Source organism: Amycolatopsis sp. NPDC004625 (assembly GCF_040609695.1).
Taxonomy (GTDB): domain Bacteria; phylum Actinomycetota; class Actinomycetes; order Mycobacteriales; family Pseudonocardiaceae; genus Amycolatopsis.
The window spans coordinates 290-57,960 of record NZ_JBEXKX010000022.1 but is presented as its reverse complement, the minus strand read 5'-3'; the positions used below and the strand labels follow the sequence as shown (position 1 = coordinate 57,960).

The 57,671-nt window shown below is 72.0% G+C and carries 48 protein-coding genes (1 of these 48 cut by a window edge); 22 read left to right on the top strand and 26 right to left on the bottom strand.

Annotated features, from left to right (window positions below; genetic code table 11):
- On the top strand, positions 1–160 hold the 3' portion of the coding sequence (locus tag ABZW17_RS24830) for a condensation domain-containing protein (RefSeq protein WP_354818625.1). The gene continues 1,208 nt to the left of window position 1, outside the view; the window shows 160 of its 1,368 coding nt (coding positions 1,209–1,368); the start codon falls outside the window, past its left edge; the stop codon is at positions 158–160.
- A gap of 68 nt (positions 161–228) precedes the next feature.
- Here ABZW17_RS24830 and ABZW17_RS24825 read toward each other — a convergent pair whose 3' ends face one another.
- The 5 genes from ABZW17_RS24825 to hppD are packed head-to-tail and all read right to left on the bottom strand — an operon-like array spanning position 229 to position 5,957.
- Positions 229–1,572, bottom strand: coding sequence for an extracellular solute-binding protein (locus tag ABZW17_RS24825; RefSeq protein WP_354818622.1), 1,344 nt, complete (start codon positions 1,570–1,572; stop codon positions 229–231).
- 16 nt (positions 1,573–1,588) lie between these two features.
- A complete protein-coding gene (locus ABZW17_RS24820) occupies positions 1,589–1,813 on the bottom strand; it encodes an MbtH family protein (RefSeq protein ID WP_354818619.1) in 225 nt (74 codons plus the stop codon).
- Positions 1,814–1,832: 19 nt separating this feature from the next.
- Positions 1,833–3,593 (bottom strand): non-ribosomal peptide synthetase, encoded by a 1,761-nt coding sequence (locus ABZW17_RS24815; RefSeq protein WP_354818617.1) that lies wholly within the window; start codon positions 3,591–3,593, stop codon positions 1,833–1,835.
- A gap of 17 nt (positions 3,594–3,610) precedes the next feature.
- Positions 3,611–4,885, bottom strand: a complete 1,275-nt coding sequence (locus ABZW17_RS24810; protein ID WP_354818614.1) for an NAD(P)/FAD-dependent oxidoreductase — start codon at positions 4,883–4,885, stop codon at positions 3,611–3,613.
- 34 nt (positions 4,886–4,919) lie between these two features.
- Positions 4,920–5,957 (bottom strand): 4-hydroxyphenylpyruvate dioxygenase, encoded by a 1,038-nt coding sequence (gene hppD, locus ABZW17_RS24805; protein WP_354818611.1) that lies wholly within the window; start codon positions 5,955–5,957, stop codon positions 4,920–4,922.
- A gap of 215 nt (positions 5,958–6,172) precedes the next feature.
- Here hppD and ABZW17_RS24800 point away from each other — a divergent pair, with 215 nt between their 5' ends.
- The 6 genes from ABZW17_RS24800 (at position 6,173) to ABZW17_RS24775 (ending at position 13,344) form a co-directional block, all read left to right on the top strand.
- Positions 6,173–6,988 carry a methyltransferase domain-containing protein gene (locus ABZW17_RS24800; RefSeq protein ID WP_354818608.1) on the top strand — a complete coding sequence of 272 codons (816 nt, stop codon included), beginning with the start codon at positions 6,173–6,175 and terminating at the stop codon, positions 6,986–6,988.
- A gap of 209 nt (positions 6,989–7,197) precedes the next feature.
- Positions 7,198–8,442: an acyl-CoA dehydrogenase family protein gene (locus ABZW17_RS24795; RefSeq protein WP_354818605.1), complete on the top strand. Its 1,245-nt coding sequence runs from the start codon at positions 7,198–7,200 to the stop codon at positions 8,440–8,442.
- Between the two features lie 91 nt (positions 8,443–8,533).
- Positions 8,534–9,790, top strand: a complete 1,257-nt coding sequence (locus tag ABZW17_RS24790; protein ID WP_354818602.1) for a cytochrome P450 — start codon at positions 8,534–8,536, stop codon at positions 9,788–9,790.
- Between the two features lie 132 nt (positions 9,791–9,922).
- The gene (locus ABZW17_RS24785; RefSeq protein ID WP_354818599.1) at positions 9,923–11,326 is read left to right on the top strand and encodes an FAD-linked oxidase C-terminal domain-containing protein; all 1,404 of its coding nucleotides are present in this window, start codon (positions 9,923–9,925) and stop codon (positions 11,324–11,326) included.
- Positions 11,327–11,405: 79 nt separating this feature from the next.
- Positions 11,406–12,071 carry a glutamate racemase gene (locus tag ABZW17_RS24780; RefSeq protein ID WP_354818596.1) on the top strand — a complete coding sequence of 222 codons (666 nt, stop codon included), beginning with the start codon at positions 11,406–11,408 and terminating at the stop codon, positions 12,069–12,071.
- Entirely contained in the window at positions 12,064–13,344 is a 1,281-nt protein-coding gene (locus tag ABZW17_RS24775; protein WP_354818593.1) for a PLP-dependent aminotransferase family protein, read from the top strand. The genes ABZW17_RS24780 and ABZW17_RS24775 overlap by 8 nt, the downstream gene beginning before the upstream one ends.
- A gap of 42 nt (positions 13,345–13,386) precedes the next feature.
- Here ABZW17_RS24775 and ABZW17_RS24770 read toward each other — a convergent pair whose 3' ends face one another.
- Positions 13,387–13,950 (bottom strand): dihydrofolate reductase family protein, encoded by a 564-nt coding sequence (locus ABZW17_RS24770; RefSeq protein ID WP_354818590.1) that lies wholly within the window; start codon positions 13,948–13,950, stop codon positions 13,387–13,389.
- A 156-nt stretch (positions 13,951–14,106) separates the two neighbouring features.
- Complete coding sequence (locus tag ABZW17_RS24765; protein ID WP_354818587.1) at positions 14,107–15,252, bottom strand: nucleotide disphospho-sugar-binding domain-containing protein; 1,146 nt, start codon at positions 15,250–15,252, stop codon at positions 14,107–14,109.
- Positions 15,253–15,608: 356 nt separating this feature from the next.
- On the opposite strand from ABZW17_RS24765, the gene ABZW17_RS24760 reads away from it, so the two are divergent.
- The 4 genes from ABZW17_RS24760 (at position 15,609) to ABZW17_RS24745 (ending at position 25,476) form a co-directional block, all read left to right on the top strand.
- A complete protein-coding gene (locus tag ABZW17_RS24760) occupies positions 15,609–17,129 on the top strand; it encodes an MFS transporter (protein ID WP_354818584.1) in 1,521 nt (506 codons plus the stop codon).
- Between the two features lie 417 nt (positions 17,130–17,546).
- Positions 17,547–18,617, top strand: a complete 1,071-nt coding sequence (locus tag ABZW17_RS24755; protein WP_354818581.1) for a methyltransferase — start codon at positions 17,547–17,549, stop codon at positions 18,615–18,617.
- A complete protein-coding gene (locus tag ABZW17_RS24750) occupies positions 18,614–23,827 on the top strand; it encodes a type I polyketide synthase (protein ID WP_354818578.1) in 5,214 nt (1,737 codons plus the stop codon). The genes ABZW17_RS24755 and ABZW17_RS24750 overlap by 4 nt, the downstream gene beginning before the upstream one ends.
- Positions 23,824–25,476: an AMP-binding protein gene (locus ABZW17_RS24745; RefSeq protein ID WP_354818575.1), complete on the top strand. Its 1,653-nt coding sequence runs from the start codon at positions 23,824–23,826 to the stop codon at positions 25,474–25,476. Before ABZW17_RS24750 ends, ABZW17_RS24745 begins: the two co-directional genes overlap by 4 nt.
- A gap of 113 nt (positions 25,477–25,589) precedes the next feature.
- On the opposite strand, the gene ABZW17_RS24740 is transcribed toward ABZW17_RS24745, so the two are convergent.
- The 8 genes from ABZW17_RS24740 to ABZW17_RS24705 all read right to left on the bottom strand — a co-directional run bounded on the left by ABZW17_RS24740 (position 25,590) and on the right by ABZW17_RS24705 (position 33,833).
- Positions 25,590–26,990 carry a nucleotide disphospho-sugar-binding domain-containing protein gene (locus ABZW17_RS24740; RefSeq protein ID WP_354818572.1) on the bottom strand — a complete coding sequence of 467 codons (1,401 nt, stop codon included), beginning with the start codon at positions 26,988–26,990 and terminating at the stop codon, positions 25,590–25,592.
- A gap of 84 nt (positions 26,991–27,074) precedes the next feature.
- The gene (locus ABZW17_RS24735) at positions 27,075–27,959 is read right to left on the bottom strand and encodes an alpha/beta hydrolase (protein WP_354818569.1); all 885 of its coding nucleotides are present in this window, start codon (positions 27,957–27,959) and stop codon (positions 27,075–27,077) included.
- A gap of 76 nt (positions 27,960–28,035) precedes the next feature.
- A complete protein-coding gene (locus ABZW17_RS24730; RefSeq protein ID WP_354818566.1) occupies positions 28,036–28,362 on the bottom strand; it encodes a hypothetical protein in 327 nt (108 codons plus the stop codon).
- Complete coding sequence (locus tag ABZW17_RS24725) at positions 28,349–29,401, bottom strand: RNA polymerase subunit sigma-70 (RefSeq protein WP_354818563.1); 1,053 nt, start codon at positions 29,399–29,401, stop codon at positions 28,349–28,351. Before ABZW17_RS24725 ends, ABZW17_RS24730 begins: the two co-directional genes overlap by 14 nt.
- Positions 29,402–29,587: 186 nt before the next feature.
- Complete coding sequence (locus ABZW17_RS24720; RefSeq protein WP_354818560.1) at positions 29,588–30,016, bottom strand: DoxX family protein; 429 nt, start codon at positions 30,014–30,016, stop codon at positions 29,588–29,590.
- Between the two features lie 173 nt (positions 30,017–30,189).
- Complete coding sequence (locus tag ABZW17_RS24715) at positions 30,190–31,413, bottom strand: class I SAM-dependent methyltransferase (RefSeq protein WP_354818557.1); 1,224 nt, start codon at positions 31,411–31,413, stop codon at positions 30,190–30,192.
- A 39-nt stretch (positions 31,414–31,452) separates the two neighbouring features.
- Complete coding sequence (locus ABZW17_RS24710; RefSeq protein ID WP_354818554.1) at positions 31,453–32,436, bottom strand: NAD-dependent epimerase/dehydratase family protein; 984 nt, start codon at positions 32,434–32,436, stop codon at positions 31,453–31,455.
- Positions 32,436–33,833, bottom strand: coding sequence for a nucleotide sugar dehydrogenase (locus tag ABZW17_RS24705; protein WP_354818551.1), 1,398 nt, complete (start codon positions 33,831–33,833; stop codon positions 32,436–32,438). Before ABZW17_RS24705 ends, ABZW17_RS24710 begins: the two co-directional genes overlap by 1 nt.
- A 211-nt stretch (positions 33,834–34,044) precedes the next feature.
- Here ABZW17_RS24705 and ABZW17_RS24700 point away from each other — a divergent pair, with 211 nt between their 5' ends.
- Together ABZW17_RS24700 and ABZW17_RS24695 are read left to right on the top strand one after the other, a co-directional pair.
- Positions 34,045–35,208, top strand: coding sequence for a DegT/DnrJ/EryC1/StrS family aminotransferase (locus ABZW17_RS24700; RefSeq protein WP_354818548.1), 1,164 nt, complete (start codon positions 34,045–34,047; stop codon positions 35,206–35,208).
- A gap of 3 nt (positions 35,209–35,211) precedes the next feature.
- Positions 35,212–35,748, top strand: a complete 537-nt coding sequence (locus tag ABZW17_RS24695) for an NUDIX hydrolase (protein WP_354818774.1) — start codon at positions 35,212–35,214, stop codon at positions 35,746–35,748.
- A gap of 58 nt (positions 35,749–35,806) precedes the next feature.
- Here ABZW17_RS24695 and ABZW17_RS24690 read toward each other — a convergent pair whose 3' ends face one another.
- From ABZW17_RS24690 to ABZW17_RS24680, 3 genes are all read right to left on the bottom strand, one after another.
- Positions 35,807–36,352, bottom strand: coding sequence for a YceI family protein (locus tag ABZW17_RS24690; RefSeq protein ID WP_354818545.1), 546 nt, complete (start codon positions 36,350–36,352; stop codon positions 35,807–35,809).
- Positions 36,353–36,522: 170 nt separating this feature from the next.
- A complete protein-coding gene (locus ABZW17_RS24685; protein WP_354818542.1) occupies positions 36,523–37,986 on the bottom strand; it encodes a multicopper oxidase domain-containing protein in 1,464 nt (487 codons plus the stop codon).
- A gap of 268 nt (positions 37,987–38,254) precedes the next feature.
- The gene (locus ABZW17_RS24680; RefSeq protein ID WP_354818540.1) at positions 38,255–39,295 is read right to left on the bottom strand and encodes an alpha/beta fold hydrolase; all 1,041 of its coding nucleotides are present in this window, start codon (positions 39,293–39,295) and stop codon (positions 38,255–38,257) included.
- A gap of 202 nt (positions 39,296–39,497) precedes the next feature.
- Here ABZW17_RS24680 and ABZW17_RS24675 point away from each other — a divergent pair, with 202 nt between their 5' ends.
- The 4 genes from ABZW17_RS24675 to ABZW17_RS24660 all read left to right on the top strand — a co-directional run bounded on the left by ABZW17_RS24675 (position 39,498) and on the right by ABZW17_RS24660 (position 46,389).
- Positions 39,498–41,102, top strand: a complete 1,605-nt coding sequence (locus ABZW17_RS24675; protein WP_354818537.1) for an NAD(P)/FAD-dependent oxidoreductase — start codon at positions 39,498–39,500, stop codon at positions 41,100–41,102.
- Positions 41,103–41,244: 142 nt separating this feature from the next.
- Positions 41,245–42,675 carry an FAD-dependent monooxygenase gene (locus tag ABZW17_RS24670; RefSeq protein ID WP_354818534.1) on the top strand — a complete coding sequence of 477 codons (1,431 nt, stop codon included), beginning with the start codon at positions 41,245–41,247 and terminating at the stop codon, positions 42,673–42,675.
- A gap of 88 nt (positions 42,676–42,763) precedes the next feature.
- Positions 42,764–44,938: a molybdopterin oxidoreductase family protein gene (locus ABZW17_RS24665; RefSeq protein WP_354818531.1), complete on the top strand. Its 2,175-nt coding sequence runs from the start codon at positions 42,764–42,766 to the stop codon at positions 44,936–44,938.
- A 17-nt stretch (positions 44,939–44,955) separates the two neighbouring features.
- Positions 44,956–46,389, top strand: coding sequence for a cation:proton antiporter (locus ABZW17_RS24660; RefSeq protein ID WP_354818528.1), 1,434 nt, complete (start codon positions 44,956–44,958; stop codon positions 46,387–46,389).
- Between the two features lie 58 nt (positions 46,390–46,447).
- Here the strand turns inward: ABZW17_RS24660 and ABZW17_RS24655 are convergent, their stop codons facing one another.
- From ABZW17_RS24655 to ABZW17_RS24620, 8 genes are all read right to left on the bottom strand, one after another.
- Positions 46,448–47,650 (bottom strand): cytochrome P450, encoded by a 1,203-nt coding sequence (locus ABZW17_RS24655; protein WP_354818525.1) that lies wholly within the window; start codon positions 47,648–47,650, stop codon positions 46,448–46,450.
- 8 nt (positions 47,651–47,658) lie between these two features.
- Positions 47,659–48,129, bottom strand: a complete 471-nt coding sequence (locus tag ABZW17_RS24650; protein ID WP_354818522.1) for an SRPBCC family protein — start codon at positions 48,127–48,129, stop codon at positions 47,659–47,661.
- An 89-nt stretch (positions 48,130–48,218) separates the two neighbouring features.
- Positions 48,219–49,253 (bottom strand): 3-deoxy-7-phosphoheptulonate synthase, encoded by a 1,035-nt coding sequence (gene aroF / locus ABZW17_RS24645; RefSeq protein WP_354818519.1) that lies wholly within the window; start codon positions 49,251–49,253, stop codon positions 48,219–48,221.
- Positions 49,254–49,380: 127 nt separating this feature from the next.
- A complete protein-coding gene (locus ABZW17_RS24640; protein WP_354818516.1) occupies positions 49,381–49,932 on the bottom strand; it encodes a peroxidase-related enzyme in 552 nt (183 codons plus the stop codon).
- Positions 49,904–50,350 carry a DUF6187 family protein gene (locus ABZW17_RS24635; protein ID WP_354818513.1) on the bottom strand — a complete coding sequence of 149 codons (447 nt, stop codon included), beginning with the start codon at positions 50,348–50,350 and terminating at the stop codon, positions 49,904–49,906. Before ABZW17_RS24635 ends, ABZW17_RS24640 begins: the two co-directional genes overlap by 29 nt.
- Positions 50,343–51,644 carry an FAD-dependent monooxygenase gene (locus ABZW17_RS24630; RefSeq protein WP_354818510.1) on the bottom strand — a complete coding sequence of 434 codons (1,302 nt, stop codon included), beginning with the start codon at positions 51,642–51,644 and terminating at the stop codon, positions 50,343–50,345. Before ABZW17_RS24630 ends, ABZW17_RS24635 begins: the two co-directional genes overlap by 8 nt.
- Positions 51,645–51,659: 15 nt before the next feature.
- Positions 51,660–52,145: a DUF6423 family protein gene (locus ABZW17_RS24625; protein WP_354818771.1), complete on the bottom strand. Its 486-nt coding sequence runs from the start codon at positions 52,143–52,145 to the stop codon at positions 51,660–51,662.
- 223 nt (positions 52,146–52,368) lie between these two features.
- Complete coding sequence (locus tag ABZW17_RS24620) at positions 52,369–52,701, bottom strand: DUF6235 family protein (RefSeq protein ID WP_354818507.1); 333 nt, start codon at positions 52,699–52,701, stop codon at positions 52,369–52,371.
- A 284-nt stretch (positions 52,702–52,985) separates the two neighbouring features.
- Between ABZW17_RS24620 and ABZW17_RS24615 the strand changes: the two genes are divergently transcribed.
- From ABZW17_RS24615 to ABZW17_RS24595, 5 genes are all read left to right on the top strand, one after another.
- Positions 52,986–53,234, top strand: coding sequence for a hypothetical protein (locus ABZW17_RS24615; protein WP_354818504.1), 249 nt, complete (start codon positions 52,986–52,988; stop codon positions 53,232–53,234).
- A 144-nt stretch (positions 53,235–53,378) separates the two neighbouring features.
- On the top strand, positions 53,379–53,822 hold the full coding sequence (locus ABZW17_RS24610; RefSeq protein WP_354818501.1) for an SgcJ/EcaC family oxidoreductase: 444 nt from the start codon (positions 53,379–53,381) through the stop codon (positions 53,820–53,822).
- Positions 53,819–55,198, top strand: a complete 1,380-nt coding sequence (locus ABZW17_RS24605) for a cytochrome P450 (RefSeq protein WP_354818498.1) — start codon at positions 53,819–53,821, stop codon at positions 55,196–55,198. Before ABZW17_RS24610 ends, ABZW17_RS24605 begins: the two co-directional genes overlap by 4 nt.
- Positions 55,199–55,230: 32 nt before the next feature.
- The gene (locus tag ABZW17_RS24600; protein WP_354818495.1) at positions 55,231–56,424 is read left to right on the top strand and encodes a methyltransferase; all 1,194 of its coding nucleotides are present in this window, start codon (positions 55,231–55,233) and stop codon (positions 56,422–56,424) included.
- Between the two features lie 10 nt (positions 56,425–56,434).
- Entirely contained in the window at positions 56,435–57,454 is a 1,020-nt protein-coding gene (locus tag ABZW17_RS24595) for a carboxymuconolactone decarboxylase family protein (RefSeq protein ID WP_354818492.1), read from the top strand.
- The last annotated feature ends 217 nt before the right edge of the window (positions 57,455–57,671 follow it).

Here is a 57,671-nt window from a genome sequence, read left to right as displayed (position 1 = left end):
GGACATCGACCCGGAAGGCGACATCGTCGGCAGCGTCCGGTTCAACAGCAACGACTTCGACGCCGCGACACTGGAGGGCCTGGTCACCCGGTACATCGAGCTGCTGCGGGTCGCCGTCGCCGACATGGACGCCCCGTTCGGCACGCCGCTCGCCGCGTAACGACCGCGAACGGCGAAAATCCCGTCCGGCGATCCGCCGGACGGGATTTTTCGTGCGTGGCCGGGAGGTCAGCCGGCCTGGAGGGCCTCCGGCGTCACCGGCGGGTAGGCCAGGCACGCCTCGTTGTACCGGTCGAGCCGGGCCTGCGCGCGCTCGGTCGCCGTCCGCAGCCGCTCGGCCGGGTCCGCCCCGGAGAGCAGGACGTCGTGGATCGCCGAGGTCAGCTCCTCGTTGATCCCGTTGATGTCCCCGAGCAGCGCCCCCGTCGCGGCCGGCGTCCGGTCCGACGCCATGACCTGCTCGGCCGCGACGCGGAAGCCGGGCTCCTGGTCCGCCCAGCCGTCGGCGAGGACCTGCTCCCACGCCGGCCGCATCACCGGCAGCGAGCCGGCGTGCAGCCGCCGCACCGCGTGGTCGGGGTTGAGCAGGTGCTGGGTGAAGGCGAGCGCGCCGTCTTCCTTCTCCTTCGGCAGGCCCGCCTTGAGGAACATCGACTGGCCGCCGAGGCTCCGGCCGGCGTACGGCGCCGCCTCGTTGCGGGGCAACGCACCCGTCGTGAGCTCGAACCCGGCCTCGGCGGCCAGGCCCGTCAGGTACGGCCCGGTCGCCGACGACGTGATCACGAACGCGGTCCGCTGCTGCGTGAACGCCTCCATGGCGCCCCAGAAGTCCCGCGGCTCCCCGGTGTAGAGGTAGTGGCCGTCCTGGTGCAGGCGCTGCCACCACCGCGCGTAGGCGACGATTTCGGGCGAGTCGAGGGTCACCCGGGTCGACCGGCCGGACCGGCCGTTGCCGCTGTTGCTCAGCAGCCCGCCCTGCGCGGCCAGCTCCATCTGGATCAGCCAGCCGTGGTTGGGCCAGGCGATCCCGTGGGCCGGGCCGTCCGGGAGCGCGGTGACGGCGGCGCAGGCGTCGGTGAGCTCCTGCCAGGTCGAGGGCAGCCGCTCGACGCCGGCGCGCTGCAGGAGACCCTTGTTGGCGAACAGGATGGCGGTCGACGCCATCGTCGGCATCGACACCAGTTCGCCGCCGCGGCTGTAGTAGTCACGGACGACGGGCACGATGTCGTCGAGGACCACCGGCTCGCCGAGGATCTTCGTGCGGTCGCCGATCGCGCGCTCGAGCGGCACGAACAGTTCCGAGCCGTCGGCGGCGCGCGTGTCGAGCGCCACCTGCCCGGCCGGGAAGTAGTACTCGGCGATGTCCGGCGGGTTCCCCGCCGCCACCGCCTCGGCGACGGCGGCCGGGAGGTCGCGGTACCCGATCTCGCGGATCCGGATCCGGTAGCCGGGGTGCGCCCGCTCGAACGTCTCGGCCGCCGCCTTGACCGGCGCGTTGAAGTCCGGGATCGGGTGATCGGTGAGCCAGACGTCGAGCGTCGTCGTTCCGGCCGGGGCAGCAGCGTCCGACACGGCATCCTCCAAGGGGTCAGTGCGTACTGGTCTGCGCCGCGACGAACTCGGCGACGCGGCGGGGGCGCAGGTCGGTCCAGTTCTCCCGGACGTAGTCGAGGCACTCCTCGCGGCGGGCCGGCCCGTGCGCGACCGTCCAGCCGGCCGGCACCTCGGCGAAGCCCGGCCACAGGGAGTGCTGGTCCTCTTCGTTGCGCAGGACGGTGTAGTGGGCGTCCGGCTCTTCGAACGGGTTGCTCATCGACTCTTCTCCTCCCGGCTCAGGCCGCGGCCGCGGCCGCTTCGCCCTCGATGTGCTTGGCCAGCCCGGCCACGGTCGGCACGTCGAAGAGCACGTTGATCAGCAGGTCGACGTCGAGGTCGGCGCGGATCCGGCTGAGCAGCCGCATCGCCTGCAGCGACTGGCCGCCGAGGTCGAAGAAGCTGTCGTGGATGCCGACCTCGGCCACCTCCAGCACCGAGCCGAAGATCGCGCACAGCTTCTCCTGCAACGGCGTCTCCGGCGGCTGGTAGGCCGAGCTGCTGTCGAAGTCGGGCTCCGGCATCGCCTTGCGGTCGAGCTTGCCGTTGGCGGTCAGCGGCAGCGACGGCAGCTGGACGAACGCGGCCGGGACCATGTAGTCGGGCAGCGTCCCCCGCACGTGCTCGCGCAGCGCGGCGATGTCCAGGTCGCCGGACTCCGGCACGACGTAGGCGACCAGGCGCTTCTCCCCCGCCTCCAGTTCGCGCACCACCACGACGACCTGGGCGAGCCCCGGAAAGCCGGTCAGCGCCGCCTCGACCTCGGCCAGCTCGATCCGGAAGCCGAGGATCTTCACCTGGCTGCTGGCCCGGCCGATGAACTCGATCAGGCCGTCGTCGTCGCGGCGGGCCAGGTCCCCGGTCCGGTACATCCGGGCGCCCGGCTCGCCGTACGGGTCGGCGACGAACTGCTCCGCGGTCAGGTCCGTGCGGCCGAAGTAGCCCCGCGCCACCCCGCGCCCGGCGATGTAGATCTCGCCTTCGATGCCCGGCGGCACCGGCGACAGCCGGTCGTCGAGGATGTGGATCCTGACGTCGTCGAACCCCTCGCCCACCGGCACCAGCTTGCCCGGCCGGTAGGTCGCCGACAGCGGGTTGTGCGCGGAGAACAGGGACGTCTCCGTGACGCCGTACATCGCCCGGATCACGATGTCCGGGCAGACGTCGAACACCCTGCGCACCGCGCCCGGCGCGATCACGTCACCGCCGGTCAGGATCTCCTGCACCCCGGTGAACATCTCCGGGGACTCTTCGGCGAGCACCCGGAAGAGCCCGGCGGTGAGGTGGATCCCGGTGATCTCCTTCTCGGCGATCAGCCGGCGCAGCGTCGCCGGCTCCAGCAGCCCGGCCGGGGCGAGGACGACCTCGCCGCCGTGCAGCAGCGGCATCCAGATCTCGTAGGTCGACACGTTGAACGCGTACGGCGCCACCATCAGCACCCGCGCGTGCCGCTCGAAAGTCCACTGCGGGTTGAAGATCAGCCGCACGACGTCCCGCTGCGTCACCGCGACACCCTTGGGGTGGCCGGTGGACCCCGACGTGTGGATCACGTAGGCCAGCTGGTCGGGGTGGATCGGCACGGCCGGGTCGGTGGCCGGCTGCTCGAGGGTGGCCGGGTCGTCGTCGACGACCACGGTGGGCACCCCCGTCGGCAGCCCGCCGGCGCGCTGGGCGGTGTCGGCGAGCAGCACCGCCACCTCGGCGTGGTCGACGACCCACTGACGGCGTTCGGGCGGGTAGTCCTCGTGCACCGGGACGTAGCAGGCGCCCGACTTGACCGTGGCCAGGATGGCCACGACCAGGTCGATCGACCGCTCCAGCAGCACGGCCACGCGGTCGTCCTGGCGCACCCCGAGGCCGATGAGCCGGTGGGCGAGCCGGTTGGCCCGCTCGTCCAGCTCCCGGTAGGTCAGCTGGACGTCCTCAGTGGACAGTGCCACCGCGTCCGGCGTCCGCGCGACCTGCTCGGCGAACCGCTCGGAGATCACAAACGTTTCCATGTCCGCGCTCCCCATCCCTAGCCGGCCAGCGTGTCCGGCGCCTGCGGTGCGTCCGAGTCGCGGAACGCGCGCAGGGCCAGCGGCCCGTCGAAGATGTCGCGCATCCCGGAGACGCCGGACAGCATCCGCGCGAAGTCGATCTTGCGCGGGCGCTGGCGCTTCGGGTCGATGCTCTGCTGCGCCGCCTCCCAGTAGTCCTCCTTGGACTTGGTGCGGTCGTAGAAGAACCGGACGAACTCCAGCAGCGAGTTGAGGAACTCGCGGTAGTTGCGCTCGTAGCGCTCGTACAGCACCGTTTCCTCGCTCGGGTTGTGCAGCGCGAGGTTGGCCGTCTCGAACAGGCCGAGCGAGCCGCGCAGCGTCAGGCCGACGCCGGTGGACAGCAGCGGGTCGATGAACGCGGCCGCGTCGCCGACCAGGGCCCAGCCGGGGCCGTAGAACTTCTTGCAGGTGTAGGACCAGTCCTTGATCGTGCGGAAACCGCTGACCCGGGTGGCCGGCGCGGTCAGCGAGGTGATCTCGTCGGCCGCGGCGAGCTCGCTCGCGTGCAGCTCCTCCAGCGTCTTGCCCGACTTCTTGAACTGGTCGATGGGCGTCACGTACCCGACGCTCACCGTCCCGTCCGAAAGCGGGATGAACCAGAACCAGCCGTTGGGGCGGTTCTCGGTGAGCGTGTCGCCCCACCGCGTGCCGCTGTAGCGGTTGCAGCCCTGGAAGTACGCCCACACCGCGAGGTTGCGCAGGTCGTTGTGGTACTCGATGAGGTCGAGCTTGCGCGCCAGGAGGTGCTGCTGGCCGGAGGCGTCGACGACCAGCTTCGAGCTGACCGTGGTCGGTTCCGCGTCGCTCTTGCGCAGGTAGCGCACGCCGACGGCGCGGTCGCCTTCGAAGAGCACGTCCTGGACCGAGGCTTCCTCGATGACCAGCGCGCCGAGCTCGCGGGCCCGCGCCAGCAGGACCGAGTCGAAGTCCGCCCGGCGGACCTGGAAGGTGTACTCGTACTCCGAAGCCTCGGTGAACCGGAAGTCCCAGGCACCCTGGTTGCGGCCCCACAGCAGGGTGCCGCCGTACTTGCGGACGTACCCCATCCGGTCCAGCTTGTCACGCAGGCCGAGCGCCTCGATCGTCGGCATCGAGCCGGTGATGAGCGACTCGCCGATGTGGTAGCGGGGGAACTTCTCCTTTTCCAGCACGAGCACCTTGTGGCCCTGCTGGGCCAGCAGCCCGGCGGTCGCCGAACCGCCGGGACCGCCACCGATGACGACGACGTCGAAGTCTTCCTTGCCAGTCATGGTCGAACTTCCTCCGTAAGGTAGCTTCGGGTGCTCAGTCGCCGTTCCGGTGGCGCTGGGTTTCGACGGCTTCGTACAGGGACTTGATGTTCGAGCTGCCGAACGTGCTCGCACCCGCCCGCTCGATGATCTCCAGGAAGATCGTGTTCCGCGGGTGCACCGACTTCGCGAAGATCTGGTACAGCTGGCCGTCGTGGTCCTCGTCGAGCAGGATGTTCAGCGCCCGCAGCTCGTCGACGGTGTGCCGGTCCGGCTGGACGCGCTCGGACAGGAGCGTGTAGTAGGCGTCCGGAGTGGACAGCAGCTCGACGCCGCGCGCACCCAGCTGCCCGACCGTGCCGAGGATGTCGTCGGTGCGCAGGGCCATGTGCTGCACACCCGGGCCGCCGTGGTCCTTCAGGAACTCGTCGACGTGCCCGGATTCCATCGAGGCGTCGGACTCGATCAGGGTCAGCGTCACCGCGCGCGACCTGCTCTGCACGACCTTGATGAACATCGCCTGGTCGCCGGTCTCGATGCGCTCGGCGAGGGTGAGCTCGAAGTCCAGCGCCTGCCGGTAGAACTCGACGGTCTCGTCGAGCCGGCCCGGCTCCACGACGACCGCGAAGTGGTCGACGACGAGCAGGCCGGTGCCGGTGGTGCCGCCCGAGACCGGGGACAGGTCGTACACCTCGTCGACGCCGGAGCCCGCGGGACGCTGCACGAACGTGTGCGTCACGTCGCCGAACCCGATGATCGACGCGGTCACCACGCCGTCGCGTGCGGACGGCGGAGCGACCGGGCGCGCCCCGCCGCGGACGGCCGCTTCGAACGCGGCCGCCGCGTCCGGCACCCGCAGGCCGATGTTGGCCACGCCGTCACCGTGGCGCTCGACGTAGGCCGCCACCGGGTGGTCCTGCGCGACCGGCTGGGTCAGCACCAGGTCGATGCCGCCCTGGCCGACCACGACCGTGCGGACCGGCCCCGGCTCGTCTCTCGAAGTCGCGCGGACCGCGCAGCCGTACCCGTCCACGAGCCACTTGATGGTTCGTTCGATGTCCTCGACGTAGAACTCGACATGATCAATGGTCACGTTTTCGGATGCTCGCGTTCGCGACATCGTCACCCAACCTCCAAAGGAGCCGCCACCGACGGGAAAAACCGGGAACCGTCAGCCATCGACAGTGACAGGCGGCCCCGCGCGGGAGCATCTCTCCGATTGCCGGGACCCCTGCGCACGCGGGGAGACGCCGCCGGCGGACCGCACCGGAATGCTGGGCTGGACCTGACGCCTGACGGGAGAATTCCGTGAGCGAACTGAACTGGACACCGCCCGAGGTCGCTGAGTTCTACGACGGCTCGAGCCCGATGGCCGACAAGTACTACTTCGGCTACCAGCACCTGGGTTACTGGTACGACGACAGCGACGACGCCACGCTCGAGGACGCCACCAAGCGCCTGACCGGCAAGATCGTCGACACCCTCGGCCTGCGCCGGGGCGAGCACCTGCTGGACGCCGGCTGCGGGCTCGGCGCGCCGGCGATCCACATCGCCGGCGAGTACGGTGCCCGCGTCACCGGCATCACGATCAGCCCGGTCGAGGCGTCCCGCGCCGAGGCGCGGGCGCAGGAGAGCGGTGTCTCGGACCTCGTCACGTTCGAGGTCGCCGACTACCACGCGCTGCCGCACGCCGAGAACCACTTCGACGCGGTGGTCGCGATCGAGTCGCTGTTCAACGCCTTCGACCTGGACAAGGCTCTCCTGGAGTTCCACCGGGTGCTCCGGCCGGGCGGCCGCGTCGCCTTCTCGGAGATGATCAAGACGACTTCCGCTTCGCAGGCGAAGAGGCCGTTCCCCCAGGCGCGCGAGCCGATGACGGCCGAGGACTGGACCAAGGCGTTCGAGACCGCGGGTTTCGTGGTCGAGGAGCAGGTCCGGTGCGGCCGCCGCGTGTACGTCAACAGCGGCAAGCGTTACCTGAACCGGCACGACGAGGTCAGCGGCCTGCTCGCCGGCGAGTTCGGCGAGGAGATCACCGCGGACATCCGGAAGGGCATGCAGACCGCCTTCCACCTGGGCCCGGAAGACGTGGACTACTTCATCCTCTGCGCCAGGAAGGCCTGACGAACCTCGGCGGTGCTCCACGGACGGCCGGGTGGCGGACGCCACCCGGCCGTTACGGCTGTCCGCCGAACGGCACCACGACAAGGAATCACACCGGATCTTCGTTTTCCGTAGGAGAACCGGCTCATCGAAGAGCATTTCGGAGGACGTCCGGACAACGTCGCAAATGCGACGCTCAGGACGAACATGCGGGGAAGGAACACCACGACATGACTGCCGCCAGGAGCCTGCCGACCGAAGGCCACCCGTCCCCGCCCGAGCCGGGCCTGACGGCCGAGGAGGTCGTCGCCCGCGCGGCCCGCATCGCGGACCGCGTCGCCGAGCGGCAGCAGGAGACCGAAGAGCGCGGGTACTACGGGCTCGACACCCACAACGAACTCCTCGAAGGCGGGTTCTACCGCCTGCTCGTGCCGAAGCGGTACGGCGGCTACGAATTCGGGCTCGACACCTACGTGCGCGTGGTGTCCGAACTCGCCCGCGGCTGCGCGTCGACGGCGTGGATGTACACCTTCGGCCACTCGCACGCCCACACCGCCGCCACCCTCTTCGGCGAAGAAGCGCAGGACGAGCTGTTCGCCGGCGGCGACTTCATCTCCCCGGCCACGATCGGGCCGGTCGGGATCGCCCAGCCGGCCGAGGACGGCGGCTGGGTCGTCGACGGCGTCCACCGCTACAGCTCGGGTTCCCCGTACGCCACGCACTTCATCGGCCACACGCTCTTCTTCCACGCCGAAGGAGAGCCGCCGGCCCCGCTGCTCTTCGCCGTGCCCCGCGACCAGTGGGAGCGGCTCGACGACTGGGAGGGGCAGCTGGGCCTGAAGGGCAGCGGCTCGCACAGCGTCAAGCTCGACAACGTGCACGTGCCGGCCCACCGCGCGCTGCCCGGCACGCACATGGGCATGAAGTCGGTCGTCGACGGGACGCCCGGGCTCGAGCTGCACGGCAACCCGCTGTACGGCGGCGGGGTGCTCAGCATGATCCAGTTCCAGGTCGGTGCGCTGGCGGTCGGCATGGCCACCGGCGCGCTCGACGAATACGCCCGCCTGATGCGGGAGCGCACCACGATCTACCCGCCGATCGTCCCGCGCAGCGAAGACCCGGACTTCCAGCTCCACTACGGCGAGGCGGCCGGCCGGATCGCCGCCGCGCGGGCCGCGCTCTCGGACGCGGTGCGCCAGTGGCACGAGACCGCGGAGCGCGGGTCCGCCGCGTTCACCCGGGAGGTCGACGTGCGGCTGTCGCTGATCAGCCACGAAGCCCTCCGGCTGGCCTGGAGCGCGGTGTCGGAGAACCTCTTCCCGACCGCCGGCTCGAGCGCCGTGCGGGCGGGCGAGCGGATCGAGCGGATCTGGCGCGACATCTCGACCCTGCACAGCCACGCCGGGGTGAGCCTGTTCCTGGCCAAGGTGGCCCGGCGCGAACTCGCCGCTCTGGACACCGGCGCCGCGCACTGACCCCCCGCGCCGGAGGTCGTTCCCGATCGTCCCGTCGACGCCGAGACCCTTGAAGTTTTCACCGGTCCCAACGCCGAAAAACCCGGAGGCCATGTTGACCACAGAACGCCCCTTCACCTTGGACCCCACGGGCCGGGACATCCACGCCGAAGCCGACCACCTGCGCGGGCTGGGCCCCGCCACCCGGGTCCGGCTCCCGGGTGGCGTGCTGGCCTGGTCGATCAACAGCTACGAGGTCAGCAAGAAGGTGCTGGGCGATCCGAACGTCAGCAAGAGCGCCCGCCGGCACTGGCCGGCGTTCTTCAACGGCGAGGTCGCACCCGACTGGGAGATGATCAGCTGGGTGGCGATGGACAACATCTCCACCACCTTCGGCCAGGACCACCGGCGGCTGCGCCGGCTGACCGGCAAGGCGTTCAACGCCCGCCGGCCGGACGAGGTGCGGCCGCGGGCGCAGGCGATGATCGACGACCTGCTCGACCGGATCGAGGCCGCCGAGGCCGCGGGCGAGGTGGTCGACCTGAAGACGTCGTTCGCCTACCCGCTGCCCGGCATGCTGGTGGCCGAGCTGATCGGCATGTCGGACGAGGCCCGGGTGGCCGCGGCGAAGATGATCGACCTGATGGTCGCCACCAACGTGACCCCGGAGCAGGCGCAGGACACGCTCCTGGGCTGGCGCACGGCGATCGCGAACCTCATCGCGCAGAAGCGCGAGACCCCGGGCCCGGACATCACGAGCGACCTGATCGCCGCGCGCGACGAGGACGGCTCGCGGATGACCGAGCAGGAGATGACCGACACGGTCTTCGCGATCCTCGGCGCCGGCTCCGAGACCACGATCAACTTCATCGACAACGCCGTCACCGCGCTGCTCACCCACCCCGAGCAGCTCGACCTGGTCAAGACCGGCCGCGTCTCGTGGGACGAGGTCATCGAAGAGGTGCTGCGGCTGCAGTCGCCGCTGGCGAGCCTGCCCCTGCGGTTCGCGGTGGAGGACATCGAGCTGGACGGCGTCACCATCCCGCAGGGCGACCCGATCCTGGTCAACTACGCGGCGATCGGCCGGGACCCCGCCCTGCACGGCGAGTCGGCCGCCACCTTCGACATCACGCGCGCGTCGAAGGAGCACCTGTCGTTCGGGCACGGGCCGCACTACTGCCTCGGGGCCGGCATCGCCCGGATGCTGGCCAAGGCGAGCCTGTCCGCGCTGTTCGAGCGCTTCCCCGACCTGACGCTCGCCGTCGACCCGGCCGAGCTCGTCCCCTACCCCAGCTTCATCATGAACGGGCACCGGCACCTGCCCGTCCGGCTTTCGCAGGCACTCCCGGAGCTCCCCGCGGCGGCGTGACCTGACGAAAGGCGGCCGGTGGCCGGGTGCGCTCGCGCACCCGGCCACCGGTCGTTTCCCCGCTTTCCTCCCGGCTGCGGACTTCGCGCCGCGGCCTGTCGCGCCGCCGGGGAGGTCGTTAGCTTGGGTGATATGGCCTCCCCTGTCGACGACCTGCTGGCGGTGCTGCCCGCCGACCGGGTGCACACCGACCCGGACCTGCTGTCCGCCCACAGCCGCGACGAAGCCGACCTGTGCGACGCCGGCACCCCGCTCGCCCTGGTGCGCCCGCAGGACACCGCGGAGGTCGCCGCGGCCGTCCGGGTGGCCGCCGCGCACGGGATCCCGGTCGTCCCGCAGGGGGCGCGGACCGGGCTCGCCGGCGGCGCCAACGCCGTCGACGGCGCCCTGGTCGTGTCGCTCACCGGGCTGAACCGGATCCTCGAGATCGACCCCGGCGAGCGGATCGCCGTCGTGCAGCCGGGCGTGGTGAACGCCGAGCTGCGCCGGGCCGTCGCCAAGGAGGGCCTGTACTACCCGCCGGACCCCGGGTCCTGGGAGTCCTCGACCATCGGCGGCAACGTCTCGACCGACGCGGGCGGGATGTGCTGCGTCAAGTACGGCGTCACCAGCGAATACGTGCTCGGCCTGGAGGTCGTGCTCGCCGACGGCGAGGTGCTGCGCTGCGGCCGCCGCACGGTGAAGGGCGTCGCGGGCTACGACCTGACGCGGCTGTTCGTCGGCGCGGAGGGCACCCTCGGCATCATCACCGAGATCACCGTCCGGCTCCGGCCCGCGGCCGAGCCCGCCCTCACGCTGGTGGCGGTGTACCCGGACCTGCCGGCCGCCGGCCGGGCGGTGTCGGCGGTGACCGCCGGGGGCCACGTGCCGAGCATGCTGGAACTGCTGGACCGCACGCACCTGCGGGCGATCGAGGCGCACCGGCCGATGGGCCTGGACACCGGGGCCGCGGCGATGCTGCTGATCGCGGCCGACACCGGCGACCGCGCCGCGGCCGACCTCGAGCGGATCGCCGCGTGCTGCCGGGAGGCCGGGGCGAGCGAGCTGTACGTCGCCGGGGACGCGGCCGAGGCCGAAGCGCTGACCGCCGCCCGCCGGCTCGCCCACCCGGCGATGGAACAGCTGGCCCGGGCGGCGTTCCCCGGCGGCCGCGGCGGGCTCGTCGTCGACGACGTCGCCGTGCCGCGGTCGCGGATCGTCGACCTCGTCACCGGCGTCGAGGCGATCGCCGCCCGGCACGACGTGCTGGTGGGCGTGGTCGGGCACGCCGGGGACGGGAACCTGCACCCGGTCATCGTCGTCGACCGGGCGGATCCGTCCAGTGTGGACCGGGGCCGGGTGGTGTTCGACGAGATCATGCGGCTGGGCCTGTCCCTCGGCGGCACCTGCACCGGCGAGCACGGCGTCGGCCTGCTCAAGCGGGACTGGCTCGCGCACGAGCTCGGCCCCGCCGGCGTCCGGGTCCACCGGGCGCTCAAGGCCGCGCTCGACCCGGCCGGGATCCTCAATCCCGGCAAGGTGATCGCCCCGGGCTGAGGGCAACCGAGGAGACGGCGGCGGCCGGGTCCGCTTGGGAGGATCCAGGGAGCGGATCTTCGGCGGGACGGAGGCGGCGATGGCGTGGGACGGCGGCCCGGTGGCGGTGATCGCCGGCACCCCGTACGACTCCGGCCTGGGGGCCGCGTTGCTGCAGGCGCAGGGCGTGCCCGCGGTCCCGTACGCCATGGCGGCCTCGCCCGACGAGCAGGACGCGTTGCAGTACAAGGATCCCGGTGCGCTGTCGGCCGCGTTCCACGACCGGCTCGGCCGGTTGCGGGCGCAGGGGACGCCGCTGGCGATGCTGTTCTGCAACTCGCTGGCCTCGGTGGTGGACCACGACGACACCGCGATTCCCGTGGTCTCCCCGGTCACGGTCTACCGGGAACAGCTGCCGGTCCTGCGCTCGTCGCTGGCCGTCACCGGGAACGCGAACGCCGCGCTCGGCGTCGAACGGACCGTCCGGCTGGCCAACCCGGACCACCGCGTGCTGGGGGTCTCGGATCCCGCGCTCGTCCGCGGGATCGAGGCCGGCGACCCGGAGGCGGCCTTCGCGGCCTCGCACCTGCCCACCACCCTGCGCCTGGCCGAGCGCCTCGGCCTGGACGCGGTCGTCCTGGCCTGCACGCACTTCACGGCCATCCTGCCGTTCGTGACCGCCGCCTGCGCCCTGCCCGTCATCGACGTCGGCACCCGGCTGGTCGAGCTGACCCGGCGGGCCGCCGGATTGGGGAACCATGACTGACCTGTCCCGCGCCGACCTGCACGTGTCGGTCTCCGACCCGGTGGCGACGTCGATGAACTTCCTCAACGAGGTCGCCGGCCGGTACCCGGACGCGATCTCGCTCGCCGCCGGGCGGCCGTACGACGGCTTCTACTCGACCGGCGACATCGCCCGGTACCAGCAGTCCTACCTGGACCACCTGCGGGCCGGCGGGCTCGACGAGGCCGGCGTGCGCCGGCTGCTGCTGCAGTACGGGCGCACCAACGGCCAGCTCGGCGCGCTGATCGCCCGGATGCTGGAGACCGACGAGGGCATCGTGGTGCCGCCGGAGGCGGTGATGGTGACCTCGGGCTGCCAGGAGGCCATGGTCGTCGCCCTGCGGTCGCTGTGCGCGGGGCCGGACGACGTCGTGCTCGTGACCGACCCCTGTTACGTCGGGCTGACCGGCGCGGCGCGGATCCTCGGCGTCGAGGTGGTCCCGGTCCCCGAGGGACCCGGCGGGCTCGACCCGCAGACGGTCGCCGACGTCGCCCGGCGCGTCCGCGCGGCGGGCAAGCGGCCGCGGGCGCTGTACCTGGTCCCGAACTTCTCCAACCCGTCCGGGGTTTCGCTGCCCGTGCCGACCCGCCGGCTGCTGCTCGACACGGCCGCCGAGCAGGACCTGCTGCTGCTCGAAGACGACCCGTACGGGTTGTTCGGGCTGGACGACGAGCCGCGCCCGACGCTGAAGTCCCTCGACACCGACGGGCGCGTGCTCTACCTCGGCTCGTTCGCGAAGTCCGTCTTCCCCGGCGCGCGCGTGGGGTTCCTCGTCGCCGACCAGGCCGTGGTCGACGAGCAGGGCGGACGCACGCTGCTGGCCGAGGAGATGTCGGCCGTGAAGAGCATGCTGACGGTGAACACCTCGCCGATCGCGCAGGCGGTCATCGGCGGCGTGCTCGTCGAGTCCGGCGGCAGCCTGCGCGCGGCCAACCGGGACAAGATCACGTTCTACCGCAACAACCTGCGAACCCTGCTCGCCACGCTGGAAGAGTGCTTCCCGCGCGCCGGCCGCGTGGTGCGCTGGAACGTGCCGAGCGGTGGCTTCTTCGCCGTCGTCGACGTGCCGTTCCGCGCCGACGAAAAACTCCTGGAGCTCTCCGCCGAGCAGTTCGGCGTGCTGTGGACGCCGATGAGCTTCTTCTACGCCGACGGCGGCCACCACGCCCTCCGCCTGTCCTGCAGCTACCTGGAAGCGGCCGAAATCGCGGAGGGCGTGCGGCGGCTGTCCCGGCTGGTCGCCGAGCACGCCTGAGCGGGTGGGGCGGGTGCGCGGTCCGCCCCACGCACCCGGCCCTCACCTGACGACGCGGTAGAGCATCCGGAAGGTCTCCGGGCCCTCCTTCGTGTGCACCAGCTCGAGCTCCTGCTGGGCGCCGATGTGGTCGAACAGCCGGATGCCCGAGCCGAGCAGCACCGGCACGACGTGCAGCCACAGCTCGTCGACCAGGCCGGCCTTGAGGCACTGCTGGATGACGTCGGCGCCGCCCATCACGCCCACCGAGCGGCCGCCGGCGACCTCGGACGCCTTGGCCATCGCGGTTTCGATGTCACCGGAAACGAAGACGAACCGCGACCACTCGCCGGACTTCACCTTTTCCGGGACGTCGTGCGAAAGAATGACGTACGGCACCGGAACGGGCGGGTTGCCGCTCCACGCCCCGGACACCTCGTACGTGCGCCGCCCGGCGAAAATCGCCCCGAACTCGTTCTTCTCGAACAGTTCCCGCGCTTCGGCGGTGTATTCGTCGTCCGCGCCGATGCTCGTGAACGCCCATCGGTGCAGGCGTTCCACGTCATCGTCCGGCGTGGCGATGAACCCGTCCAGCGACACCGTGATGTCGACGATGACCTTTCCCAATATCCCGCTCCCTTTCGCGCGCAGTAATCGAAACGATCCGGGCGAGCATACCGTCACACCCGGACGACACCGGTTCGATCGGGCACCTTCGGAGGTTCGGAAGGAATTGTCCCCGGCGCAACTCCGAGCGTGCTCTCTTTTTTCCGCGCGCGGGGGTCAGGCGGCGTTCGACCGGCGGTCCGCGGCCAGCGCCGTCAGGTCGGCCGCCACCTCGGCCAGCGACGGCTGCCGGGCGATCTCGGCCGCGATCCCGGCCGCGGCCTGGCGGAACACCGGCCGGCCCAGCAGCTCCGCGCAAAGGTCGGCGACCGTGGCCGGGTCCGCCTCGCCGGGCGGCAGCTGCAGGCCCGCGCCCGCCGTCACCACCGCGGCCGCGTTGTCCAGCTGGTCGTCGAAGGCCGGCAGGACCAGCTGCGGCCGGCCCGCGCCCAGCGCGGTCAGCGACGTGCCCTGCCCGCCGTGGTGGATGGCGAGGTCACAGGCCCGCAGCACGTGCGACAGCGGCAGCCGGCCGACGTGCGTGGCCACCGCGGGCAGCGGCGGCCAGCCGGCCGCGACCTCGTCCTCGACCGCCACCACGACGTCCGCTTCGAGCCGGGCCAGTTCCCGCAGCATCGGGATGACCACGCCGGACACGCCGTCGATGCCGAGGCGGGGCAGCACCGTGCCCAGCGTGAGGCAGATCCGCGGCCGGCTGCGCGGCTGCCACACCCAGGCGGGGACCCGGGCCTGGCCGTCGTAGGGCACGTTGCGCATCCGGCGCTGGGTGAGCGCGTGCGACCGGCGCATGCTGGGCGGCCACGGGTTCAGCACGGTGACCGGCGGCGGCACCGACGGCAGGCCCAGGCCCGCCAGGTGCGGCCCGAGCTCGTCCCCGGCCGCCGCCCGGTATTCGCGCAGCAGCGGGATCCCCCACTGCAGCTCCACCGAGGGCACGCCGAACACCGACGCCGCCACCGGGCCGGCCGCCTCCGCGCGCTCGCTGAGCACCAGTTCCGGCCGCCACGACTCCACGATGGACAGCAGGCCGGGCAGGTTCTGCGCCGCGTTGCGGCCGAACACGCGCCCGTTGCCGTACCGCCGCTCGGCCAGCCGGCCGGGCTCGCCCTCGGCCGCGAACCCGGTGAAGTCCGCCGCCGGTCCACACGAGACGGACGGGAGGCCGGCCCGCAGCACCTCCGGCACGAAGTCGTCGGCGACCGCCACGAGCACCTCGTGGCCGAGCCCGCGGAACGCCCACGCGAGCGGCACGAGCGGATAGAAATGGCCACACAGGGCCGCGGACGTGAACAGGACCCGCATGCGTTTCTCCCCCGTCCGGCCGGCGGTTCGCCTTGGTGCGGACCTTAGGTCCGCGCCGGTGGCGAGCTCGTCTCCGCCGCTGCGGTGTCGGCGCAACGGCGGAGATGCGGGCCGTCCCGGACGGCGCGATGGTCGGTGGCGCGCAGCCCTTCCGCTCGGACGCACTGCGCATTCCTGAAGGTGCCGCGAACGGGGTGTTTCCGCGAAGATGGTTCGCGCTCCGTCGCACGTGCGGCATCCGACGCGGACAATCGGCAGAGCAAGACGAGAGGACTGGAAAAGTGACTGGCGAACAGGGTCCGCCTCTGGCAGGGCGGCGGGAATGGATCGGGCTGGCGATTCTCGCCCTGCCCACCATGCTGACGATGCTCGACAACGGCGTGTTGTTCCTCGCGGTTCCCCACCTGAGCGAAAGCCTGGGTGCGAGCAGCCTGGAACAGCTGTGGATCACCGACATCTACGGCTTCCTCATCGCCGGCTTCCTCGTCACCATGGGCACGTTGGGTGACCGGATCGGCCGGCGCCGGCTGCTCCTGATCGGGGCGGCGGCCTTCGGCCTGCTGTCGATCGTCGCGGCCTACTCGAAGAGCCCGGAAATGCTCATCGTCGCCCGGGCGTTGATGGGTGTGGCGGGGGCGACGATCATGCCGTCGACCCTCGCGTTGATCATGAACATGTTCCCGCACCCGAAGCAGATGGGTGCGGCGATCGGGATCTGGTCCACGGCCATGATGGCCGGCGTGGCCCTCGGCCCGGTGATCGGTGGCGCGCTGCTGAACTCGTTCTGGTGGGGTTCGGTGTTCCTGATCGGCGTGCCGGTCATGGTGCTGCTGCTGGCGGCGGGCCCGTTCCTGCTGCCGGAGTCGAAGAACCCGCACGCGGGCCGGGTCGACCTGTTCAGCGTCGCGCTGTCGCTGGCCGCGATCCTGCCGTTCATCTACGGCCTCAAGGAACTGGCCCGCTCCGGCGCCGGTGCCGTCCAGATCATCGCGGTGGTCGTCGGCGTCGTGTTCGGCATCGTGTTCGTGCTGCGGCAGCGCAGCCTGGACCACCCGCTGCTGGACATCCGGCTGTTCGCCATCCCCGCGGTGAGCGGCTCGCTGATCCTCAGCATCCTGGTGGCCTCGGTGCAGGGCGGCGCGGCCTTCCTGCTGACCCAGCACATGCAGCTGGTCGACGACCTGTCGCCGCTCGCGGCCGGGCTGTGGATGCTGGTGCCGTCGTTCGCGCTGATCTTCGGCATCCAGATCGTCACGAACCTGTCGGCGAAGGTGCGCCCGGCGTTCCTGCTGATCGGCGGAGCCCTCATTTCCGCCGTGGGCATGGTGCTGCTGACGCAGGTCAGCGTCGGCGGGCTCGGCACCCTGATCACCGGCCTGAGCATCGTGTTCCTCGGGGTGAGCCCGGTCGGCCCGCTGGTCAGCCAGCTGGTCATGCGGGCGGCCCCGCCGGAGCGCGCGGGCTCGGCGGCCTCCCTGGCCTCCACCGGCGGCGAGCTCGGTCTGGCCCTGGGCATCGCGGCCCTGGGCAGCCTCGCGACGGCGGTGTACCAGTCCAAGGTGACGGTGCCCGCGAACGTGCCGGCGGACGTGGCCGGCCCGGCGAGCGAAAGCATCGCCGGAGCGTTCGTCGGAGCGGCGAAGCTCCCGGGCGACATCGCGAGCAGCCTCCTGACGACGGCTCGCGAAGCGTTCAACTCCTCGGTCTCCCTGGCCGCCACGATCTGCGCGGTCGCGTTCGCCGCGCTGGCCGTGCTGACCTACGCGACCCTGCGGGCCCTCGCCCCCTTGGGCGCCCCGGGCGGCCCCCCGCCGGAGGAGGAAGCACCGGCACCGGCCGACCAGGAGGACGGCCAGGTACCGACCACAGCGGTCTGACCCCCGCAGCACGACGACAAGTGGCCCCGCCCCCAGCGGGGCCACTTTCGTTGTGCCGTAAGGAATCAGCCACAGCCACAGCCAGCCACAGCCTCACCGGCGGCCAAAGCCCACAGCGTCACCGAAAGAGGCACGCACAACCCGACCCCAAAGGAACCCAGGCCCCCCCCGCAACCCCGATCCGAAGCCCGAACACGGCCGGCGGTGCCGGGTCAAGGCATCTTTCCCGCCTTGACGCGGTACCGCCGGCCGTAGTCACAATCAGGCTTCGGGGTTGCAACAACGCCCCAATGCCTCAGCAAAGAGATCCCCCGCAGGGATCGCATGAACGGAGTCGAGCGGCAAGCCCCCCGCGGAAGACCATGGACGCCAGGTGTGTCGCATCCGAAAGCGACGTAGCTAACCGACGGAGGAACCATGGCGGACAGTCGCAAGGTAACCATCACTGAGGCCGACTATCTGCGGATCCTGGTCCACGGCACCTCCGCGTTCGAGGTGCTGCGCACCGCCCTCGAGTTCGAGCTGTTCGAGAAGCTGGACGCGGCGGGTGGCATGGACGTCGACGAGACGGCGGCCGCGCTCGGGGTCGAGCGCCAGCCGGCCCGGATCCTGCTGCTGGGGCTCGCTTCGCTGCTGCTGCTGGAAAAGCAGGGCGACAAGTACGTCAACAGCAAGATGGTCGAGCGCAAGCTGCTGCGTGGGGGCGAGCGTTTCCTCGGCCCGCTGATCGACATCCAGGCGAAGATCATCAACGCCACGATGGTCGACTTCGCCGAGTCCATCCGGCAGAACACCAACGTCGGCCTGCGCCGGCTCGAAGGCCCGGGCGACACCCTCTACGAGCGCCTCACCGCGACCCCGGACCTGCAGAAGGTGTTCTACGACAACATGGGCGACGCGTCGCGGCGGGCGTTCGCGCAGATCCTGGAGAAGTACGACTTCTCCGGCATCCGCCACGCCATCGACCTCGCGGGCGGCGACGGCAGCAACTCCGTGGAGCTGGCCAAGCGCTACCCGCAGCTCGAGATCACCGTCATGGACCAGGAGAGCGTGACGCAGCTGGCCGCCGGCCGCATCGAGGACCCGGACGTCCGCAAGCGCGTGCACTTCCACGCCGGTGACATCCTCCACGACGCCTACCCCGAGGGCGCGGACGCGATCTTCGTGTTCCACATCTTCGAAATCTGGTCGCTGGAGCGCAACACCGAGCTGCTGCGCCGGTGCTACGACGCGCTGCCCGAGGGTGGCGTCTGCCTGGTCTACAACTGGGTCTGCAACGACGAGGGCACCGGGTCGATGGCGGCCGGGCTGGTCTCGCCGTACTTCCTCACGCTCGCCTCCGGCGAGGGCATGACCTACGCGCCGGCCGACATGGAGCGCGCCGCGCTCGACGCCGGGTTCGCGCGCGTCGACCTGCACCAGGACATGGGCTTCAGCCACGCGCTCGTCGTCGCCCACAAGGAAACCGCCGGCCAGGAGGGTCGATGACCGAGGGGCTCGAGCACTCCGGTGCACGGCCGGAGCCGATCGCCGTGATCGGGATGGCCTGCCGCTTCGCCGGCGGGATCGACTCGCCGGCGAAGTTCTGGCGGCTGCTGCGCGAGGGTGCGGACACGATCGGCGAGGTCCCGGAGGACCGCTGGGCGTGGTACGCGCGGCAGAGCGGCGCCCACGCGGCCGCGCTGCGCGATGTCACCCGGTCGGGCGCCTTCCTCGACGACATCAAGGGTTTCGACGCGGACTTCTTCGACCTCACCCCGCGTGAAGCCGCCTTGATGGACCCGCAGCAGCGGATCGTCCTGGAACTGGCGTGGGAGGCCCTGGAGCACGCGGGCCTCCCGCCGCGGTCGCTCGCCGGCACCGACACCGGCGTCTTCATGGGTGTCGGCGCCGACGACTACGGCCGCCGGCTGCTGGAGGACCTGCCGCGGATCGAGGCCTGGACCGGCATCGGCAGCTCGTACTGCGCGGTGGCCAACCGGGTCTCCTACGCGCTGGATCTGCGCGGCCCGAGCGCGGTGGTGGACACCGCGTGCTCGTCGTCGCTGGTGTCCATCCACCTGGCGGCCCAGGCCCTGCGCGCGGGCGAGTGCCCGGTGGCGCTGGCCGGCGGCGTGCTGGTGATGGCCGCGCCCGGGCTTTCGCTCGTCCTGGACGCGGCCGGGGCCACCTCGCCCGACGGCCGCTGCAAGTCCTTCGCCGCCGACGCCGACGGCTACGGCCGCGGCGAGGGCGGCGGCATGGTCGTGCTCAAGCGGCTGTCCGACGCCCAGCGCGACGGCGACCACGTGCTCGCCGTGCTGCGCGGCAGCGCGGTGCACCAGGACGGGCGCACGAACGGCATCATGGCCCCGAGCGGCGACGCGCAGGCCCACCTGATGCGCCGCACCTACGAGGCCGCGGGCATCGACCCGGCGACCGTCGGTTACGTCGAGGCGCACGGCACCGGCACGCGCGCGGGCGACCCGCTCGAGGCCGCGGCGATGGCGTCGGTGTTCGGCAAGGGCCGGGCCGCCGAAGAGCCGTGCCTGATCGGCTCGGTCAAGCCCAACATCGGGCACCTGGAGGCGGGCGCGGGCGTCGCCGGCGTCATCAAGGCCGTGCTGGCCCTGCAGCACGCCGAGATCCCGCCGAGCCTGAACTGCGAAACGCCGAACCCGGCCATCCCCTGGGACGAGGCCCGGCTGCGGGTGGTGACCGAGCCGACGCCGTTCCCGGTGCAGGCCGGCCCGCGCCGCGCCGGGGTCTCCGGGTACGGCTACGGCGGCACGATCGCGCACGTCATCCTCGAAGAGGCGGACGCGACCGCGGACCGCCCGGCCACCGAGGACACCGGGCCCGCGCTGTACCCGGTGTCCGGGGCCAGCGCCGAGGCGGTGCGGCAGAACGCGGGCCGGCTGGTCGGCTGGCTGACCGCGCACCGGGACACCGGCCTGGCCGACATCGGCCACACCCTGGCCGTGCGCCGCCCGCACCTGCCGCACCGGGCCGCGGTCTTCGCCGAGGACCGCACCGAGCTGATCAACCGGCTCGGCGAACTGGCCGTCTCCGGACCGGAGTCGGTCGCCGGCCCGGCCACCGGTACGGGCGCGGTCTGGGTGTTCTCCGGCCACGGTTCGCAGTGGGTCGGGATGGGCCGCGAGCTGATGGACACCGATCCCGCCTTCGCCGCGGTGCTCGACGAGATCGACCCGGTCTTCGTCGCCGAGCTGGGGGTTTCGCCGAAGGCCGTCGTGCGGTCCGACGCCCGGCAGCCGGTGGACGTCATCCAGCCGATGATCTTCGCGATGCAGGTGGCGCTGGCCGCGGCCTGGCGCGCGCGCGGCCTGCGCCCGGCGGCGGTGCTCGGGCATTCGGTCGGCGAGATCGCCGCGGCGGTCACCGCCGGGGTGCTGACCCTCGACGAGGGTGCCCGGCTGGTCTGCCGCCGCTCGGCGCTGCTGCGCCGGGTCGCCGGGCAGGGCGGCATGGTGATGGTGGCGCTGCCGCCCGAGGAGGTGGAGCGCCGGCTGGCCGGCCGCACCGACCTCGCGGTCGCGGTCGCCGCGGCCACCACGTCGACCGTGGTGTCCGGGGAAGTCACCGCGATCCAGGAGTTCACCGAGCGGCTGCGGGCCGAAGGCACCGGCGGCCGGCTGGTCGACTCGGACGTCGCCTTCCACAGCGCGCAGATGGACCCGCTGCTCGACGAGCTGGCGGCGGCCGCGGCCGACCTCGACCCGCGGCCGGCCACCGTCCCGCTCTACAGCACCGCGCTGGCCGACCCGCGCACGGAAAGCCCGCGCGACGGCGCCTACTGGGCCGCCAACCTGCGCAACACCGTGCGGTTCGTGCAGGGGCTGACCGCCGCCCTGGAGGACGGCCACCGGCTGTTCCTCGAGGTGTCGCCGCACCCGGTCGTCGAGCACTCGATCAACGAGACGTTCGACGGCCTCGGCATCACCGACGGGTTCGTCACCCACACGCTGCGGCGGGCCAAGCCGGAGCGCGAAACCCTGCTGACCAACCTCGGCCTGCTGCACGGGCAGGGCGCCGACGTCGACTGGCGGGCCCTGTGGCCCGAAGGCGGCGTCGCCGACCTGCCCACGACCGCGTGGCAGCACAAGCCGCACTGGGCGGAGGAACCGGACGCACCCACGGCACTGGCCGAGCACCACGACGTCACCGGGCACACGCTGCTCGGCGGGCGGACCGTGGTGCGCGGCACCACGCCGGCGCACGTCTGGTCGACCCGGCTGGACCGCGAGTCGCGGCCCTACCCCGGCAACCACCCGGTGCGCAGCGTCGAGATCATCCCGGCCGCCGTGCTGCTGAACACCTTCGCCACCGCGGCGGCCGCCGTCGGCCCGCAAGCCGACCTGGCCGAGGTCGCCCTGCGCGTCCCGGTCAGCGTCACCAGCACGCGGGACCTGCAGGTGGTGCTGCAGGACGGCACGATCCGGCTGTCGAGCCGGCTGAGCGGGCGCGGGACGCCCGGCGGGGACGCCGCCGAGCAGGGCTGGGCCACGCACACCACGGCCAGCCTGGAACCGCGGACGGACCCGGCGGCGGAACCGGCCGTCGAGGCCACCACGGCCGAGGACCTGCCCGCCGGGTTCGTGATCGAGCGGCTGGCTTCCCTCGGCGTCGCCGCCATGGGCTTCCCCTGGGTCGTGGAGCACCTGCGCCGCGGCGAGGGCACGCTCGTGGCCACCGTCCGCGCGGACCCCGACCCGGAAGCCCGGCCGGGCACCTGGGCCTCGGTCCTCGACGCCGCCCTGTCGACGGCGTCGGTCGTGTTCACCGGCGAGCCGATCCTGCGGATGCCCGCGCACATCACGCGGGTTTCGCTGGCCGCCGCGTCACCCGCGCAGGCCACGATCACCGTGCGGCAGACCGGCGAGCTCACCGTGGACGTCGAGATCGCCGACGACGGCGGGGTCGTGGTGGGCCGGCTGGCCGGCCTGCGCTACGGCGTCCTGGACGGTGCCCCGTCGGGCGACGCCGGCACCGGCGTCGGCCCGCACAAGCTGGTCCACCCCCTCGGCTGGGCGCCCTTGGAGCGCACGGAACCGCAGGAGCGGCGGGCCGCGGTGCTGGTCGGGCCGGACAGCGCGCTGATCGGACGGCTCACCGAACGGCTGGCCGGCGCGTCGGTGCCGTTCCGCGTCGTCGGCGGGCCGGACGAGCTGACCGACGAGGAGCTGACCGGCGAGCACGACGTCCTGGTCGTGCCGGGCCGGGCCCGGCCGGCGACGGTCGCTTCGGCGGCCGCCGAGGCGTCGTGGCTGCTCTCGGCCACCGCCCAGCGGCTGGCCTCGGCGCAGGCGCGGCTCTGGTGCGTCACGCAGGGGGTGCGGTCCGCGGTGGACGCGGCCGCGCTCGCGCACGCGTCGGCGTGGGGCGTCGGCCGGATCATCGGCGGCGAGCACCCGGAGATCTGGGGCGGGGTCGTCGACGTCGGCGACTCCCCCGCGGACGTCCCGGCCCTGCTCGACGTGCTGACGACGGCCCGCGGCGAGGACGTCGTCGCGATCCGCGACGGCGAGGCGCTGGTCCCCCGGCTGCTCCCGCTCGACGGCGAACCGGCCGGACGGCCGCGTGGCTGCCAGCCGGACGGCACCTACCTGGTCACCGGCGGGCTGGGCGTGCTCGGCCTGCGGGTCGCGCAGTGGCTGGCCGACCGGGGCGCGCGGCGCCTCGTGCTCGCCGGCCGGGGCGGGCTCCCGCCGCGCGACACCTGGGACAGCGTCTCGGATCCCGGCGAAAAGGCGAAGCTCGACGCCGTGCGCTCCCTGGAGCGGCTCGGTGTCACGGTGGTCCCGGTCGCGGTCGACATCGCCGACCACGACGAGGCCGCCCGGCTGCTCGCCCCCGCCGCGCTCGGGCTGCCGCCCGTGCGCGGGGTGGTGCACGCGGCCGGCGTGCTGGACAACCGCGAGCTGCGCACGCTCGACGAGGAGTCGCTGCGCACGGTGCTGCGGCCCAAGGTCGACGGCGCGCTCACGCTGCACCGGCTGTACCCGCCGGGGAGCGTGGACTTCTTCGCGCTGTTCTCCTCCAGCGGTTACCTGCTCGGCCTGCCCGGGCAGGCCAGCTACGCGGCGGCCAACGCGTTCCTCGACGCGCTCGCCGCGCACCGGCGCGCCGCCGGGGACACCGGGACGACCAGCTTCGGCTGGACGTCGTGGCGCGGGCTCGGCATGTCGACCTCGTCGGAGATCATCGACGTCGAGCTGGCCGCCCGCGGCACCGCGGACATCGCCCCGGCCGACGCGTTCGCCGCGTGGGAGCTGATCGAGCGGCACGAACTCGGCTACGCGGCCGTGCTGCGCACGGTGCCCCTGGGCCCGGGCGACCGGCGGCTGCCGCTGCTTTCGGCGCTGCCGGAGGACACGACGGGTCAGGACGGCGAGCCGGAGCACGACGAGCCGTGGGCCGGGCTGACCGGGCCGGAGCTGACGGCGGTGCTGACCGCGGAGATCCGCGACCAGGTGTCGGCGGAGACGAAGCTGCCGGCCGACGAGGTGGACGCGCGCCGTCCGCTGGTCGAGATGGGGCTGGACTCGGTGATGACGGTCCGGATCCGCCGTGGTCTCGAACGGCGGTTCGGGTTGCAGCTGCCGTCGACGCTGTTCTGGGACCGGCCGACCGTCGAGGCCGTGGCCGAGCTGCTCACCGAGCGGCTCGACCCGGCGGAACTGGAGCAGGCGGCGTGAGCGAACCCCGGCCGCACCACGGGATCGACGAGCGGGTCACGCCGTGGCCCGCCGACCTGGCGCACGCCTACCGGGCGGCCGGCTGCTGGCGCGGCCGGCCACTGGGCTCCTACCTGTGGGAATGGGCGGCGCGCCGGCCCGACCGGGTCGCGGTGGTGGACGGCGACGTCCGGCTCACCTACCGCGAGCTCGCCGAGCACGCCGACGGCCTGGCCACCGGCCTGGCCGCGAGCGGGCTCGCCCGCGGCGACACGGTGCTGGTGCAGCTGCCGAACCAGTGGGAGTTCGTGGTCGTCACGCTCGCCTGCTTCCGGCTCGGCGTGGTACCGGTGATGATGCTGCCGCCGCACCGCGAGCACGAGCTGGCCTCGATCGGCGCGCACGTCGGGGTGAAGGCGATCTTCGTGCCGGACACCTGGAAGGGCTACGACCACCAGGACCTCGCCGAGCGGGTCGCGGCCACGCTGCCGCACCCGGTGCGGGTGCTGGTGGTGGGCGACGAGGTCCGGGCGGGCCACGTCGACGTGCGGGGCCTGATCAAGCAGTCCGGCGACCCGGCCGCCCGGCGGGAGTGGCTGGACGAGCACGCGCCGTCCGGTTCGGACGTGGCCGTCTTCCTGCTTTCGGGCGGGACGACGGGCACGCCCAAGGTGATCGCCCGCACCCACGACGACTACGAGTACAACATCCGCCGGTGCGCGGCGGCGTGCGGGTTCCGGCCGGACACGGTGTACCTGGCGGTGCTCCCGGCCGGGCACAACTTCCCGCTCGCCAACCCGGGCATCCTGGGCGCGCTGTACGCCGGCGGCCGGGCGGTCCTGCTGCCCTCGCCGCGGCCGGACGCGGTGTTCGAAGCGATCGAGGCGGAAGGCGTCACGGTCACCTCGGCGGTCCCGGCGGTCGCGCTCCGGTGGATCGAGGCGGCCGCGGGCACCACCCGCGACCTGAGCAGCCTGCGGCACCTGCACGTGGGCGGCTCGGTGCTGGCCCCGGAGGTGGCGGCGCGCATCGGGCCGGCACTGGGCTGCGGGCTGCAGCAGGTGTACGGAATGGCGGAGGGCCTGGTCTGCTACACGGCACCGGACGCACCCGACGAGGTGGCGCACGGCACGCAGGGCAAGCCGATCAGCCCGTTCGACGAGCTGCTGCTGGTGGACGTCGACGGCGAGCCGGTGGGCCCGGGCGAGGTGGGCGAGCTGCTCACGCGCGGGCCGTACACGCCCCGCGGCTACTTCGGCGTCCCGGAGGTCAACCGCCAGGTGTTCACCCCGGACGGCTGGTTCCGCACGGGCGACCTGGTCCGCATCACCCCGGCGGGCGACCTCGTGGTGTGCGGCCGGGTTAAGGACCTGATCAACCGCGGCGGCGAGAAGATCTCGGCGGCCGAGGTGGAACTCCTGGCCCAGGAGCTCCCGGCGGTCGCGGAGGCGGCGGCGGTGCCGATGCCGGACCCGGAGCTGGGCGAGCGCGTGTGCCTGTTCGTCCGCCTGCACCCCGGGTTTTCGCTGACGCTGCAGGAACTGTGCGCAGCGCTGACGGCCCGCGGCCTGGCGGCGTTCAAGCTCCCGGAGCGCCTGGAGGTGCTGGAAGCGTTCCGGCACACGGCGGTCGGCAAGGCGGACAAGAAGGTGCTGCGAGAGCTGCTTTAGTCCTGCCACAACGGCAATCGGGGCCCGGCGTGCGCGCCGGGCCCCGATTTCGTTGTCCCGGAACGCCGAAAGGCCCCGCACGCAACGGCGTGCGGGGCCTTTCCCTGAACGGGTCAGCGAGAGCAGTGGTGCGCGGCCAGGACCTCCAGCGTGGAAACGATGTCATTCGGCCCCGGCGTCGCCAGCCACTCGTCGTGCAACGCGCGGGCCCCGTCGCGGTAGGACGAGTTCTCCACGACCTGCTGGATCAGCTTCCGCATCTCCTCCACCGACTGCGTCTTGTGGTTGAGCCGCTCGCCGGCGCCGTGGTTCATCACGAACGTCGACGTCCAGGTCGCCTCGACCTTCTTGTCCGGCATCGCGTACTCGATGCTGCCGTCCTCCTGGACCGTCACCACCACGCGGGCCGCTTCGCCGGTGTCGAAGATCAGCTGCGGGATCTCCGCGCCGGTCGCCGCGGCCAGGGTGCCGATGCCGCCGTGGTGGATCAGGGCCGTGCACGTCGGCAGCAGCTGGGGCAGCGGCAGGTAGTGCACCGCGCGGACGTTGTCCGGCAGCGGCGGGATGCCCTTGAGCTGGCCCTCGCTCAGCGTCGCGACCACCTCGACGTCCAGCTCGCCCAGCGCCTCCATCAGCATGGTCAGCCGGACGACCTCCGGGTTCGCCTCGAACTCGAACGCGTTCTCGCCGCGCTCGGCCTCGTCCCGCACGTGCGAGCCGGCGTACGCCTGGCGCGTCGACACCCCGAGGGAGACCGCGACGCGCGGGCGCTGCGGCTTCTCGTACAGCCAGGCCGGCAGCTCGGACGCGCCCGCGAAGGGCACGTACCGGACCGGGACCGTCTTGGCGCTCGTCTGCATCCGCAGGCCGGGCGACACCGCGTCCAGCGAAAAGTGCCCGTACAGCAGGTCGTCGCCCATCTCGACGCCCAGCCGCTCCGCCACCGGCTTGATCATCGAGCCGAGCGGGTTCTCGTCGAGGCCGGCGGCGAGCACCTGCTCGCGGTGGCTGGCGAGCCGGTCGAGGCTCCACGCGTAGATGTCCGGGCCGAGCAGGAACCGGGCCTGCGCCGCACCGCACGCCTTCGCCGCGATGGCCGCGATCGGGAACGTCGGGTCGTAAACCACCAGGTCCGGCTGCCAGGTGCGGGTGAACTCCACCAGCTGGGCCGCCTCCGGGCGGTCCGGGCGCAGGTAGTCGCCGCACGGCAGCAGCATGTACTGGTAGAACACGTCCCACGCGTCGCGCTCGTGCGGCTCGATGGCCAGCGCCTGGGCGTAGCGGTCGATCTCGTCGCCGGCGCTCGGGAGACCGGCGTCCTCGAGGAAGCGGGCCTCGATGGCGTCCGGGTCGCCGAGCGGCACCGGTGTCAGCCCCGCGGCCGCGATGATGTTCGTCAGGCCGTGGAACGTCGCGACGCGCACGTCGTGGCCCGCGCTCTGCAGCGCCCACGCGGTGGTGGCGAACGGGTAGAAGTGCGCGTGTGCCGGGTAGCAGGCAAACAGGACGCGCATGGGGATCTCCTTCTCGTGGCGGGCTCGTGGGGCGAGTTCATCGAAGCGCCCGGACGTGCGGCGACGCATCTCCGCGGTTGCGAGCTATGGCGTGAGCAGTGCGGACAGGGCGTCGGCGAATTCGGCCGGGTGGGTCACGAACCCGACGTGACCGCCGGGGAAGTGGGTGATCGGGATGCCGAGCCGGGCCGAGAGCACCCGGTTGGGCTGGTACGGGAAGTCGTCGCGGGAGGTGTCGCCGCCGCCGAGCACCAGCCGGCCGGCGAGCGGCCGGAGGGCTTCGATGTCGGGGATCAGGGCGGGGTAGGCGCGGACCTCCCGCTCGAACCACAGCGTGTGGTTGGCCCGGATCCGGGCCAGCATCGCGGCCAGTTCGTCGGGCGGGAGCTGCGCGTCGTCCGGGGGTTTCGTGGTACCCCGCATGCCCATCCGCTCGCGGAAGACGCCCATCGCGACCGACGGCCCGGAGTCCTGGTAGGTCCGGTAGAGGCCGGCGTAGAACTCCAGCCACTGCGGGGCGTCCGGCAGGACCGACGCCAGCGGGGGCTCGTGCACGACGGCGGTGCCGACGCGGTCCGGGTGCCGCGTGAGCAGTTCCAGCGCGACGATGGCACCGGAGCTGCCGCCGAGCACGTCGGCCCGGCCGCCCGCGACCTGCTCGATGACGGCACGGGCGTCTTCGACGTCGGCCCGCACCCGGTCGGCGCCTTCGTCGGGGGCGTCGAGCGGGCTGCGCGAATAGGCGCGCTTGTCGTAGGTGACGACGGTGTGCCGGTCGGCGAGCGCCTCGGCGAGCGGGGTGTACGGGCCGCCGTCGCCGTTGCCGGTCGGGATCAGCAGCAGGGCGGGGCCGGTGCCGCGCACTTCGTAGTACAGGCTCGCGCCCGGCACTCGCAGCCGGCCGCTTTTGTCCACAGTGGATGGTCGGGGACCGCCACCGGATCCGGTGGCGAACCGCGGCTCGTTCATCAGCGCTCCGCTCCTCGCCGGTCCCGTCGAGTGTGGCCGGAACGGGGCCGGCGGGGCATCTCCTGGTGAGCCGGGTTCACCGGCCCGGAACCCGGTCCCCGTCCTCCGCGTCCTCCGCCGTCCGCGGGGCCGGGCAGCGCCGCGAAACCACCACCAGCACCGCCGGCTGCCCGTCACCGCCCCGGATCGCCGGGACCAGGGCCTTCGAAAACGCCAGCACCGAGCCCGCTCCGAAGCGGGCGCGGCCGCCGTCCGCCGTCAGGACCTCGAGCGTTCCCCGGCGGACCACGACCAGGCCCTCCGGCCAGCCCGGTCCGATCGCCTGCGGCCGATCCGGGGGAACCGTCACCTCGTGGCGGTCGAAGGCCGGGCGTGCCGGCGGGTCACGCTCATCGCGCCGCATCTCGCTCGCCCAGTTCCCACGTCGGCGGCAGGCCGAACGCGGCGAACACGTCCGGCATGAACGTGGTGATCTCCGCGACCTTGCCGTCGGCGAACCGCAGCACGTCCAGCGACTGGGCCCGGAACCGGTCGTCCCCCGCCCGGCGCACGTACTTCGCGCACGCCGGCTGGCGGTTGGCGCGGGTCGGCAGCACGCGGAACTCGCCGTAGCGGCCTTCGGCGACCGTTGCGCCGGCGAACTCGACGATCGCGTCGCGGCCCAGGAACGCCGCCGGGTGCGGGGGCATCGTCAGGCGGGCGTCCGCGCACAGCAGCTCGGTGATCGCGTCGAGGTCGACGCGCTCGTGGGCGTCCATGTACTGCTGCAGCAGGGCGCGCTCGGCCGTCGTCGGATCGGTGTCCGGCGCCCACTCCGAACGCTGCGGGGGCAGGTGCTCCTTGAGCGAGGCGCGGGCCCGCTGCAGCCCGCTGTTGGCCGACGCGACCGTGATCCCGAGCAGCTCGGCGGCGTCCTTGGCCGGCCAGCCCAGCACGTCCCGCATCACCAGGATCGCGCGCTGGCGCGGGGGCAGGTACTGGATCGCGGTCAGGAACGCGAGTTCGATCGTCTCCTTGGCGATGACGACCGCCTGCGGGTCGTCCTCGGCCGAGGCGGCCTCGTCCAGCAGCCGGTCCGGCACCGGCTGCAGCCACGGCACCTCGCCCGGCGACGCCGTCGATTCGGCCGACGGCCCGAGGTCGGCCGGCACGGCCTGGCGGCCGCGGCGGTCGAGGTGGTCGAGGCAGGCGTTGGTGGCGATCCGGTACAGCCACGAGCGGAACGCCGAGCGGCGCTCGAAGCTCGCCCGCTTGTTCCACGCCCGCAGGAACGTCTCCTGCACCATGTCTTCCGCGTCGTCGAGCGAGCCGAGCATCCGGTAGCAGTGCACCTGCAGTGCCGCCCGGTACCGCTCGACGAACCCGCCGAACGCCTCCCGGTCTCCCGCCAGGGCGGCGGCGACCTGCGTGCGGTCCTCGTCGACCGTTCCCTGTGTACTCATGAAATCCTCCGTGATCGATTCACGCGAAAGACCTGGACCGCGTTTCCGCCACGACCATACGGCGTAATGTGACGGCCGATCACCTCGCTGTGATCCCGCCTGCCGGTTTGCCCGCAAAAAGCGCATTCTCCGAGAAGCGCCGCGGCCGTCCCGCACGGCGGCGGGCGGGACGGCCGCGTCCGCCGGTCATCGCCGGAACCGGTTCACCAGCTCGGCGGTGCGGCCGCGACGGCCCCACGCGACCACCGCGGCGACCACGAACAGCACGATGGTGATGGTGGGGTTCGTGTGCAGCACGACGATGTTGGTGATGGTCGCACCGACGCTCAGCGCCGCGAGGCCGAGCCCGGCCAGGCCGCACAGCGCCGGGATCGCCAGGCCGATCGCGCCCGCCAGCTCCAGCACGCCGGTCAGCACGCGGAACCACTGCCCGGCGCCGATCTCGGCGAACATGTCGACCATCTGCGGGTTGGCGGTGACCTTGGCGATGCCGGCCAGCGCGAATTCGGCCAGCAGGCCGATCTGCAGCACCCACAGGACGATGTTCAGCCCCTTGCCCGGGCGCTTCTCCGTGGTGGCCGGGACCTGCCGGGTGGCAACGTTCTGCTGCGTCATGACGATCTCCCTCGTTTCGGTGTCCGGCGTGTTCGCCGCCTCTGCCCAATACGACGGCGGGGCTCGCCGAAACTCATCGGTCATCGGGTGAATTCGCCACAAAAAGGCCCTGAGCAGCAGAAAAGGGGCCGCCACCGGATCACTCCGGTGGCGGCCCCTGTTTCCGGCCTGGCTCAGATCACCTCGACGTCGGGCACGAAGCGGATCCACTTCCCGCCCGCCGCGCGGAACGCCTGCTCCTTGGCCATGATCTCCTCGGCGTGGTTCCACGCGAACAGCAGCGCGTAGTCCGGGTACGGGTCGGCGAAGTCCGCCGGCGGGCGCACCGGCAGGTGCGAGCCGGGCAGCAGGCGGCCCTGCTTGGCCGGCGTCGAGTCGCACACGAACGGCACCAGGTCGGTGCCGATGCCGCAGTAGTTGGTCACCGTCGAGCTCTTGCCGGGGGCGCCGTAGCCGACGACCCGCTTGCCGTCCGCCTTGAGCTGCCGCAGCAGCGTCATCAGGTCGTCGCGGATGCGGGCGACGTTGCGGCCGAACTCGGCCAGCGTGGCCGGCTCGTTGAGCTTCGTCGACTCCTCCTCGGCCAGCAGCGCCACCAGCCGCTCGGACGGCACCCGCGCGCCAGGACGGGCGATCGTGTACCGCACCTCGCCGCCGTGCATGGCGATGCGCTCGGCGTCGACCAGCTCGAACCCGAACCGCTCGGCCATCGCCTGCACCGAGGCCACGCTGAAGTAGAACACGTGCTCGTCGTAGATCTGGTCGAACGCCATCCCGCTGACGATCGTCTCCAGGTACGGCTCCTCGAAGACGAACACCCCGCCCGGGGTCAGCAGCTTGTCCAGGCCGCGGAACACCGAGTCCATGTGGGCGATGTGGCAGATGGTGTTGGCGCCGAAGACGACGTCGGCGGGGCCGTGCTCGGCCCGCACCGCGGCCGCGGTGTCCTCGTCGAAGAACGCCGACAGCACCCGCACCCCCTTCTCCCGCGCGATGTCGGCGACGTTCCCGGACGGCTCGACACCCAGGTGCCGGACGCCCGCGGCGGCGATGGTGCCGAGCATGACACCGTCGTTGCAGCCGATCTCGACGATGAACGGGTCGGGCCCGGTCAGTTCCGCTTCGAGGAAGTGCCGGGCGTCGGCCGCGAAGTGGTCGCGGTGGCTGGCGGAGCCGGACGCGTGGTAGCGGTAACCCGCGTGGTAGCGCAGTTCCTGCGGCACCACGGTGACCAGCTGGACCAGGCGGCAGCGGGTGCAGGCGCCGACCGCGAGGCGGAACCGGAACTCCCCGGCCACCTCCTCGGGCAGCAGGAACCCGTTGGCCGTGGGCTGATCACCCAGGTCGGCGAACTCGAGCACCGGTGCGTCGCAGACCCGGCAAGTGGTTTCTTCCATCGCTGTAATCACTGTCCTTTCGCGACCGGCGGCCGGCCGTCAGACGGCTCCGTTGTCGGCGAGGGCGAGCCACCAGTCGCTCGCCCGGGCCCACTCGATGGTCTTGGTCAGTCCGTCCCGCAACGAGGTTTCCGGCCGCCAGCCGAGGATCCGGCCCGCCTTGGCGTTGTCCGGCACGCGGCGCAGCAGGTCCTCGTACGACGACCCGAGCTTCTCCGCGGTGTCGACCTCGACCGTGCCGGGGGCGCCGGTCAGCTCGGCGACGAGCCGGACGACCTCGCCGACCGTGGTCTCGACCATGCTGCCGATGTTGAACGCCTCGCCGACCGCGCCGGGGTGCTCCGCCGCGAGCAGCGTGCCCTCGACCGCGTCGTCGATGTAGGTGAAGCAGCGCGTCTGCACGCCGCGGTCGTAGATCACCAGCGGCTTGCCGTTGAGCGCGCGGTGCACCGACCGGCTGACGACGTACGCCGGACGCTGCCGGGGGCCGTAGACGTTGAAGTACCGCACGATCGTCGCCTCGATGCCGTGCTGGCGCGCGTAGGCGTAGGTCAGGTGCTCCGCCAGCGCCTTGCTCGAGGAGTAGGACCAGCGGTCCGACGACGTCGGGCCGAGCACCCGGTCGCCGTCCTCGCGCCACGGCACGGTCGGGTTCTTGCCGAACACCTCGCTGGTCGAGCTGAGCACCACCCGCGCGCCCGCGGCGTCGGCGGCCTCGAGCACGTTGCGGGTGCCGGTGAAGTTGATGTCGACCACGTCGAGCGGACGCGCCAGGTACTGGTCCACGCCGACCACGGCGGCGAGGTGGAACACGACCTCGGTGCCGGCCGCGGCCCGGGCGAGGGCCGCGGCGTCCCGGAGGTCGCCTTCGACGACCCGGACGCCCTCGCGGACTTCGCGCGGCGCGACGGCGTCGAACACGGTGACCTCGTCGCCGCGGTCCAGCAGGCGTTCGACGAGGTGGTGGCCGATGAACCCGGAGCCGCCGGTGACCAGGACCCGGCGTGCGCTGCGTCCCGCCATCAGCCGGCCTCCGCCCACTCGACGCCGGATTCGAGGTCGCGCAGCGCGCTCCCCCGGCCGATCCCGCGGTAGGTGTAGCCCGCGGCGACCAGCTCGGCGATCCGCTCCTTCGAGTAGTACGCGCGCCCGTCGAGCAGGACGCACCTGGGCGCCACCGGCAGGGCCGCGAAGTCGATGTCCTCGAAGTCCCGGTGCAGGGCCAGCACGGCGATGCAGTCGGCGTCGCGGACCGTGTCGGCCACCGACGTCGAAGGCGCGATGCCGAACATCGGCTCGACCTGCTTCGCCTCCACCAGCGGGTCGTACACGCGCACGGTCGCGCCCGCCTTCTTCAGCGCCTTCACGGTCGCTTCCGTCGGCGTCGCCCGCAGGTCGCCGGTGTTGTTCTTGAACGCCAGGCCGAGCACGCCGATGACCGACCGCGCCGGGTCCTTGCCCTGGCGGACCAGCTCGTCGATGGCCAGCTGGGCGGCGTACTCCGGCATGCCCGCGTTGACCTCGCGGCCGGTGGGTGCGGTGCGGATGTCGACCCCGTGCTCCTGGGCGGACTTCCAGACCATCCACGGGTCCTTGGTCAGGCAGGAGCCACCGACGCCGACGCTCGGCAGCAGGATGTTGACGTTCCCGGTGCCCTTGGGGATCGTGTTGGCCGCGGAAACGACGTCGAGCACGTCCACGCCGTAGATGGCGCAGAACTTGGCGAGCTCGTTGGCCAGCGCGATGTTCAGGTCGATCCACCAGTTGCTGGCGAGCTTGATGATCTCCGCCGCCTCCAGCGAGTCGCGCTGGATGACCTCGACGCCCAGGCCGCGCCGCCAGAACTCGACGGCCGCCTCGACGCAGTCGGGGCCGTACCCGCCGGCGACGATCGGGAACGCGCGCAGCTCGGCGAGCGCGGTGCCCTCGGCCAGCCGCTCCGGGGTGAACGCGAGGCCGAAGTCGACACCGCCGCGCAGGCCGCCGCCTTCCAGCTCGGGAAGCACGACCTCCCGCGTGGTGCCGGGCGGGACGGTGCTCTTGAGCACCACGAGCTGCCCGGGCCGCAGGTGGGTGCGCAGCTGGCGGCACGCGCCGACGAGCTGCTCCGAGGACAGCGAACCGTCGTCGCGCACCGGCGTGCCGACGCAGATCAGGATCACGTCCGCGGCCGCCGTCTCGGCGAAGTCGGTGGTGACCCGCAGCCGTCCCGCTTCCATGCCGCGGAAGACCATGTCGGGCAGACCCGCTTCCTCGATCCGGAAGTAGCCCCACGAAAGCTCTTCGACGAGCTGCGGGTCGCTGTCGACCGCAACGACGTCGAAGCCGCGGTCGGCGAGCGTCGCGGCGACGCACGAGCCCACGTAGCCGAAGCCGATCACGGCCACCGTGATCGGCTTGTTCTCAGACAGGAAACGCATCCGTGTCTCCAATCGAATGTCGCGGTCCGGACAGCCGGCCGCCTGGCACCCAGGGTCACGGACCGTCGCCACCGGCGGCCTCTCCTCGGTTGCCGGTGCGGTGAACAGAGCACACCGGGAGGAGGCCCGGCCGAGCCCGCACTCCGGGAGGTGTGCCCCGGGCGCGCGCGATGGGAGCGTTCGGGGACAGTGTCCGTCCGTAGGGGAGCCCATGAGCGACGACCTCATCAACGTGATGCAGCCCTGTCTCGGCGAACGAGAGCTCGCCGCGGTGCGGGAAGTCTTCGAGAGCAACTGGATCGGCCGCGGACGGCGCACGGCCGAGTTCGAGGCGCGGTTCGCCGAGCACCTCGGTGTCGGGCGCGAGCACGTGGTTTCGGTCAACTCCTGCACCGAGGGCACGTTCATCGCCATGGAACTGCTCGGCGTCGGCCCCGGCGACGAGGTCGTCCTGCCGTCGATCAGCTTCGTCGGCGTGGCCAACGCGGTCGCCTCGCGCGGCGCGCGGCCGGTGTTCTGCGACGTCGACCCGCACACGCTCAACCCGCGGGTGGCCGACATCGAGGCGGCGCTGACCCCGCGGACCAAGGCGGTGGTGATCCTGCACTACGGCGGGCACCCCGGCGACGTCGTGGCGATCGCCGCGCTGTGCCGCGACCGCGGCGTCAAGCTCATCGAGGACGCGGCCATCGCCGTCGATTCCCGGGTGGACGGCCAGGCGTGCGGCACGTTCGGCGACATCGCGGTGTGGAGCTTCGACCACGGCAAGATCGTGGTGACCGTGGACGGCGGCATGCTGTACGTCCGCGACCCGGAGCTGGCGGCCCGCGCGCCCAAGGTGGCCTACCTGGGCATGGAACAGCGCAGCGGCTTCGACCAGGCGATGCGCGCGAGCACCCGCTGGTGGGACTTCGACGTCACGACGTTCTCCCGCCGGTCGACGACCAACGACGTGCTCACCGCGATCGGGCTGGTGCAGCTGGAGCGGCTGCCGGAGTTCGTGGCCCGCCGCGAAGAAGTCGCGGCGGCCTACGACGAGGGCTTCGCCGACCTGCGCGGGCTGCGCCGGCCGCCGCGGCTGCCGGCCGGGCACCGGACCTGCCACTACATGTACTGGGTGCAGCTCGACCCGGCGCTGCGGGACGTCATCGCCCGCGACCTCTACGCCCGCGGCGTCTACACGACGTTCCGCTACCCGCCGCTGCACGAGGTGCCGGCGTACGGCTGGGAGACGCCGCTGCCGGGCTCGGAAGCGGCCGCGGCGCAGACCCTGCTGCTGCCGATGCACCAGGGCCTCAGCGACGCCGACGTGCGCCGCGTGGTCGACGCCGTCCGCGACTGCGTGACGGCCCGCACCACCGACCTGGCCGCGTAGGTGATCCGCCAGCTGTCGTCACGGCTGGTCTACCGCAACGAGTGGCTTTCGGTGCGGGAAGACCGGATCGAGCGCCAAGACGGTTCCGAGGGCATCTACTCGGTGGTGGACCGCCCCGACTTCGCCGTGGTGATCGCGGCCGAGAACGACGGGTTCCACCTGGTCGACCAGTACCGCTACCCGGTGGGCGGGCGGTACTGGGAGTTCCCCCAGGGCTGCTTCCCGGCGGGCCGCACGGGAACGCCGGTGGAGCTCGCGTACGCGGAGCTGTCGGAGGAGACGGGCCTGCGCGCTGGCGACCTGCGGCACCTGGGCCACCTGTTCGGCTGGCACGGCGCGAGCCCGCAGGCGTGCGACGTGTTCGTGGCGACGGACCTCACGCCGGGCCCGCCGGCGCGGGAACCCACCGAGCAGGACATGCGCCACCGCTGGTTCCCGCGCGACGAAGTCGAACGGATGATGCGCGACGGCCGGATCAGGGACAACTCGACGCTGGCGGCGTACGCGCTGTACCTGCTGGAGGAGCGCGGCGCGGACTGAGCCGCAACGCAAGAAGGGCGGGTCTCCCCGGAGACCCGCCCTTTCCGTCACTCCGCGTTCAGCCGGCGAGGACCGCCTCGATCTCCAGCTCGATCTCCACCTTGTCGCCCACGACGATCTTCGCACCCTCGGCCAGGCCGAAGTCGATGCCGAAGTCGCTGCGGGTGATCGACGTGCGGCCGCCGAAGCCGACCCGCGGTTCGCCCTGGACACCCGTCGGGTCCACGCCGAGGAACTCCAGCTCGAGCTCCACGCCCTTGGTCACGTCGCGGATCTCCAGGTCGCCGGTGAGCAGCCACCGCTCGCCGTCCTGGCGGAGCCCGGTGCTCGTGAACGTCATCTTCGGCGCCTGCTCGACGTCGAAGAAGTCCCGGGTGCGCAGGTGGTTGTCGCGCATCTCGTTGCCGGTCTCCACCGAGGCCAGGTCGATCGACACCGACGCCGACGAGCGCGCCGGGTCCTCGTCGATCACCAGCTGGCCCTCGAACGCGCTGAACCGCCCGCGCACCTTGCTCATCAGGTGGCGCACCGCGAACCCGACGTTCGAGTGGGCCGGGTCGATCACCCAGGTGCCGGCGGCCACGCCGGGCAATGCGTCAGACATAGCGTCCTCCTCCTCGTCGCGCGGGCCGGGGCCCCGCGAGGAACCCCGGCCGCTCGGCTGACTGCATACGTTCCCGGATCCTCCCGGACGCACCCGGCGCCCGGCATCTCCCGGCATGCCTTCCCCAGTCATGTCCACACCGGACGGACATCAGTCCCGTGTGGACGAAATCAGGGGACGATCTCCATCTGGGCCATCATCCCGATGGACGAGTGGTCCAGGAAGTGGCAGTGGTAGACGTACTTGCCGGTGTACTCGGTGAACGTGGCCTGCACCCGGACCGACTCGCCGGGCATGATGAGCACGGTGTCCTTGCGCCCCGCGTCGTCCGGGGTCGGCGGCGCACCGTTGCGGTCGAGCACCCGGAACTGTTCCAGGTGCAGGTGGAACGTGTGCGGCGCGCCCCAGACCGTGTCGGTGTTGGTGACCGTCCAGACTTCCGTCGCGCCCCGCTTGACCTGGAAGTCGACCCGGTTCGGGTCGTAGGCCTGGTCGTTGACGAGCCCGACGTTGCCCGAATCGTCGAACTTCATCGTGACCTGCCGCTGCACGGTCGGGGTCCCCAGCGCGGGCAGCGGCCGCAGGGTGGCGGGCACCCGGCTGGTGTCGGCCGCGGTCCGCGTGACGTCGAACCGGAGCACCGGGCCCGACACGTCGGACAGCACGAACTTCGACCCGATCGGCTGGTTGGAGAAGTCGATCACGATGTCCACGCGTTCCCCGGAGGTGAACGTGATGTCCGAGCGGGTCACCGGCGCCGGCAGCAGGCCGCCGTCGGAGCCGATCTGCGTCATCGCCAGCCCGCCCAGGGTGAGCCGGAATCCGCGCTCGTTGCCGGTGTTGAGCAGCCGGAAGCGGTACTTGCGCGCCGCGACCGGGAAGTACGGCGCCACCACGCCGTTGGTGAGCACCGTGGTGCGGTCCGGCGCGAAGTTCGGCCAGACGAGCACGCCGTTGGCGTCGATCTGGGCGTCCCGGAGCATGATCGGGACGTCGTACTGCCCGCTCGGCAGGTTCAGGCCCTTTTCCGAGTCGTCGTCGAGGATGTAGAACCCGTGCAGTCCCTTGTAGACGTTCTCGGCCTCGGTGCCGTGCGAGTGGTCGTGGTACCAGAGGGTCGCGCCCTGCTGCTGGTTCGGGTACCGGTAGGTGCGGCTCTGGCCCGGCTGGATCAGGTCCATCGGGTAGCCGTCGCTGACCTGGGGGTTGTGCCCGCCGTGCAGGTGCACGTTGGACGCCACGGTCAGCTGGTTGCAGAAGGTGATTTCGACCGGGGTGCCCGTCTTCGCCCGGATCAGCGGCCCGAGGAACTGGCCGCCGAAGGTCCGCACCGGCGTCGGCTTGCCCGGGGTGAACGCGAAGTTCGCGGTCTGGATCGGAATCCGGTAGGTGTCGGTGCCGTCCGCCCGGCGCACCGGTGTCAGCGTCTGCGGCACCGGCATGACCTGGGTGAACTGGGTGACCCCGAACGACCGGCGTGCCGCGGGTTCCGCCGCCCCCGCGGCCGCCCCGTGTCCGGTGTGGTCCACCCCGGTGGGAGCGGCGCCGGCCGTCAACGCCGACGGCAGCAGCGCCGCGCCGCCCGCGACGCCACCGGCCGTCATCCACCCCAGTAACTTTCTTCGATTCAACATCGCCCGCTCCTCGGGTCTCGTCTTCCCGTCGCGCGGTGCCGTTACCGGTACCGCGCTCCCCCGACCGAGCGATCCTCTGCCGCCGGGGGTGGCACGGACATCTCTGTACATGCGGGAAAACGTGAGAAAAACGGACTGGTTGAGCGTGAAACGGGGTGAACCGTCACCGATGTCGACGCACCGGAACGGATCCGGTACGCGGGGTGGCATCGGGACCCCGCCGCGGGTGGGCGTGTCGGGATTTGTGCCGACAGACGGGTCCGCCCACTCAGGACTTCAGAATCTCCGCCAGCGCGTCGTCGACCGCGGCCACGTCTTCGGGCAGCAGGCCGAACATCGTGAAGTGCCCGAGTGGACTGTCGATCACCCGCAACCGGGCGCCGGCGATCAGCGCGACGTCCGGTTCGTGGTCCTCGGCCGGGAAGAACTCGTCGCCGCCGAACGGGTAGACGAAGAACCGGGCGGTGATCCGGCCGAGCGCGGCCGCCAGGTCCCCGCCGGTCTGCTTGCTCACGTCGGCGTCACGCCACTTCGCCGCCTGGCACAGCAGGTTGTTCGGGTCCATCGGGGCGAAGTGCCCGCGCATGAAGCCGAGCGTGAACTCCTCGACCGCGGAGAACCCGAGCCGGCGCCAGACCTCCTCGCGGAAGAACCGGCGGCCGGTGGCCGCGGCGGCGAACGCCATCGCGTGCCGGGCGAGGCCGACGTGGACGTCGTCGGAGTCGGCGTAGGACCCGTCGGCGAAGGCGGGGTCCGAACGCAACAGCTCGGTGTGGACGTCGATGAAGAGCCGGTTCTGCACCGGGGTCTTCGCCGTCGCCGCGAACACGCCCGCGCGCTGCACCAGCTCGGGGTGGCGGACCGCCCAGTCGTAGGTCTGCAGCCCGCCCATCGACCAGCCGATCACCGCGTGCAGGGTGGTGAGGCCGAAGTGCTCGGTGACCAGCCGGTGCTGGGCACGCACGTCGTCGGCGATCGTGACGGCCGGGAACCGGGGCCCGTCGAACGGCGCCGGGGTGTTGCTCGGCGACGAGGACAGGCCGCTGCCGAGCTGGTCGGGCAGGATGATGAAGTACCGCGACGGGTCGAGCGCGCGGCCTTCGCCGATCAGGCCCTCCATCGCCGCCGACGTGCCGGAGTACATGTGCGGCACGAGCACGGCGTTGTCGCGTGCGGCGTTCAGGCTCCCGTGCGTGCGGTACGCCAGCCGCGCGTCCGGCAGGGTCACCCCACTGTCCACTGTGAACGCTCCGAGCGCGAAGTGCTCGTGCGGTCCCTGCACCGCCGCCGTGTAGTAGTCGCGGCCCATCGTGACCTCCCGGGGATCGTGGTGCCCCAGACTTTCCCCGCGCGGATCGGCGCGTCTTCTCCGCCCCTGCGCGTTCGGTCCAGCGCCGCAAGGGAAGAGAGCCGCGGGCGGTGGCCGCGGCTAACGTGGTTGCCACGGCGATCTCGCCCGTTCCCGGTGGCCGGCGCGTCCCGGTACCGCCCGCCGTAGAGAGGATGACCCCATGGCCAGTGCGGCCGAAGAACTCGATGCTGTCGTCGTGGGTGCCGGCTTCGCCGGGCTCTACATGCTGCACCGCCTGCGCGGACAGGGGTTGTCCGTCAAGGTCTTCGAAGCGGGCGCCGACGTCGGCGGCACCTGGTACTGGAACCGGTACCCGGGCGCCCGGTGCGACGTGGACAGCCTCAACTACTCCTACTCCTTCGACCCGGACCTCGAGCAGGACTGGCAGTGGTCGGAGAAGTACGCGAGCCAGCCGGAGATCCACGCCTACCTGCGGCACGTGGCCGACCGCCACGACCTGCGCCGCGACATCGTATTGCGGACGCGGGTGACGGCGGCGGTGTTCGACGAGGACACGTCCCGGTGGACCGTCCGCACCGACGGCGGCCACGAGGTCTCGGCGCGGTTCTGCATCATGGCCACCGGCTGCCTTTCGACGCCGAAGTTCCCGGAAGTGCCGGGCCTGGAACGGTTTTCCGGCCCCTGGTACCACACCGCGCGGTGGCCGGAGGACGAGCCCGGCTTCCGCGGGCAGCGGCTCGGCGTGATCGGCACCGGGTCTTCGGGCGTGCAGGCCATCCCGTTCCTCGCCGCGCAGGCGAGCGACCTGACGGTGTTCCAGCGCACCCCGAACTTCGTCTACCCCGCCTTCAACGGGCCGATCGACCAGGCCGTCGTCGCGGAGACCAAGGCGCACTACCGGGACGTCCGCACGGCCGCCCGCCAGTCGCTGTTCGGCGTCGCGATGGACATGCCGACGCAGTCGGCCCTCGAGGTGACCGACGCCGAGCGCCGCGCGGTCTACCAGGCGTGCTGGGACCGCGGGCACGTCTTCGCCCTCGTGCAGTCGTTCACCGACCTCATCTTCGACGCCGGCTCAAACGAAACCGCCGCCGAGTTCCTCCGGGAGAAGGTCCGCGACCGGGTCACCGACCCCGAGCTCGCGCGCAAGCTCGAGCCGCGCGGCTACCCGTTCGCGACCAAGCGGCCCTGCCTCGACACCGGCTACTACGAGACCTACAACCGCGAGCACGTGCACCTGGTGGACCTGCGCGAGGAGGACCTCGTCGAGATCACGCCCCAGGGCGTGCTGACCACCGAGCGCGAGTACGAGTTCGACAGCCTGGTCATCGCGACCGGCTTCGACGCCATGACCGGCGCGCTGCTCGCCGTGGACATCCGCGGCCGCGACGGCGTGGCGCTGCGGGACAAGTGGCGCGACGGCCCGGAAACCTACCTCGGCGTCGCCGTGGCCGGGTTCCCGAACCTGTTCACGATCACCGGCCCGGGCAGCCCGTCGGTGTTCGGCAACATGATCGTCTCGATCGAGCAGCACGTCGAGTGGATCGGCGACCTGGTCGACCACATGGCCCGGCACGACCGGTCGGTCGCCGAAGCCGTGGACACCGCCGAGAAGGAGTGGACCGAGCACGTCCGCGCGGTCAGCGACATGACGCTGCTCCCGCAGGCGGACTCGTTCTACCTCGGCGCCAACGTCCCCGGGAAGCCGCGGGTCTTCATGCCCTACGTCGGCGGGGTCGGGCCGTACCGCGCGAAGTGCGACGAAGTCGCCGGCAACGGCTACGAAGGGTTCGTGTTGCGGTGAGCCGAACGGCCGCCGACCCCGCAACGGCAGAGATGCCGGGCGCGGGCGGCGGGTGTGACGCTGGCAGCACGGCTGGATCACCGGCGGGGCGGCCCGACCGCCCACCCGGAATGTCAACCACGGAATCAAGGAGGTGACCGCGATGGGCCAGGATGCCGGAACCCGCGCGGTGGTGCTGGGCGGCAGCATTGCCGGCCTGTTTGCGGCCAGGGTGCTCGCGGACGCCTACGACGAGGTCCTGATCGTGGACCGCGACAAGCTCGTCGGTGTCAAGGGCGTGCGGCGGTTCTGCCCGCAGAGCCACCAGGCCAACGGTCTGCTCGCCCGCGGCGTGCAGGTGATGGAGGAGCTCTTCCCGGGCCTCACCCAGGAGATGGTCGACTACGGCGTGCCGACCGGCGACCTGTCCGGCTCGTGCCGCTGGTACGCCCGGGGCAACCGGCTCAAGCAGCAGCACGCCGGCCTGACCACGCTCGGCGTGGTGCGGCCGATGTTCGAGTGGTTCATCCGCGAGCGCGTGCAGCAGTTCCCCAACGTGACCTTCGTCGAGGAGCACGACATCCTCGGCCTGATCACGACGGCCGACAAGAGCCAGGTCACCGGCGCCCGGGTGCAGAAGCGCGGTACGGACCACGACGAGGTCATCGAGGCCGACCTGGTGGTCGACGCCACCGGCCGCGGCTCGCGGACGCCGGTCTGGCTGGAGCAGCTCGGCTACGAGAAGCCGTTCGAGGAGCGCAAGAAGATCGACCTCGGCTACGTCACGCAGCACTTCCGCCTGCGCGAGGGCGCCAACGGCTTCCAGAACGACGTGGCGATCAACCAGATCGCGCACGCCGCCGTGCCGCGCGGCAACGTCTTCTTCCTGGTCGAGGACGGCAAGGTCGAGCTGACCACCTACGGCATCCTCGGCGATCACCCGCCGACCGACTACGACGGCCTGATGGCGTGGCTGAAGTCGCTGCCCGCCAAGGACGTCTACAACACGCTGCGGTACGCCGACCCGGTCGACAAGGCGATGCCGTTCAAGTTCCCGACGACGCTGCGCCGCCACTACCACAAGCTGCGCCGCTTCCCCGAGGGCCTGCTCGTCACCGGCGACGCGGTCACCACGTTCAACCCGGTGTACGCCCAGGGCATGAGCGTCGCCGCGCTGTGCGCCCTGGTGCTGCGCCAGCACCTGCACAGCGGGGCCGCGCCGGTGCCGCAGGACTACTTCCGCGACCTGGCCACCGACGCCATCGACCAGGCGTGGGAGATGACCAACCAGATCGACCTGAGCCTGCCGGGCGTCGAGGGCGAGCGGCCGTTCAAGGTCAGGATGGGCAACTGGTTCCTGAAGCGGGTGCAGATCGCGGCCACGCACGACGGTTCGATCACCGCCGAGTACTTCAAGACGGCGGGGCTCATCCAGAAGCCGGAAGCGCTGATGAAGCCGGGCTTCGCGCTGAAGGTCCTGTGGAAGTCGCTGTTCGGCCCGGCGAAGGACAGCCGCGAGCCGTACACGTTCCCGGTCGCCGACGGTGTCCAGCCGGCGTTCGGCGAGACCGCCGAGCTGCCGAAGGCGGCATGACCGTTCCCTTGTTCACCCACGGCCACGACAGTCCTTCCGGGACTGTCGTGGCCGTGCCCGTATGGGCGTTCCCACCACTGGAGTACCGATGACCACCGCCCACCGGACGTGTCCCATCTGCGACGCCGTCTGCGGACTGAAGATCGACCTCGACCCCGCCGGCCGCGTCACGAAGGTGCGCGGTGACGACGACGATCCGTTCACCAAGGGCTACATCTGCCCGAAGGGCGCCAGCCTCGGCAGCCTCGACGAAGACCCCGACCGCCTGCGCCACCCCATGATCCGCGAGGGCGACCAGTGGCGGGAAGCCACCTGGGACGAGGCGTTCGAGGCCGTCGAGCGCGGGATCTCCGGTGTCATCGAGAAGTACGGCCGGGACGCGGTCGCCGTCTACTTCGGCAACCCGACCTACCACACGATGGCCGGGTTCCTGTACCGCATCCCGCTGATCCAGTCGCTGGCGTCGAAGAACGTCTACTCCTCCGGCACCATCGACCACATGCCCAAGCACGTCGCCTGCGCGCACCTCTACGGCGACCCGTTCGCCATCGCCGTGCCGGACATCGACCGCACCGACTACCTGCTCGTGCTCGGCGCGAACCCGATGGAGTCGCACGGTTCGCTGTTCTGCGCCCCCGACATGCCGGCCCGGCTGCGGGCGCTGCGCAAGCGCGGCGGCAAGCTGGTCGTCGTCGACCCGCGCCGGACCCGCACCGCGAAGAACTGTGACGAGCACTTCTTCGTCCGGCCGGGCACGGACTCGGTGCTGCTGCTGGGGATCGTGCACACCCTGCTGCAGGAGGACCTGGCCAAGGTCACCCTCGACGTCGCCGGGCTCGACGAGCTGCGCACGCTGACCGAGGAGTTCTCGCCGGCGGCGGCCGAGGTGCTGTGCGGCGTGCCGGCGGCCGACATCGCGCGGATCGCGCGCGAGCTGGCCGCGGCGCCGACGGCGGTCGTGTACTCGCGCATGGGCGGGTCGGTGGTCGAGTTCGGGACGATCACGCAGTGGCTGGTCGACGTCATCAACATCCTCACCGGCAACCTCGACCGCCCCGGCGGCCCGATGTTCACCCGGACCGCCGCGCTCGAGGTGTTCCGCACCGGCCAGCCGTTCGAGTACGGCCGCTGGCACAGCCGGGTGAAGGGGTTCCCGGAGGTGCTCGGCGAGCTGCCGACGGCCACCCTGCCGGACGAGATCGAGACGCCCGGCGAAGGACAGGTCCGGGCGCTGATCAACATCGCCGCCAACCAGGTGGTGGCCGCGCCCAACGGGCCGCGGTTCGGGCGGGCGTTCGACTCGCTGGACTTCATGGTCTGCGTCGACCCGTACCTGACGGAAACCACCCGGCGGGCGCACGTGATCCTGCCGCCACCCCGCATCCTGCAGATGCCGCACTACGACTTCCTGATGCAGATCGTCATGGTGCGCAACTACACCCGCTACTCCCCGGCGGTGCTGCCGCTCGAGGCCGACCAGCGATCGGAGGCGGAGATCCTGGCCCGGCTGACGCTGATCGCGGGCGGCGCACCGCTGCAGGTGCCGGCGGCCGCCGTCGACGAGGGCTTCGTCGAGCAGCTGCTGACCGGCGCCACGCAGATGCCCGGCTCCCCGGTCGAAGGCATGGACGTCGCCACCCTGCGCGCCACCATCGAGGGTGACGACGGGCCCGAGCTGATCCTCGACACGATGCTGAAGTTCGGTCCCTACGGCCTCTCCCTGGCGAAGCTGAAGGAAAAGCCGAACGGCATCGACCTCGGCCCGCTGGAGCCGCGGCTGAAGGAACTGGTGTGCACGCCGTCGGGCAAGATCGAGCTCACCCCGGAGCCGATCGTCGCCGACTTCGCGCGGCTGCGCGCCCGGCTGGCCGCGCCGGTCCCGGAGATGCTGCTGATCGGCCGGCGCCAGCTGCGCTCCAACAACAGCTGGCTGCACAACGTCCCCTCGCTCGTCGGCGGCAGCAACCGCTGCACCCTGCACGTCAACCCGGCCGACGTCAGCCGGCTCGGGCTGGGTGAGAAGGCGGTCGTGCGCTCGTCGGCGGGCGAGCTGGTCGTCGAGGTCGAGCCGACCGACTCGATCATGCCCGGGGTCGTCAGCCTGCCCCACGGCTGGGGGCACGCGGGCAGCTCGCAGCGGGTGGCCGCCCAGCACCCGGGGGTCAACGCCAACGCGCTGACCGACGAGCTGGTCGTCGACGTGCCGTCGGGCAATGCGGTGTTCAACGGCGTACCGGTCACCGTCGGTCCGCACTCGCTCTGACGGAACGGGAGTCACCGATGCCGGAAGGCAAGCAGAAGCACGGCCTGCGGGCACTGGGGGTCTACGGCCTGCTCGTCGTGATCCCGGTGCTGGCCAGCATTCTCGTACTCACCCGCGAAGGCACCCGGACGGGGGCCGCGGCCAAGGCGGCCGCGGCGGCCGGCCACCCGGTGGCCCAGCTGCTGCTGGCGATCGCGGTCGTCATCGCCGCGTGCAAGGCGACCGGCTGGCTGATGCGGCGGATCGGCCAGCCGCCGGTGGTCGGCGAGATCGCCGCGGGCATCGTCCTCGGCCCGTCGGTGCTCGGGGCGATCTGGCCGGCGGGCGCGTCGGCCGTGCTGCCGGCCGCGATCATGCCGCAGCTGAACGTGCTGGCCCAGGTCGGCATCGTGCTGTTCGTGTTCCTCACCGGGCTGGAACTCAACACGCGGCTGATCCGCGGGCGCGGGCACCTGGCGCTGGTGGTCAGCCACGTGAGCATCGCGGTGCCGTTCGTGCTGGGCATCCTGCTCGCCGTGGTCGCCTACGCCAAGTTCGCGCCGAAGGGCGTCGGCTCGCTGCCGTTCGCCCTGTTCATCGGGGTTTCGATGAGCATCACGGCGTTGCCGGTGCTGGTCCGGATCCTCAAGGACACCGGCATGTTCCACAGCCGCATCGGGGTGGTCGCGGTGACCTGCGCGGTGGTCGACGACGTCACGGCGTGGTCGCTGCTGGCGCTGGTGGTCGCGCTGATCACGGCGTCCTCGCTGGTCGGCGTGCTGCTGACGCTCGGCTTGGCCGCGGCGTTCGCCGGCGTGCTGTACTACGTCGCCCGCCCGCTGCTGACGAGGTTCTTCGCCCGCACGTCCGAGCCGGTCCTGCGCCGCGTCGCCCCGCTGGCCCTGGTCGGGGTGCTGCTGTGCGCGATGGCGACCGACTGGATCGGCGTGCACGCGATGTTCGGCGCGTTCATGTTCGGCCTGGTCTTCCCGCGCGGCAACGTGGTGGAGGAGTGGCTGCACGAGAACGCGAGCGGCCTCACGACGGCGTTGATGCTGCCGTTGTTCTTCGCCTACAGCGGCCTCCGGACGAACATCGGGCTGCTCGCCGACCCCTCGCTGTGGCTGTGGTGCGCGGCGATCCTGGTGATCGCCGTGGTCGGCAAGCTCGTCAGCGCGACCGTGGCGGCCCGCAGCGTCGGCGAGAGCTTCTGCCGGTCGCTGCAGATCGGCGTCCTGATGAACTGCCGGGGCCTGACCGAGCTCATCGTGCTGAACGTCGGCCTGGACCTCGGGGTGCTCTCGCCCGAGATGTTCACGATGCTGGTGCTGATGGCGCTGGTCTCGACGGCGATGACGGCCCCGATGGCGGTGTACCTGGACAAGCGGGCGGGCCGCCGGGAGGCGCGGCTGCGCACGAACGTCCACCGGCTGGAGGACGACCTGGAGGGCGAACTGCCCCGGGCGGCCTGACCGGTCGGACGCGAAAACGGGCTGCCGGCCGAGGCCGGCAACCCGTTTTCGCTGCTGTTCAGGCGAAGCGCAACGACAGCTCGTTCGGCCCGTGGATGCCGATCGGCGGCCGCCAGGTGAACTCCCCCGCCACCGCCGGCGGACCCAGCCGGTTCGCCAGCGCCGGCAACGCCTCCGTCAGTTCGGCCTTGGCGAGCGCGATGCCGAGGCAGTGGTGCGGTCCCGCGCCGAACTGCAGCAGCGGGGCCTCGGGGGCGACCGTGATGTCGAACTCCCCGGCGTTGCGGAACACCCGCGGGTCGCGCTGGGCCGCCGTCACGCACACCGTCAGGAACGTGTCCCTGGCGATGCTCAGACCCTGGTACTCGAAGTCCTCCGCCGCGAACCGGTAGATCGTCGGCGACGACGGGAGCCAGCGCATCACCTCGTCGACCGCCTGGTCCGCCAGGTCCGGCCGGGTGCCCAGCAGGCGCCACTGGTCCGGGTGCGCGGCGAACGCCACCATCGCGTTGGCCAGCTGGTGACGGGTCGTGTCGTGCGCCGCGAACACCGTGGTGATGATCAGGTTCCGCAGCTCCGCCGGGCTCACCAGCGGGTCGTCCTGCTGCGCGGCCACCAACGCGGAGATGAGGTCGCCGGCCGGTTCGGCCTTCTTCCGGGCCATCAGCGCGTCGATGTACTCGCCCAATCCGACGAGCGCCGCCTCCACACGGGACACCACGTCGCCGCCGAGGGCGATGCTGAACACCAGGCCGACGTCCGTCGTCCACGTGTGGAAGACGTCGTGGTCCTCGGGCGGTACGCCGAGCATTTCGCTCATCACCGCCAGCGGCAACGGGTTCGCGAAGTCCCCGATGAACTCGCACGCGGCCGCCGAACCCAGTTCTTCGGCCAGTTCCTTCGCGCGGGCCCGGATGAACGGGCGCAGCCCGGCGATCATCTTCGGCGTGAAGGCCTTGCCCACCAGGCCGCGCAGGCGGCGGTGGTGCGCCCCGTCGTGGTTCATGATCATCGGGACGAACCAGTCGTGGATCGGGCCGCCGGTGACGCCGTTCATCTCCATGAAGCGCTTGCCGTTGTGGTTCAGGCGCTGGTCCCGCAGCAGCGCGTGCCCCTCCGCGTACCGCAGGACGAACAGGCCCACCGGGCTTTCCGCGTACCAGTTCTTCGCCTGGGCCTCGGCCACCGCCGGCGTGCCGAAGCCGAATCCCGGCGCGGTGACGTCCAGGAAGGGCGGCTCACTGTCCACTGTGGTCGACACGGCCGGGCTTACTGCTGCGGCGGGGCGAAGTAGTCGCGCACGACGCTGATCTGGTTCTCCATCATGCCCATCAGCCCCTGCACGATCTCCGGCGCCGCGTCGTCGGTGACCATGAACTCCCGGCGGTACTCGAGGAAGCTGCGGCCGGGCTCGTTCGTCACCGGGAAGACGCGGTAGGTGGCGACGTAGTCGTAGAGGCACAGCACCGGGGCCAGGGTGCGGTAGGTGAGCGAGCGGTCCACCTCGTTGCGGCCGGCCACCTCCTGCTGCACCAGGCCCTGGTTCTGCAGCATCGTGAACTCGTACCGCGACGGCACCAGCTCCGGCGAGCCGCCCTCGACCCAGTGCGAGTTCCCGACGGTGTCGCCGAACAGGATCTTCACCAGGTTCAGGACGTTGCGGATCTCGGCCCACACCGTGTCCGGGTCGGCGTCGAGGACGGTGGTCTGGTACATCGTGTGCTTCGGCTTGATTGTCACGAGAACTCCGCGGGATCGTCGGGAACCGTCATCGCAAGGTAGCCGGAATTCCTTTGTGCACGGAACATTCGAGCGTGCGGACCTGCGGCTCAGCCGGCCAGCCGGCGCGGGTTCCACTGGGCCGGCCCGCGCCGGCCGAGCACCGGGGCGAGGTCCTGGAGGGACCGCTGCAGGACGCGCAGGTCGGCGGCGACCAGCGCCTGCGGGCCGTCGCACCGGGCCTCTTCGGGGTGCGGGTGGACGTCGACGAGCACGCCGTCGGCCCCCACCGCGACCGCCGCGCGCGAAAGCGGCAGCACGAGGTCGCGGCGCCCGCCGGAGTGCGACGGGTCGATCATCACCGGCAGGTGCGAAAGCCGCTGGACCACCGGCACCGCGGAGATGTCGAGGGTGTTGCGGGTGGCGGTCTCGAACGTGCGGATCCCCCGCTCGCACAGCACGATGTCGAGGTTGCCGCGCTGGGCGATGTACTCCGCGGCCATCAGCCACTCCTCGATGGTGGCGCTCATGCCGCGCTTGAGCAGCACCGGCTTGCCCGCCTCGCCCACCGCCTGCAGCAGCCCGAAGTTCTGCATGTTCCGGGTGCCGATCTGCAGCATGTCGGCGTACCGGGCGACCATTTCGACGTCGTGCGCCGCGACCACTTCGGTGACCACCGGCAGGCCGGTCTCGGCCCGGACGTCGGCCAGGATCCGCAGGCCGAGTTCGCCGAGCCCCTGGAACGCGTACGGCGACGTGCGCGGCTTGAACGCGCCGCCGCGCAGCAGGGTCGCGCCCGCGGCCTGGGCCATCCGCGCGGCCTCCAGGGTCTGCTCCGGCGTCTCCACCGCGCACGGGCCGGCGATCAGGGTGACCGAGTCCGGGCCGATCGGCACGCCGCGCACGTGCACCGTGGACCGCTCCGGGTGGTGCTCGAGGCTCACCAGCTTGTACTTGGCGGAGATCCGGGTGACGCTGCGCACCCCGCGCATCCCGCCCAGGTTGAGGGCCTCGAACCGGTCGACCTCGCCGACCAGCCCGATGACCGTCCGGCTCACCCCGCGGCTGACGAAGGCTTCGCCGCCCGCCGCCGTCACGCGGTCGACGACCGCTTCGACGTCCCCGGCCGTGGCATCGACAGCCATGACGATGACCATGATTTCCGCACCCTCCAGCGCTCCGGCCGCCACCGGCGGGCGCCGGCGGCGGGTGTGCTGCTGGATCGAGCATCCGGCCGCGCGGGGGATGCCTGCGTCTCCACGGGTGCGCGGTTCACCTCTCCGCAGGAAGGAGCTTCGCCAGACCCGCGTAGCCGATCTCGTGCAGCCGCAGGCCGGACGTCGTCGCGTAGGCGTCGTCGGCGCGCAGGCCGATGCCCTCGACCACGCGGTTCATGAAGTTGAACAGCGCGCACACCTGGATGGCGTCGTGCAGGGCGCGGTCGTCCCAGCCCGCGGCGAACACGGCCTCGGCGTCGGCGTCGGTCATCCGGGACGGCGTCCGGGTCAGCTTGCCGACGTAGGCCAGCACCGGCCGGATCTTCGCGTCCACCGGCGCGGCGTCGAGGTCGCGCACCGCGGCGGCGAGCAGCCCTTCGGGGACGCCGAACGCCTCCGCGGTGATCGTGTGGATCCCGTGGCAGTAGCCGCAGCTGTTCACCCCCGACACGTACGCCGCGATCAGCTCGCGCTCGCCCGGGGTGAACGGGGACTCGGCGCGCATCACCTGCTCGTGCAGGTCCAGCAGCGGCCGGGCTGGGCCGGGGTAGGCCTCGAACACGTGCAGCAGCCGGGTTTCAGCCGGCAGGGACTTCAGGTGGGACACCGGGTTCTCCGTCTCCGTCGGCCAGGCGGTCCACTTCCCCGCGGCGCAGTGAACAGGCGGTCAGGTAGGCGACCGAGGCCGGGCCGGCCTCGGGTACGGCGGCGGCGACGCGGCCCGCGGCCTCGACCCACGCGCCCCGCAGGGCGGCGGGGGACGAGGTCCCCGGGGTGCTGCCGACGGCGTCCCGGACCGCCCGCCAGCGCGCCCACCCGGCCGCGACCAGGCCGGCGAACCCGAACCCGGCGACGCCGTGGCGGGCCTGGTCGACCGCCTGCGTCACCAGCCCCGGATCGTCGGCGAGCCGGGCGAAGCCAACCCCGGCGAGCAGGCGCTGGGCGTCGAGGCCGAGCAGGATGACACCGACCTCGGTCGAGCCCGGGTCGTCGATCGCGGGCAGGGCGAACCGCGTGTCAGGCACCGGTCACCACCGGGACGCGCGCTTCCCGCAGGCTGTGCGCGATCGACGCGGCCACCCGCGCGGTCGCCACGCGGTGGCCGTCGATGTTGCGCGCGGCCGGGCCGAGCATCAACCCGGCCGCCGCGCCGACCACCGAAACCCGGGGGGCGCGGGTGTAGTGCAGGGTCCGTTCGTCCAGGTCCGGCCAGCCGTCGCGCTCGTTCACCAGGTCCGGAGGCAGTAGCCCGGCCCCGCTCGAGGGGAGCGTGCCCAGCGCCAGCACGGCGGTGTCCGCCTCGACCAGGCGGCCGCTCTCCAGCCGGCAGACCACGCCGTCGCCGATCTCCTTCACCGCCTCGCCGCGGTGGACGACCAGCCGCCCGTCGGCCTCGGCCTGCTGCAGCAGCGGCCGGAACTCGAACATGACCGACGCCCGCCGGTGCTGCCGCATCAGGTCCAGCCGGCCGGCCCGGTCGACGCCGTCGAAGCGGGCCCGGCCTTCCGGGCGGAAGAACGACGAGTTGACGTCGGCGCACTGGTAGCGCTCGGCGGTCTCCCGCACCACCCAGTGCACCCGGCGGCCCGCCCCGAGCGCGCCGGTGATCAGGTGGGCCGCGGTGAGCCCGGCCCCGACCACGATCTGGCGCTGCCCGCCCGCGGGCACCGGTTCGTCCCAATAGGACACTCCGGCCGGCGGACGGCCGCCGCCCCACCAGGCGTCGGGCGCCGGGCGGCGCTCCTCGCCGAGGCAGAGCACGGCGTGCTGCGCGGTGACGGTGAACCGGTTCGCGCGCACTGTCACCGCTTCGGACGTCGGCAGCACCTCGCGGACGGCCGCCTGCCACGTCTTCCCGGCGACGTGGTGGCTCGTCACCAGGTGGTCGCAGTAGGCCTCGAACACGTCGACCGGCACGACCGAGCGGTGCCCGGCCTGCGCCATCCGGATCTCCCGCCGCTCGGTGCGGGTCAGCCGCGACCAGTGCAGCCGGGCGAAGTCCAGCAGCTCGCAGTCGCGGAACCCCTCGACGCCGGGGTGGTGCTCGTACGGCGAGCGCAGCACCCGCTGGCCGAGGCGGTCGATCCGGCCGAAGAAGCGCCCGCACGGGCGGCCGGTCCGGTCGAGCACCACGACGTCGCGGACGCCGTGGTGCCACAGCGCGGAGGCGACCGCGAGCCCCGCCGGCCCGGCCCCGACGATGACGACGTCGGCCGCGTTCCCGGGGGAGCCACCCGGGACGGCGGGCGCCGGCAGGCGCGGCCAGTCACGTCCGCGGGGCGAGTCGAGCAGGTGCGGCTCCGGCACGAACTTGATCACCAGGCCCCGCCGGGCTCAGTCGACGACGGAGATCGGCACGATCAGCTCGATCACCGGGCGCTGCTGCATCCCGTCGCTGACCAGCTGATCGAGGGTCGCCTGCGACTGCTCGGCGCTGTCGGTGGCGATCGGGCTGTAGCGGGAGTAGAAGTACCCCGGCTTGCGGCCGCTGGTCTCCATCGAATACATCTTCAGCACCGATTCGCCCGGGCGCACCTCGCCGTCGTAGAAGGTGAGGCGGCGCTGGTCCGGCGTCATGAAGCTCTTGGCGAACTGCGGGGACATCACCGCCGTGCCGGGGTCGTCGACGAACGTCGAGTCCTCGTCCAGGACGGCCTGCATGGCCACCCAGGTCCGGTCGGTGAGGTTCGTTTCGGCCTTGATGACCTGCCAGCGCCCGGCCTCGGGCAGGGTGACGTTGACCGCGACGTCGTGATCGGTGGTGTCGATCGCGCCGGTGATCATCAGCACCCGGCGGCCGAGGTCGGCCACACCGGTCATCTGAATGTCACGGGCCCGCACGCGACCGGAGACGTCCAGCCCCGGCAATTCAGGTGATGACATGGTGCAGCCTCCTGTAAATTAGAGACCCCAGTAAAGTGGGCTGACCAGCAAACGCAAAAAGGCTTTCACACGCCTTGAGAGGCTGTCAAGGTGAGGAACGCATGATCGACGAGGCGTGAGCGGTACGGCCGTCCCGGACGCCTGATCTAACCCGTTCGGCCTAGGCGCCTTCCGGGCTGCTCGGCTCCTCACGGGTCGGCGCGGTGGTCCCGGCCGCCTCGTCGCGGTCGTCGTCCGGCGCGCCGAGGTAGCGGATCGCGAACGAGGAATCCTCCCGCCGCAGCATCACCTTGAGCACGAGATTCGGTTTCACCGCGACAATGAAATTGCTCGGGTCCCGGGGATCGCCGAAAATGTCGTAAATCAGAAAAGCGGATCCGTCGCCGACCGCGAACAATGCGTCGTACATGACATTCCGTTCGGCCTGCGACGCCGATCCGGCCCACTCTTCCAGCAACTCGCACCCATCGGTGAGCTGGAGGCGCATCGCCATCAGCCGGCCTCCCCATCAACGTCCGTCGGGAACCCGGGACGGGTCGCGGGCCTGGTCCGCGCCGGGCTCGGTGACACCCCGGCCCACACAGCGTCCAGTCTGGCCGGGGCGCGGCGGCGGGGGCATCTCCGACCGTGCGCTGGCGCGCCGGGACCGCCGCCATACCGCGGGGATTGCGCAGTGCACAAGACGTCCCGCCGAACCCGTGCGGTGTGCACTCGGGGTCCAGGAGTTCCGCACACACCGCCCGGTGGCGACACCGGCGTCCGCCCAGGAGGTGCCCCATGACCGACCAGCCCACCCCGCCCCGCGGCCCGGCCCCGCAAACCCCGGCCGGCGCGGCCGCGCGCCAGCGCACCTGCGCGGCGTGCGGCGGCGCGTTCGAACCGGGCCGGCGCACCGAGCTCGAGGTACTCATCGACGGCGAAATCCGGTACGTGGCGGTGCATTCCGGACACAGCACACACGCCCCGGCCCGGGAACGCCTGGCCACGTCCCGGCTGCCGGCCCGGGTCCACGGAACCGCGGCCTGATCACCACTCCGCACTGCGGGAGACGTGGGCGGCGGAGCGCCGGTGCGAACGTGGAGTGGCCGGCGGGGAGACGAGTGCCCGCGTTCGGGGCCAGTTTCCGTCCGCCGCCCGCGGTTCCCGTCGCTCGCGCCGAAAGGAAGCACCATGACCACGACCCAGGTGTCGCCCGCCGACCAGGCGGCCGTCGCAGTGCTCACCCAGCGGCTCCTCGCCGCCTGGGTCCACCAGGACGCCGCCTCGATCGCGGACCTGTTCACCGACGACGGCACGCTGATCCTGCCCGGCATCTTCAAGCAGGGCCGGCCGGACATCCAGGCCTTCTTCAAGGACGCCTTCGACAACCAGTACGCCGGCACCCAGGTCGTCGGCAAGCCGATCGGCCTGCGGTTCCTCGGCGCCGACGTCGCCCTGCTGCTCTCCTCCGGCGGGGTCGTGGCGGCCGGTGAGACCGAGGTCTCCGACGCGCAGGCCATCCGCGCCTCCTGGTTCGCCGTGCGCACCGACGGCGAGTGGAAGCTCGCCGCGTACCAGAACACCCCGGCGAAGCACGGCCTGCCCGTCCCCGGCACGACCACCCCCTCGGCATGAGCGGCGCCACCCGCCGCGTCCCGCCGGGTCCCCCGCGCCGAGCGGCGCCGGGGATCCTGCGCAAGCTGCGCGCGGACCGGCTGGGCCTGATGAGCGAGGCGGTCCGCGAGTACGGCGACGCGGTCCGGGTGGCGATCGGCCCGAAGACGCTCTACATCTTCAACCACCCCGACCACGCCAAGCACGTGCTCGCCGACAACGCGGCCAACTACCACAAGGGCATCGGCTACACCGAGGCCAAGCGCGCGCTGGGCGACGGGCTGCTGACGTCGGAGGGCGCGCTGTGGAAGGAACAGCGGCGCACCATCCAGCCGGTGTTCCAGCACAAGCGGATCGCCGCGCAGGCCGACGTGATCATCGACGAGGCGCTCGGCCTGGTCGGGCGGCTCTCGGCCCACCGCGACACCGGCCGGCCGGTGGACGTGCTGACCGAGGTCACCGCGCTCACCCTGGGCGTGCTCGGCAGCACGCTGCTGGACATCGACCTCGGCGAGTTCGACGGCGTCGAGCACTCCTTCGAGGCCGTCCAGGACCAGGCCATGTTCGAGATGGAGACCCTCGGCATGGTGCCGCGGTGGCTGCCGCTGAAGGGGCAGCGGGCGTTCCGGTCGGCGCGCGACCACCTCCAGGAGGTCGTCGGGGTCCTCGTCGAGCGGCGGAAGGCGCAGCCGTCCGCGGCCGGCGACGACGTGCTGACCCGGCTGATCGCCTCCACCGCCAGGGAAAGCGACCGGCGCGTCGCCGACCGCCGCATGCGCGACGAGCTGGTGACGCTGCTGCTGGCCGGGCACGAGACGACCGCGAGCACCGTCGGCTGGACGCTGGACCACGTGAGCAGGCACCCGGAGGTCCGGGAGCGGCTGCACGCGGAGGCGGTGGCGGTCTACGGCGACCGCCGCCCGGAGTACGCGGACCTGACCCGGCTGCGCTACACGCACATGGTGCTGCAGGAGGCCATGCGGCTGAATCCGCCGGTGTGGATCCTGCCGCGCCGGGCGCTGGCCGACGACGAGGTCGGCGGCTACCACGTGCCGGCCGGCGCCGAGGTGCTGATCTGCCCGTACACCCTGCACCGGCACCCGCGGTACTGGCCGGAGCCGGAGCGGTTCGACCCGGACCGGTTCGACCCGGACAAGCCGGTGGACCGCCCGCGCTACGCCCACATCCCGTTCGGCGCCGGGCCCCGGTTCTGCGTCGGCAACCACCTGGGGCTGATGGAGGCCACCTTCATCATCTCGACGCTGCTGCGCGAGCTGCACTTCGACTCCGTGCCCGGCCGGGGGCCCGTGCCGGAGCCGATGATGTCGCTGCGCCTCGGCGGCGGGCTCCCGCTGACCGTCCGCTCGTTCCCGGAGACCGGCCGTTCCGCGGCCTGACCCGTCCGACGTCGCGAAAGTGAGTGAAATCGATGAGTGACCAGGCGGAGCACCCCTACGGCCGTCCCGAAGAGCACCCGAAGGTGGCGGACTTCGCGAAGCTGCGCGCCGCGATCGCCGACGAACGCGTCCGCGAGCACTTCCCGTACCGGTTCCTGGCGGCCAACGAGACGTTCGCCCGCCTGGTCGACGCGACGGCGTACCGGATCCTGGCGTCGATCGGCGCCCTGCCGTCGGCCGACGGGATCTCGGTCCAGCAGGCCAAGCAGGAGCTGTCGATCCCGTGGCGCCGGACGATCCCGCTGCACTTCCTCTACGAGAAGCTGTCGGACTCGGGCATCCTCACCCGCGAGGGCGGCCGGTTCGTCCCCGGCCCGGTGGCCGTCCCGGTGTGGGACGACGTCGCGGCCGAGCTCGCCGCGCGCGAGCCGGGGGCCGCGGTCGCCACCGAGATCCTGAAGACCCTGGTCGACGAGGCGAAGAAGTTCTTCGCCGGCGAGGCGACGGGCGACGAGATCCTCTTCGCGCCGCAGCAGCTTCCGTTGTGGCTGAAGTACTTCTCCAACGACAACCTGCTGTACTCGATCAACAACAAGGTGGGCGCGGAAGCGCTGTCCCGCCTGGTGCCCCCGGGCGGCATCGAGATCCTCGAGATCGGCGGCGGCTGCGGCAGCGGCGCCGACCAGGTGCTGCGCACGCTCGGCACCGACGTCAAGCGCTACCGGTTCACCGAGGTCGCGGAGACGTTCGCCCGCCACGGCGAGAAGGCGGCGGCCGCGGCGGCGTCCCCGACGACGACGGTCGAGTCGGCCCGCATCGACATGACGCTGCCCTGGGAAGCGCAGGGTGTCGAGCCCGGCACGTTCGACGCGGTGTACGCGGTCAACTGCTTCCACGTGGCCCCCGACCTCGACTTCGTCGTCGCCGAGGCGGCGAAGGCGCTGAAGCCGGGCGGAGCGGTCGTCGTGTCCGAGTGCGTGCGGCCCACGAAGCTCGCCCGCCCGATCCACGCCGAGATCATCTTCGACTTCCTGGACAGCTTCACCGACGTGATCACCGACCCGGTGAAGCGCCCGACGCACGGGTTCCTGACCCCGGCGGCCTGGCGCGCCACGTTCGAGGCGGCGGGGCTCGCCGACGTGACGGTCCTCCCGGACGTGGACGCGATCGCCGAGGAGTACCCCGACTTCGTGGTGGGCGCCGTGATCGCCCGCGCGGCCCGCTAGGGGGCGCGGGATGGTAGCCGGTCTGGTCCGGTTCGCCGTGCGCCGATCGCTGCGGGACACCCGGTACGTCCGGGTCGTCCCGCGGCGCCGGGCCACGGGCGTGGTCGCCGAGGTGTACGCCCAGGTGGAGCGCGACTTCAGCATGCTCGCCCCACCGGTCGCCCTACACTCGGCGGCGCCGGAGGTACTGGCCGCGGCCTGGTCGGTCCTCCGGGAATCCCTGCTGGCCGAGGGCCTGGCGGGCCGCGCGGCCAAGGAGGCGGTGGCCACCGGGGTGTCGAAGGCGAACAGCTGCCCGTACTGCGTGGACGTCCACGGGATGACACTGGCGGCCATCCCGGCCGCCGACGACACGGCGGCATGGGAGGACTGGGCGCGCGCGTCCGCGGCGGGGGCGGCGGACGCGCCGCCGTTCCCCCCGGAGCAGGCCCCGGAGCTGATCGGCGTGGCGGTGGCGTTCCAGTACTACAACCGCATGGTGAACGTGTTCCTCCGCGAGTCACCGTTCCCGTCCCACGTCCCGGAATCGGCCAAGCCCCAGGCCCGCCGCGTACTGGGCGGCGTCCTGCGGCCACCGTCGGGCCCAGGCCCACAGGCGGGCGACTCGCTGAGGCTGCTGCCGGCGGCCCCCCACCCGCAGGACCTGGCCTGGGCAGGCTCGAACGCAGTGGTGGCCGACGCATTCGCCCGCGCGTACGCGGCAACGGAGGCAGCGGGCGAACGTTCGGTACCACCGGCGGTCCGCACCCTCCTGCAGGATCGACTGTCCACATGGGACGGAAAGCCCCCGGGCCTCAGCCGGGCCTGGCTGGAGGAAGCGGTAGCCGGCCTCACGGAGACAGACCGCCCGGCCGGCCGCCTGGCCCTCGCGATCGCCCTGGCGTCCTACCAGGTCGACGAGGCCTTGGTGGAGGCGTTCCGGGCAACAACCCCCGCAGACGCAACCCTGATCGAGCTGACGGCCTGGTCAAGCATGACAGCGGCCCGCAGGGTAAGCACCTGGCTGACCACCAGCCTGGACCCCGCATAGAAAAGACCAGCGAACTCGCGTACCCCAAGCGGACAGCGTCGTCCCGGGGTACGCGAGTTCGCCTTCCCCACCGAGCAGAACGCAGGAAACACACCACCCAGACCCCCCGCAACCCCGATACGAAGCCCAAAACACGGCCGGGGGGGCGGCTGCGAGGGGCGCTATTCAAGATCTTACCGACGATCGCCGCGCTGCGTAACAACAACCGAAAGACGGT

Bases quoted from the DNA above. Each gene is read 5' to 3' on its own strand.
- ABZW17_RS24685 (WP_354818542.1), bottom strand. From the start codon at position 37,986: ATGTTGAATCGAAGAAAGTTACTGGGGTGGATGACGGCCGGTGGCGTC.
- ABZW17_RS24605 (WP_354818498.1), top strand. From the start codon at position 53,819: ATGAGCGGCGCCACCCGCCGCGTCCCGCCGGGTCCCCCGCGCCGAGCG.
- ABZW17_RS24725 (WP_354818563.1), bottom strand. From the start codon at position 29,401: ATGAGTACACAGGGAACGGTCGACGAGGACCGCACGCAGGTCGCCGCC.
- ABZW17_RS24765 (WP_354818587.1), bottom strand. From the start codon at position 15,252: ATGCGGGTCCTGTTCACGTCCGCGGCCCTGTGTGGCCATTTCTATCCG.
- ABZW17_RS24675 (WP_354818537.1), top strand. From the start codon at position 39,498: ATGGCCAGTGCGGCCGAAGAACTCGATGCTGTCGTCGTGGGTGCCGGC.
- ABZW17_RS24820 (WP_354818619.1), bottom strand. From the start codon at position 1,813: ATGAGCAACCCGTTCGAAGAGCCGGACGCCCACTACACCGTCCTGCGC.
- ABZW17_RS24720 (WP_354818560.1), bottom strand. From the start codon at position 30,016: ATGACGCAGCAGAACGTTGCCACCCGGCAGGTCCCGGCCACCACGGAG.
- ABZW17_RS24610 (WP_354818501.1), top strand. From the start codon at position 53,379: ATGACCACGACCCAGGTGTCGCCCGCCGACCAGGCGGCCGTCGCAGTG.
- ABZW17_RS24795 (WP_354818605.1), top strand. From the start codon at position 7,198: ATGACTGCCGCCAGGAGCCTGCCGACCGAAGGCCACCCGTCCCCGCCC.
- ABZW17_RS24780 (WP_354818596.1), top strand. From the start codon at position 11,406: ATGGCGTGGGACGGCGGCCCGGTGGCGGTGATCGCCGGCACCCCGTAC.
- ABZW17_RS24810 (WP_354818614.1), bottom strand. From the start codon at position 4,885: ATGACTGGCAAGGAAGACTTCGACGTCGTCGTCATCGGTGGCGGTCCC.
- ABZW17_RS24625 (WP_354818771.1), bottom strand. From the start codon at position 52,145: ATGACCGGTGTGGCCGACCTCGGCCGCCGGGTGCTGATGATCACCGGC.
- ABZW17_RS24790 (WP_354818602.1), top strand. From the start codon at position 8,534: ATGTTGACCACAGAACGCCCCTTCACCTTGGACCCCACGGGCCGGGAC.
- ABZW17_RS24600 (WP_354818495.1), top strand. From the start codon at position 55,231: ATGAGTGACCAGGCGGAGCACCCCTACGGCCGTCCCGAAGAGCACCCG.
- ABZW17_RS24760 (WP_354818584.1), top strand. From the start codon at position 15,609: ATGCTGACGATGCTCGACAACGGCGTGTTGTTCCTCGCGGTTCCCCAC.
- ABZW17_RS24595 (WP_354818492.1), top strand. From the start codon at position 56,435: ATGGTAGCCGGTCTGGTCCGGTTCGCCGTGCGCCGATCGCTGCGGGAC.
- ABZW17_RS24735 (WP_354818569.1), bottom strand. From the start codon at position 27,959: ATGAACGAGCCGCGGTTCGCCACCGGATCCGGTGGCGGTCCCCGACCA.
- ABZW17_RS24775 (WP_354818593.1), top strand. From the start codon at position 12,064: ATGACTGACCTGTCCCGCGCCGACCTGCACGTGTCGGTCTCCGACCCG.
- ABZW17_RS24665 (WP_354818531.1), top strand. From the start codon at position 42,764: ATGACCACCGCCCACCGGACGTGTCCCATCTGCGACGCCGTCTGCGGA.
- ABZW17_RS24730 (WP_354818566.1), bottom strand. From the start codon at position 28,362: ATGCGGCGCGATGAGCGTGACCCGCCGGCACGCCCGGCCTTCGACCGC.
- ABZW17_RS24705 (WP_354818551.1), bottom strand. From the start codon at position 33,833: ATGCGTTTCCTGTCTGAGAACAAGCCGATCACGGTGGCCGTGATCGGC.
- ABZW17_RS24750 (WP_354818578.1), top strand. From the start codon at position 18,614: ATGACCGAGGGGCTCGAGCACTCCGGTGCACGGCCGGAGCCGATCGCC.
- ABZW17_RS24615 (WP_354818504.1), top strand. From the start codon at position 52,986: ATGACCGACCAGCCCACCCCGCCCCGCGGCCCGGCCCCGCAAACCCCG.
- ABZW17_RS24620 (WP_354818507.1), bottom strand. From the start codon at position 52,701: ATGGCGATGCGCCTCCAGCTCACCGATGGGTGCGAGTTGCTGGAAGAG.
- ABZW17_RS24715 (WP_354818557.1), bottom strand. From the start codon at position 31,413: ATGGAAGAAACCACTTGCCGGGTCTGCGACGCACCGGTGCTCGAGTTC.
- ABZW17_RS24670 (WP_354818534.1), top strand. From the start codon at position 41,245: ATGGGCCAGGATGCCGGAACCCGCGCGGTGGTGCTGGGCGGCAGCATT.
- ABZW17_RS24690 (WP_354818545.1), bottom strand. From the start codon at position 36,352: ATGTCTGACGCATTGCCCGGCGTGGCCGCCGGCACCTGGGTGATCGAC.
- ABZW17_RS24710 (WP_354818554.1), bottom strand. From the start codon at position 32,436: ATGGCGGGACGCAGCGCACGCCGGGTCCTGGTCACCGGCGGCTCCGGG.
- ABZW17_RS24740 (WP_354818572.1), bottom strand. From the start codon at position 26,990: ATGCGCGTCCTGTTTGCCTGCTACCCGGCACACGCGCACTTCTACCCG.
- ABZW17_RS24815 (WP_354818617.1), bottom strand. From the start codon at position 3,593: ATGGAAACGTTTGTGATCTCCGAGCGGTTCGCCGAGCAGGTCGCGCGG.
- aroF (WP_354818519.1), bottom strand. From the start codon at position 49,253: ATGGCTGTCGATGCCACGGCCGGGGACGTCGAAGCGGTCGTCGACCGC.
- ABZW17_RS24785 (WP_354818599.1), top strand. From the start codon at position 9,923: ATGGCCTCCCCTGTCGACGACCTGCTGGCGGTGCTGCCCGCCGACCGG.
- ABZW17_RS24680 (WP_354818540.1), bottom strand. From the start codon at position 39,295: ATGGGCCGCGACTACTACACGGCGGCGGTGCAGGGACCGCACGAGCAC.
- ABZW17_RS24660 (WP_354818528.1), top strand. From the start codon at position 44,956: ATGCCGGAAGGCAAGCAGAAGCACGGCCTGCGGGCACTGGGGGTCTAC.
- ABZW17_RS24755 (WP_354818581.1), top strand. From the start codon at position 17,547: ATGGCGGACAGTCGCAAGGTAACCATCACTGAGGCCGACTATCTGCGG.
- ABZW17_RS24700 (WP_354818548.1), top strand. From the start codon at position 34,045: ATGAGCGACGACCTCATCAACGTGATGCAGCCCTGTCTCGGCGAACGA.